59 protein-coding genes and 1 riboswitch (2 of these 60 only partly in view) are annotated in these 53,684 nt (G+C 71.2%); of the genes, 31 read left to right on the forward strand and 28 right to left on the reverse strand.

All coding sequences use genetic code 11. The features are described from left to right. Together lpdA and ACIBG7_RS19290 are read right to left on the reverse strand one after the other, a co-directional pair. Positions 1-1,197 carry the 5' portion of a dihydrolipoyl dehydrogenase gene (lpdA, locus tag ACIBG7_RS19285; protein ID WP_357933839.1) on the reverse strand. It extends 183 nt beyond the left edge of the window, so only the first 1,197 of its 1,380 coding nucleotides appear in the window; the start codon lies at positions 1,195-1,197; its stop codon lies off the left edge, out of view. Between the two features lie 19 nt (positions 1,198-1,216). Further along, positions 1,217-1,579 carry a tautomerase family protein gene (locus tag ACIBG7_RS19290; RefSeq protein WP_357933836.1) on the reverse strand — a complete coding sequence of 121 codons (363 nt, stop codon included), beginning with the start codon at positions 1,577-1,579 and terminating at the stop codon, positions 1,217-1,219. Positions 1,580-1,684: 105 nt separating this feature from the next. Between ACIBG7_RS19290 and ACIBG7_RS19295 the strand changes: the two genes are divergently transcribed. Continuing rightward, the gene (locus tag ACIBG7_RS19295) at positions 1,685-2,329 is read left to right on the forward strand and encodes a response regulator transcription factor (RefSeq protein WP_357933833.1); all 645 of its coding nucleotides are present in this window, start codon (positions 1,685-1,687) and stop codon (positions 2,327-2,329) included. A 7-nt stretch (positions 2,330-2,336) separates the two neighbouring features. Then, on the forward strand, positions 2,337-3,392 hold the full coding sequence (locus ACIBG7_RS19300) for a quinone-dependent dihydroorotate dehydrogenase (RefSeq protein ID WP_397337134.1): 1,056 nt from the start codon (positions 2,337-2,339) through the stop codon (positions 3,390-3,392). Between the two features lie 6 nt (positions 3,393-3,398). On the opposite strand, the gene ACIBG7_RS19305 is transcribed toward ACIBG7_RS19300, so the two are convergent. Next, a complete protein-coding gene (locus tag ACIBG7_RS19305) occupies positions 3,399-3,665 on the reverse strand; it encodes a hypothetical protein (RefSeq protein WP_397337079.1) in 267 nt (88 codons plus the stop codon). Between the two features lie 109 nt (positions 3,666-3,774). Between ACIBG7_RS19305 and ACIBG7_RS19310 the strand changes: the two genes are divergently transcribed. From ACIBG7_RS19310 to ACIBG7_RS19325, 4 genes are all read left to right on the forward strand, one after another. Beyond that, entirely contained in the window at positions 3,775-4,305 is a 531-nt protein-coding gene (locus ACIBG7_RS19310; protein ID WP_397337081.1) for an RNA polymerase sigma factor, read from the forward strand. Continuing rightward, the gene (locus ACIBG7_RS19315; RefSeq protein ID WP_397337082.1) at positions 4,298-5,134 is read left to right on the forward strand and encodes a hypothetical protein; all 837 of its coding nucleotides are present in this window, start codon (positions 4,298-4,300) and stop codon (positions 5,132-5,134) included. The genes ACIBG7_RS19310 and ACIBG7_RS19315 overlap by 8 nt, the downstream gene beginning before the upstream one ends. Then, entirely contained in the window at positions 5,131-5,997 is an 867-nt protein-coding gene (locus ACIBG7_RS19320) for a hypothetical protein (RefSeq protein WP_397337084.1), read from the forward strand. Before ACIBG7_RS19315 ends, ACIBG7_RS19320 begins: the two co-directional genes overlap by 4 nt. A 68-nt stretch (positions 5,998-6,065) precedes the next feature. Further along, positions 6,066-6,806 (forward strand): methyltransferase domain-containing protein, encoded by a 741-nt coding sequence (locus tag ACIBG7_RS19325; RefSeq protein WP_397337086.1) that lies wholly within the window; start codon positions 6,066-6,068, stop codon positions 6,804-6,806. Here ACIBG7_RS19325 and ACIBG7_RS19330 read toward each other — a convergent pair. Beyond that, on the reverse strand, positions 6,803-7,195 hold the full coding sequence (locus tag ACIBG7_RS19330) for a MerR family transcriptional regulator (RefSeq protein ID WP_397337088.1): 393 nt from the start codon (positions 7,193-7,195) through the stop codon (positions 6,803-6,805). The genes ACIBG7_RS19325 and ACIBG7_RS19330 overlap by 4 nt on opposite strands. Before the next feature lie 64 nt (positions 7,196-7,259). Here ACIBG7_RS19330 and ACIBG7_RS19335 point away from each other — a divergent pair, with 64 nt between their 5' ends. Further along, positions 7,260-7,574 (forward strand): putative quinol monooxygenase, encoded by a 315-nt coding sequence (locus tag ACIBG7_RS19335; RefSeq protein ID WP_397337089.1) that lies wholly within the window; start codon positions 7,260-7,262, stop codon positions 7,572-7,574. Between the two features lie 3 nt (positions 7,575-7,577). On the opposite strand, the gene ACIBG7_RS19340 is transcribed toward ACIBG7_RS19335, so the two are convergent. From ACIBG7_RS19340 to ACIBG7_RS19355, 4 genes are all read right to left on the reverse strand, one after another. Beyond that, a complete protein-coding gene (locus ACIBG7_RS19340) occupies positions 7,578-9,185 on the reverse strand; it encodes a beta-N-acetylhexosaminidase (RefSeq protein WP_397337090.1) in 1,608 nt (535 codons plus the stop codon). A gap of 12 nt (positions 9,186-9,197) precedes the next feature. Next, positions 9,198-9,995: an N-acetylmuramoyl-L-alanine amidase gene (locus tag ACIBG7_RS19345; RefSeq protein ID WP_357933809.1), complete on the reverse strand. Its 798-nt coding sequence runs from the start codon at positions 9,993-9,995 to the stop codon at positions 9,198-9,200. Positions 9,996-10,051: 56 nt separating this feature from the next. Next, the gene (locus ACIBG7_RS19350) at positions 10,052-10,300 is read right to left on the reverse strand and encodes a hypothetical protein (RefSeq protein WP_357933806.1); all 249 of its coding nucleotides are present in this window, start codon (positions 10,298-10,300) and stop codon (positions 10,052-10,054) included. A 103-nt stretch (positions 10,301-10,403) separates the two neighbouring features. Then, complete coding sequence (locus tag ACIBG7_RS19355; RefSeq protein ID WP_357933803.1) at positions 10,404-11,417, reverse strand: LacI family DNA-binding transcriptional regulator; 1,014 nt, start codon at positions 11,415-11,417, stop codon at positions 10,404-10,406. 113 nt (positions 11,418-11,530) lie between these two features. Here ACIBG7_RS19355 and ACIBG7_RS19360 point away from each other — a divergent pair, with 113 nt between their 5' ends. After that, complete coding sequence (locus ACIBG7_RS19360; RefSeq protein WP_357933800.1) at positions 11,531-12,160, forward strand: TetR/AcrR family transcriptional regulator; 630 nt, start codon at positions 11,531-11,533, stop codon at positions 12,158-12,160. A gap of 114 nt (positions 12,161-12,274) precedes the next feature. Here the strand turns inward: ACIBG7_RS19360 and bldC are convergent, their stop codons facing one another. Further along, entirely contained in the window at positions 12,275-12,478 is a 204-nt protein-coding gene (gene bldC / locus ACIBG7_RS19365; RefSeq protein ID WP_013133571.1) for a developmental transcriptional regulator BldC, read from the reverse strand. A gap of 317 nt (positions 12,479-12,795) precedes the next feature. After that, positions 12,796-13,653, reverse strand: a complete 858-nt coding sequence (locus ACIBG7_RS19370) for a hypothetical protein (RefSeq protein WP_357933798.1) — start codon at positions 13,651-13,653, stop codon at positions 12,796-12,798. 84 nt (positions 13,654-13,737) lie between these two features. Between ACIBG7_RS19370 and ACIBG7_RS19375 the strand changes: the two genes are divergently transcribed. Continuing rightward, positions 13,738-14,799 carry a Glu/Leu/Phe/Val dehydrogenase gene (locus ACIBG7_RS19375; RefSeq protein WP_397337091.1) on the forward strand — a complete coding sequence of 354 codons (1,062 nt, stop codon included), beginning with the start codon at positions 13,738-13,740 and terminating at the stop codon, positions 14,797-14,799. Between the two features lie 151 nt (positions 14,800-14,950). Further along, complete coding sequence (locus ACIBG7_RS19380; RefSeq protein ID WP_357933792.1) at positions 14,951-15,184, forward strand: DUF3073 domain-containing protein; 234 nt, start codon at positions 14,951-14,953, stop codon at positions 15,182-15,184. A gap of 116 nt (positions 15,185-15,300) precedes the next feature. On the opposite strand, the gene ACIBG7_RS19385 is transcribed toward ACIBG7_RS19380, so the two are convergent. Further along, positions 15,301-16,113 (reverse strand): alpha/beta fold hydrolase, encoded by an 813-nt coding sequence (locus ACIBG7_RS19385; protein ID WP_397337092.1) that lies wholly within the window; start codon positions 16,111-16,113, stop codon positions 15,301-15,303. A gap of 165 nt (positions 16,114-16,278) precedes the next feature. Here ACIBG7_RS19385 and ACIBG7_RS19390 point away from each other — a divergent pair, with 165 nt between their 5' ends. Further along, positions 16,279-16,401: a hypothetical protein gene (locus tag ACIBG7_RS19390; RefSeq protein WP_357933786.1), complete on the forward strand. Its 123-nt coding sequence runs from the start codon at positions 16,279-16,281 to the stop codon at positions 16,399-16,401. Positions 16,402-16,468: 67 nt separating this feature from the next. On the opposite strand, the gene purM is transcribed toward ACIBG7_RS19390, so the two are convergent. Genes purM through ACIBG7_RS19410 form a run of 4 tightly spaced genes read right to left on the reverse strand, consistent with a single transcriptional unit; the run spans position 16,469 to position 20,207 of the window. Beyond that, on the reverse strand, positions 16,469-17,494 hold the full coding sequence (gene purM / locus ACIBG7_RS19395) for a phosphoribosylformylglycinamidine cyclo-ligase (RefSeq protein WP_397337093.1): 1,026 nt from the start codon (positions 17,492-17,494) through the stop codon (positions 16,469-16,471). Next, on the reverse strand, positions 17,491-18,927 hold the full coding sequence (purF, locus tag ACIBG7_RS19400) for an amidophosphoribosyltransferase (RefSeq protein ID WP_357933780.1): 1,437 nt from the start codon (positions 18,925-18,927) through the stop codon (positions 17,491-17,493). The genes purM and purF overlap by 4 nt, the downstream gene beginning before the upstream one ends. 44 nt (positions 18,928-18,971) lie before the next feature. Continuing rightward, complete coding sequence (locus tag ACIBG7_RS19405) at positions 18,972-19,712, reverse strand: SDR family NAD(P)-dependent oxidoreductase (protein WP_397337094.1); 741 nt, start codon at positions 19,710-19,712, stop codon at positions 18,972-18,974. A gap of 36 nt (positions 19,713-19,748) precedes the next feature. Next, positions 19,749-20,207, reverse strand: a complete 459-nt coding sequence (locus ACIBG7_RS19410) for a MarR family winged helix-turn-helix transcriptional regulator (RefSeq protein ID WP_357933774.1) — start codon at positions 20,205-20,207, stop codon at positions 19,749-19,751. 144 nt (positions 20,208-20,351) lie between these two features. On the opposite strand from ACIBG7_RS19410, the gene ACIBG7_RS19415 reads away from it, so the two are divergent. Next, positions 20,352-21,905: a hypothetical protein gene (locus ACIBG7_RS19415; RefSeq protein WP_397337095.1), complete on the forward strand. Its 1,554-nt coding sequence runs from the start codon at positions 20,352-20,354 to the stop codon at positions 21,903-21,905. Here the strand turns inward: ACIBG7_RS19415 and ACIBG7_RS19420 are convergent. Next, a complete protein-coding gene (locus tag ACIBG7_RS19420; protein ID WP_397337096.1) occupies positions 21,899-22,339 on the reverse strand; it encodes a sterol carrier family protein in 441 nt (146 codons plus the stop codon). The two genes, ACIBG7_RS19415 and ACIBG7_RS19420, sit on opposite strands and share 7 nt — an antisense overlap. 119 nt (positions 22,340-22,458) lie before the next feature. On the opposite strand from ACIBG7_RS19420, the gene ACIBG7_RS19425 reads away from it, so the two are divergent. From ACIBG7_RS19425 to ACIBG7_RS19435, 3 genes are read left to right on the forward strand one after another with little or no spacing between them, the layout of a single operon-like run. Then, positions 22,459-24,474, forward strand: a complete 2,016-nt coding sequence (locus ACIBG7_RS19425) for a PhoX family protein (protein WP_397337097.1) — start codon at positions 22,459-22,461, stop codon at positions 24,472-24,474. Between the two features lie 34 nt (positions 24,475-24,508). Next, the gene (locus tag ACIBG7_RS19430) at positions 24,509-26,383 is read left to right on the forward strand and encodes an ABC transporter ATP-binding protein (RefSeq protein ID WP_397337099.1); all 1,875 of its coding nucleotides are present in this window, start codon (positions 24,509-24,511) and stop codon (positions 26,381-26,383) included. Between the two features lie 13 nt (positions 26,384-26,396). Then, positions 26,397-27,140 carry a methylenetetrahydrofolate reductase gene (locus tag ACIBG7_RS19435; protein ID WP_397337100.1) on the forward strand — a complete coding sequence of 248 codons (744 nt, stop codon included), beginning with the start codon at positions 26,397-26,399 and terminating at the stop codon, positions 27,138-27,140. Positions 27,141-27,150: 10 nt separating this feature from the next. Here ACIBG7_RS19435 and ACIBG7_RS19440 read toward each other — a convergent pair whose 3' ends face one another. After that, positions 27,151-27,540: a VOC family protein gene (locus ACIBG7_RS19440; RefSeq protein ID WP_357933758.1), complete on the reverse strand. Its 390-nt coding sequence runs from the start codon at positions 27,538-27,540 to the stop codon at positions 27,151-27,153. Between the two features lie 59 nt (positions 27,541-27,599). Between ACIBG7_RS19440 and ACIBG7_RS19445 the strand changes: the two genes are divergently transcribed. From ACIBG7_RS19445 to ACIBG7_RS19455, 3 genes are read left to right on the forward strand one after another with little or no spacing between them, the layout of a single operon-like run. Beyond that, positions 27,600-29,027 (forward strand): aldehyde dehydrogenase, encoded by a 1,428-nt coding sequence (locus ACIBG7_RS19445; RefSeq protein ID WP_397337102.1) that lies wholly within the window; start codon positions 27,600-27,602, stop codon positions 29,025-29,027. Then, a complete protein-coding gene (locus ACIBG7_RS19450) occupies positions 29,015-29,917 on the forward strand; it encodes a catechol 1,2-dioxygenase (RefSeq protein WP_357933753.1) in 903 nt (300 codons plus the stop codon). Before ACIBG7_RS19445 ends, ACIBG7_RS19450 begins: the two co-directional genes overlap by 13 nt. Beyond that, on the forward strand, positions 29,914-30,762 hold the full coding sequence (locus ACIBG7_RS19455) for a fumarylacetoacetate hydrolase family protein (RefSeq protein WP_357933750.1): 849 nt from the start codon (positions 29,914-29,916) through the stop codon (positions 30,760-30,762). The genes ACIBG7_RS19450 and ACIBG7_RS19455 overlap by 4 nt, the downstream gene beginning before the upstream one ends. Here ACIBG7_RS19455 and ACIBG7_RS19460 read toward each other — a convergent pair. Beyond that, complete coding sequence (locus ACIBG7_RS19460; protein ID WP_397337103.1) at positions 30,678-31,535, reverse strand: acetoacetate decarboxylase family protein; 858 nt, start codon at positions 31,533-31,535, stop codon at positions 30,678-30,680. The two genes, ACIBG7_RS19455 and ACIBG7_RS19460, sit on opposite strands and share 85 nt — an antisense overlap. Positions 31,536-31,639: 104 nt before the next feature. Here ACIBG7_RS19460 and ACIBG7_RS19465 point away from each other — a divergent pair, with 104 nt between their 5' ends. Beyond that, positions 31,640-32,938 carry a glutamine synthetase family protein gene (locus ACIBG7_RS19465; RefSeq protein ID WP_397337104.1) on the forward strand — a complete coding sequence of 433 codons (1,299 nt, stop codon included), beginning with the start codon at positions 31,640-31,642 and terminating at the stop codon, positions 32,936-32,938. Next, complete coding sequence (locus tag ACIBG7_RS19470) at positions 32,916-34,169, forward strand: cytochrome P450 (RefSeq protein WP_397337105.1); 1,254 nt, start codon at positions 32,916-32,918, stop codon at positions 34,167-34,169. The genes ACIBG7_RS19465 and ACIBG7_RS19470 overlap by 23 nt, the downstream gene beginning before the upstream one ends. Here ACIBG7_RS19470 and ACIBG7_RS19475 read toward each other — a convergent pair. Genes ACIBG7_RS19475 through ACIBG7_RS19485 form a run of 3 tightly spaced genes read right to left on the reverse strand, consistent with a single transcriptional unit; the run spans position 34,074 to position 38,290 of the window. Beyond that, the gene (locus ACIBG7_RS19475; RefSeq protein WP_357933739.1) at positions 34,074-35,546 is read right to left on the reverse strand and encodes an MFS transporter; all 1,473 of its coding nucleotides are present in this window, start codon (positions 35,544-35,546) and stop codon (positions 34,074-34,076) included. The two genes, ACIBG7_RS19470 and ACIBG7_RS19475, sit on opposite strands and share 96 nt — an antisense overlap. A gap of 54 nt (positions 35,547-35,600) precedes the next feature. Continuing rightward, positions 35,601-36,266, reverse strand: a complete 666-nt coding sequence (locus tag ACIBG7_RS19480) for a Crp/Fnr family transcriptional regulator (RefSeq protein ID WP_397337106.1) — start codon at positions 36,264-36,266, stop codon at positions 35,601-35,603. After that, complete coding sequence (locus ACIBG7_RS19485) at positions 36,266-38,290, reverse strand: adenylate/guanylate cyclase domain-containing protein (RefSeq protein WP_397337108.1); 2,025 nt, start codon at positions 38,288-38,290, stop codon at positions 36,266-36,268. The genes ACIBG7_RS19480 and ACIBG7_RS19485 overlap by 1 nt, the downstream gene beginning before the upstream one ends. 159 nt (positions 38,291-38,449) lie before the next feature. On the opposite strand from ACIBG7_RS19485, the gene ACIBG7_RS19490 reads away from it, so the two are divergent. The 3 genes from ACIBG7_RS19490 (at position 38,450) to ACIBG7_RS19500 (ending at position 40,168) form a co-directional block, all read left to right on the forward strand. Further along, the gene (locus ACIBG7_RS19490; protein WP_397337109.1) at positions 38,450-39,403 is read left to right on the forward strand and encodes a hypothetical protein; all 954 of its coding nucleotides are present in this window, start codon (positions 38,450-38,452) and stop codon (positions 39,401-39,403) included. A gap of 106 nt (positions 39,404-39,509) precedes the next feature. Continuing rightward, entirely contained in the window at positions 39,510-39,914 is a 405-nt protein-coding gene (locus ACIBG7_RS19495) for a hypothetical protein (RefSeq protein WP_397337110.1), read from the forward strand. Between the two features lie 83 nt (positions 39,915-39,997). Continuing rightward, positions 39,998-40,168, forward strand: coding sequence for a hypothetical protein (locus ACIBG7_RS19500; protein ID WP_397337111.1), 171 nt, complete (start codon positions 39,998-40,000; stop codon positions 40,166-40,168). A 106-nt stretch (positions 40,169-40,274) separates the two neighbouring features. Here the strand turns inward: ACIBG7_RS19500 and purL are convergent, their stop codons facing one another. The 5 genes from purL to ACIBG7_RS19525 form a co-directional block, all read right to left on the reverse strand. After that, on the reverse strand, positions 40,275-42,527 hold the full coding sequence (purL, locus tag ACIBG7_RS19505; protein WP_397337112.1) for a phosphoribosylformylglycinamidine synthase subunit PurL: 2,253 nt from the start codon (positions 42,525-42,527) through the stop codon (positions 40,275-40,277). Beyond that, positions 42,524-43,207 (reverse strand): phosphoribosylformylglycinamidine synthase subunit PurQ, encoded by a 684-nt coding sequence (gene purQ / locus ACIBG7_RS19510; protein ID WP_397337113.1) that lies wholly within the window; start codon positions 43,205-43,207, stop codon positions 42,524-42,526. The genes purL and purQ overlap by 4 nt, the downstream gene beginning before the upstream one ends. 87 nt (positions 43,208-43,294) lie before the next feature. Next, positions 43,295-43,732, reverse strand: a complete 438-nt coding sequence (locus ACIBG7_RS19515) for an ATP-binding protein (RefSeq protein WP_357933721.1) — start codon at positions 43,730-43,732, stop codon at positions 43,295-43,297. Positions 43,733-43,918: 186 nt separating this feature from the next. Next, complete coding sequence (gene purS, locus ACIBG7_RS19520) at positions 43,919-44,164, reverse strand: phosphoribosylformylglycinamidine synthase subunit PurS (RefSeq protein WP_357933719.1); 246 nt, start codon at positions 44,162-44,164, stop codon at positions 43,919-43,921. Then, on the reverse strand, positions 44,118-45,500 hold the full coding sequence (locus ACIBG7_RS19525; protein WP_397337114.1) for a hypothetical protein: 1,383 nt from the start codon (positions 45,498-45,500) through the stop codon (positions 44,118-44,120). The genes purS and ACIBG7_RS19525 overlap by 47 nt, the downstream gene beginning before the upstream one ends. 185 nt (positions 45,501-45,685) lie before the next feature. On the opposite strand from ACIBG7_RS19525, the gene pdhA reads away from it, so the two are divergent. From pdhA to ACIBG7_RS19545, 4 genes are all read left to right on the forward strand, one after another. Continuing rightward, complete coding sequence (pdhA, locus tag ACIBG7_RS19530; RefSeq protein WP_357933713.1) at positions 45,686-46,762, forward strand: pyruvate dehydrogenase (acetyl-transferring) E1 component subunit alpha; 1,077 nt, start codon at positions 45,686-45,688, stop codon at positions 46,760-46,762. Next, positions 46,759-47,739, forward strand: coding sequence for an alpha-ketoacid dehydrogenase subunit beta (locus ACIBG7_RS19535; protein ID WP_357933710.1), 981 nt, complete (start codon positions 46,759-46,761; stop codon positions 47,737-47,739). The genes pdhA and ACIBG7_RS19535 overlap by 4 nt, the downstream gene beginning before the upstream one ends. A gap of 10 nt (positions 47,740-47,749) precedes the next feature. Beyond that, positions 47,750-49,147 carry a dihydrolipoamide acetyltransferase family protein gene (locus tag ACIBG7_RS19540; RefSeq protein WP_397337115.1) on the forward strand — a complete coding sequence of 466 codons (1,398 nt, stop codon included), beginning with the start codon at positions 47,750-47,752 and terminating at the stop codon, positions 49,145-49,147. 75 nt (positions 49,148-49,222) lie between these two features. Further along, a complete protein-coding gene (locus ACIBG7_RS19545; RefSeq protein ID WP_357933704.1) occupies positions 49,223-49,519 on the forward strand; it encodes a Dabb family protein in 297 nt (98 codons plus the stop codon). A 2-nt stretch (positions 49,520-49,521) separates the two neighbouring features. Here the strand turns inward: ACIBG7_RS19545 and ACIBG7_RS19550 are convergent, their stop codons facing one another. Next, positions 49,522-49,746, reverse strand: coding sequence for a hypothetical protein (locus ACIBG7_RS19550; protein ID WP_357933702.1), 225 nt, complete (start codon positions 49,744-49,746; stop codon positions 49,522-49,524). Between the two features lie 141 nt (positions 49,747-49,887). Continuing rightward, positions 49,888-51,693: an acyl-CoA dehydrogenase gene (locus tag ACIBG7_RS19555; RefSeq protein ID WP_397337116.1), complete on the reverse strand. Its 1,806-nt coding sequence runs from the start codon at positions 51,691-51,693 to the stop codon at positions 49,888-49,890. Positions 51,694-51,795: 102 nt separating this feature from the next. Between ACIBG7_RS19555 and ACIBG7_RS19560 the strand changes: the two genes are divergently transcribed. The 4 genes from ACIBG7_RS19560 to ACIBG7_RS19575 form a co-directional block, all read left to right on the forward strand. After that, a complete protein-coding gene (locus tag ACIBG7_RS19560) occupies positions 51,796-52,587 on the forward strand; it encodes a class I SAM-dependent methyltransferase (RefSeq protein WP_357933697.1) in 792 nt (263 codons plus the stop codon). 35 nt (positions 52,588-52,622) lie between these two features. Beyond that, a riboswitch (guanidine-III (ykkC-III) riboswitch) is annotated at positions 52,623-52,690 on the forward strand. A 13-nt stretch (positions 52,691-52,703) separates the two neighbouring features. Beyond that, entirely contained in the window at positions 52,704-53,027 is a 324-nt protein-coding gene (locus ACIBG7_RS19565) for a multidrug efflux SMR transporter (RefSeq protein ID WP_357933694.1), read from the forward strand. Between the two features lie 41 nt (positions 53,028-53,068). Then, positions 53,069-53,458: a VOC family protein gene (locus tag ACIBG7_RS19570; protein WP_357933691.1), complete on the forward strand. Its 390-nt coding sequence runs from the start codon at positions 53,069-53,071 to the stop codon at positions 53,456-53,458. A 24-nt stretch (positions 53,459-53,482) separates the two neighbouring features. Further along, on the forward strand, positions 53,483-53,684 hold the beginning of the coding sequence (locus tag ACIBG7_RS19575) for an NADPH:quinone oxidoreductase family protein (protein WP_357933688.1). It continues 719 nt past the right edge of the window; the window shows 202 of its 921 coding nt (coding positions 1-202); the start codon lies at positions 53,483-53,485; its stop codon lies beyond the right edge, outside the window.

Genomic DNA, 53,684 nt, shown 5'->3' on the forward strand with positions numbered 1-53,684 from the left:
GCCGTACTGGTTGTCCGCGATGATCTTCACGAAGCCGTTCGCGTCGCCCAGGCCGTGCGCCTTGCCGTTGGCGGTGAAGGGGAACTTCTGCACCTTCACGTCGTAGCCCATGTCGCGGGCCTGCGCCTCGGTGTAGCCGAAGCTGGCCACCTGCGGCTGGCAGTACGTCGCCCGCGGCACCATGGCGAAGTCGATCTCCATGGTCTCGTGGTCGGCGATCGTCTCGGCCGCCACGATCGCCATCGCCTCGGCCGCGTGCGCCAGCATCAGCTTGGCGGTGACGTCACCGATCGCGAAGATGTGCGGCACGTTGGTCCGGCCGCGCCCGTCGACCGCGATCGCGCCGCGCTCGGTGAGCTGCACGCCGGTCTTGTCCAGGCCGTAGCCCTCGGTGCGCGGCTGGAAGCCGATCGCCTGCAGCACCTTGTCGGCCTCCAGCACCTCTTGGGCGCCGTTCTTCGACACGGTGACCTTGACGGCCGAGCCGGTGTCCTCGATCGCCTCGACCTTGGTGCCGACCCGCACGTCGATGCCCAGCCGCTTGTAGCGCTTGAGCAGCTCGGCGCTGACCTCCTCGTCCTCCAGGGGGACCATGCGGTCGAGGAACTCGACGATGGTGACCTTCACCCCGTAGTTGTGCAGGACGTAGGCGAACTCCACGCCGATCGCGCCCGAGCCGGCGATGATGATGCTGCCCGGCAGCTTGTCCTCGAGGATCTGCTCCTCGTAGGTCACCACCCGCTCGGAGAGCTGCGTGCCGGGGATCAGCCGCGTGGTCGCGCCCGCGGCGATGATGCAGTGGTCGAAGGTGATCGTCTCGCCGTTCACCTGGATGCTGTTGGCGTCGAGGAACGTGCCACGGCCGTTGTACTCCGTGATGCCGTTCTTCTTCATCAGGAAGTGCACACCCTTGACGCGGCCGTCGGCCACCTTGCGGCTGCGCTCGAAGGCCGCGCCGTAGTCGAAGGTCACCTCACCCTGGATGCCGAAGGTCTTGGCCTCCTTGGTGAAGATGTGCGCCAGCTCGGCGTTGCGCAGCAACGCCTTGGACGGGATGCAGCCCACGTTGAGGCAGACGCCACCCCAGTACTTCTCCTCGATCACAGCGGCCTTGAGACCGAGCTGGGATGCGCGGACCGCGGCGGTGTAACCCCCCGGCCCGGCGCCGAGGACGACTACGTCGTAGTGAGTGCTCATACCCTGGACATTAGCCGGATCAGACCTCCACCTTGTACGGCAGTGCCAGTTCGTCCGCCGGAAGGCCGCGAATGCCCCAGTTCACCTTGGGCGTCTCGATGATTGTGATCTCCACCTCGTCGAACTTGGCCGAGATGCTCCGGTGCAGGGCCCGCTTGGCGGCCTCGCTGCGGCCCTCGAAACAGAGGATCTCCACGATCAGGTAGCCGGGCCCGCGCTCGGGCATCACGAAGTCCTCGGCGTCCATCAGGAAGAAGCGGTGGAAGCGCTTGCTCTCCGGCAGGCCCCACTCGGTCACCAGCGAGTCGTGGATGAGGTCCGAGACCTCCTGCCGGCGCTCGGCCCAGACGTCGCGACGACCGTAAATCTTCACCTGTCCCATGGGCGGCCACTATAAGACGGCGGGCTGAGCCGGCTTCGGGGGAGGTCGGCCACTACAGGACGGCCGGTCGGCCCGGCTTCTGGGGAGGTCGGCCACTATAGGAGAGTGATCCGGATTCTCCTCGCCGACGACGAGACCATGATCCGCGCTGGCGTGCGGGCGATCCTCTCCACCGACCCCGGGCTGGAGGTGGTCGCCGAGGCGGGCGACGGGCGCGAGGCCGTCGACCTGGCGCTCAGCCACCACCCCGACGTCGCCCTGCTCGACATCCGCATGCCCCGCCTCGACGGGCTGGCCGCCCTCGGCGAGATCCGCCGCGCCGCCCCGTCGGTCGCGGTGGTGATGCTGACCACCTTCGGCGAGGACGACTACATCGCCAAGGCCCTCGACCTGGGCGCCTCCGGGTTCCTGCTCAAGTCCGGCGACCCGCGCGAGCTGATCGCCGGCGTCCACGCGGTCGCCGGCGGCGCCGCCTACCTGTCGCCGAAGGTCGCGCACCGGGTGATCGCGCTCATGGGCCGCCTGTCCCGCGGCGCCGTCGCGCGCGACCGCCTGGCCGGGCTCACCGACCGCGAGCGCGAGGTGCTCGCCCTGGTCGGGGCCGGGATGTCCAACGCCGAGATCGCCCGCGAGCTGCACCTCGTGGAGGGCACGGTCAAGACCTACGTCAGCGCCGTCCTCACCCGGCTCGACGTCCGCAACCGGGTGCAGGCCGCGATCATCGCCTACGAGGCGGGGTTGGTACCCTGAGCTCTTGATGTATCGACTCCTGTTCTCGCTGGTCCTGTGCCGGTTCGACGCCGAATCCGTGCACCACCTGACCGTCCGCGCCCTGACGCTGCTCGCGCGCCTGCCGTACCTGAAGAAGGTCGTGCACCGGCTGATGGCGCCGCACGACCCGGCGCTGCGGGTGAGCGCCTTCGGCGTGCACTTCCCCTCGCCGTTCGGGCTGGCGGCCGGGTTCGACAAGGACGCGGCCTGCGCCGAGGCGCTGTCGGCGATCGGCTTCGGGCACGTCGAGGTCGGCACGGTCACCGCGCACGCGCAGCCGGGCAACCCCCGGCCGCGGCTGTTCCGGGTGGCCACGCAGCGGGCGATCATCAACCGGATGGGCTTCAACAACCGGGGCGCGGCGGCCGCCGCCGCGCGGCTGCGCCGTACGCGCGGGGTGCCCACGGTGGTGGGGGTCAACATCGGCAAGACCAAGGTCGTGCCCGAGCACGCCGCGGTCGACGACTACGTCACCTCGGCCAAGGAGCTCGCGCCGCTGGCCGACTACCTGGTCGTCAACGTCAGCTCGCCCAACACGCCCGGATTGCGCAACCTCCAGGCCGTCGAGCTGCTCCGGCCGCTGCTGGAGGCGGTCAAGCAGGTCGCCGACGCGACGCCCCGCCGTACCCCGCTGCTGGTCAAGATCGCCCCGGATCTGGCCGACGAGGACATCGACGCCGTCGCCGACCTGGCCCTGGAGCTGCGCCTCGACGGGATCATCGCCACCAACACCACCATCCGCCACCCCGGCGAGACCGGCGGCCTGTCCGGCCGGCCGCTGAAGACGCGCTCCGTCGCGGTGCTGCGCCGGCTGCGCGCCCGGGTCGGCGACCGCCTCACGCTGGTCTCGGTCGGCGGCGTCGAGAACGCCGACGACGTCTGGGAGCGGCTGCTGGCCGGCGCGACCCTGGTCCAGGGCTACACCGGCATGATCTACGGCGGTCCCCTCTGGGCCTACCGCCTGCACCGCGACCTGTCCCGGCGGCTGGTACGGCACGGCCTCCCGTCGATCACCGACGTGATCGGCCGCACCGCGCCCTGAGGCCGGTCAGCTCCGCGGCTGATCGAAGGCGATGACGAGGTAGCGGCCGTTGGCGTAACTGACCACCGGCCGCCCCAGCCGCTCGCCCACGGTCCGGGCCACGCCCTGGAACAGCTCGACCATCTCCGGCGTGTCCGCGCTCACCCGGAAGCTGCCCTTGACGCCCAGCTCCGCCACGACCAGGTCGGCGAAGTTCGCCTCGGCGCGGGCGCGCTCGTCGGCGTCGAGCGGGGTCTTCCTGACCGCGGGTTCGGTGCTGAAGGGGCGGGACATCCGTCGGTTCTCCTCCGGTCGGGGGTTTCCCAGCATGCCACTCGAACTCCCGTGAAGGCGACGGCGCCCATCGGTGGAGTACTGGTGTGACGCACCGAAGGGAGACCACGTGACCCTCGTCGACGTGGAGATCCGCCACCCGGACCGGTTCGGGGAGCTGTACGACCGCCATTTCGAGGAGATCCACCGCTACCTCGCCGCGCGGCTGGGCGGCGAGGCGGCCGACGACCTGGCGGCGGAGACCTTTCTCGTGGCCTTCAGGAAGCGGTCGAGCTTCGACGCCGGCCGCGGGACCGCCCGCGCCTGGCTGTACGGCATCGCGACCAAGCTCGTCGCCCAGCACCGCAGGAGCGAGGCCCGCCGCTTACGCGCCTTCCAGCGCGCCCCGAGGGACGGGCCGGACACCGGCCACGAGGAGCGGGTCATCGACCGCGTGGCGGCGGGCGCACAGGGGCGGCTCGCGGCCGAACTGGCCGGCCTGGCCAAGGGCGATCGGGACGTGCTGCTGCTGGTGGCCGTCGCCGAGCTCAGCTACGAGGAGGTCGCCGAGGCGCTCGGCATCCCCTACGGCACCGTCGGCTCCCGGCTCAACCGGGTGCGCAGGAAGCTTCGAGCAGCTTTGGGAGGCATGGATGGATGAGTTGGGGGCGGTCAGAGACCTGCTGGCCGCCGGACCGCCGGCGCCGGAGGTGGTGCGGGCGGGCCGCGCCCGCCTCACCGCGCTGAGTTCCCACGAGCCGGTACGGCGAAGCCGCCGAGCCGCCTGGTGGAGCACGATCGCCCTGGGCGTGGCCGGAGCCGCCGCCGCGACGGCCCTCGTGCTGGGCACGTCCCCGCAGCCGGTCTCCGTGCAGCACGTCCTCGCCGCCGCGGCCACCCGCGTGGAGCGCCTGCCGGACGAGGGCGCCTGGTGGGGCGCCACGGTGATCAGCCGGAGCCGGGGCCGGGTGAGCACGCAGGAGACCTGGATCCCCGCCGACCCAGAGGGGAAGACCTGGCACCGCCGGACCACCGGCGGCCGCTCGGAGACCTTCTCGACCGACGACTGGGACTTCCGCATCGTCCTGGCCGGCCGCCCGCTGACCAAGACGAGCGGCGTCCCCGACACCCCCGAGGGCCTCCAGGCCCTGCTCGGCGGGCCGGGACTGCTCGACAACGTCGCCCGGCTGCTGGTCCACGCCCCGGTGACCAGCGAGACCCGCGCCGCGGCCTACCGGCTGCTGTCCGGCCTGCCCGGCGTCGTCGCCGTGGGCGAGGTCACCGACCCGCTGGGCCGCCCCGGCCAGGCCGTCGAGTACGACTCGGCCGAACTGGGCGGCCGGGCCCGCCTGGTGATCGACCCGGCCACCGGCGCCCCGCTCGCCCTGGAGACCAGGGCGGACGGCGTCACGACCGACTACACCGCGATCCAGAACACCCGCTGGGCCGAGGACAACCCGCTGGACACGTCGTTGGAGGAACAGGAATGAAGCTTCTGGTCATGGCCGCCCTCGCCGCGTCGACCCTGGTCGGCGCCCCGCCCGAGGCCGACTACTGGCGGGTCGAGACCATCCACAGCCGCGTGCACCCGCACCAGGTCGGCAGCGGCTACTGGGTGCGGGAGAAGAACGTCGCGGTGGAGTGGCTGACCCCGCAGGGCAAGGCCTGGTCGGCCTACCGCCCGCTCGGCGCCCACCCGGCGAGCAAGGCCGACGAGGCGGCCTGGAAGGCGGACGGCTCGCCGAAGAGCTGGACCTACCGCACCGAGGGCATGAAGATCACCCTGTCCACCGAGCCGGGCAAGGGCACCCTCGGCCCGGCCAAGGGCCGTCCGGACGGCTTCCAGCTCGTGGAGAAGTACGTCACCTACGCCCAGCTCCAGGACCTGCCCGCCGAGCCGGCCGCGCTGAAGGCCCGGGTGGTCGCCGACCTGCGGGCGTGGATGGCCGAGGCCGCGGAGGAGGCCAAGACCACCTCGCCCGGCTCCAAGGTCGAGGACTGGACGGCGCAGCTCGATCGCTACACCGCCGGCGGCCTGGCCCGGCTGCTCGTCGACAACCCCGTGCCCAAGCCGGTCCGCGCCGCGGCCTACCAGGCGCTCCGTACCGTCACCAAGGACCTGGGCCCGGGCCGTGACCTGCTGGGCCGGAGCGGCCGGCTGCTCGCCCTGCCCGTGCTCGACCGCAAGGGCACGGTCCTGAAGCAGGAGGTCCTCGTCGACACCACCGCCATGCTCCTGCTGGAGCAGCGCACCGCCACCACCGTCGGGGGCAAGCCCGTGACGGCCAAGTCCGGTGTGGAGACCTACAAGGCCGGCTGGACCGACGCCCGCCCGGCCCTCCCCACCGGCTGACCGACCACCGCCATGGTCACCCGGAAAACCGGGTGACCATGGCGGCTCGGCATCCCTAGAGTCCGGGGGTGCATCCCGCCGACTTCTACACCGGTATCGTCGCCGACCTCTACGGCCCTCTGAAGTCCTACTCCCAGGAGGCGGCCCCCTACGCCAGTTTCATTCGGGAAGCCGGCCAGCCCGCGCTGGAGTTGGGGTGCGGCGACGGCGACCCGCTCCTCGCCCTCCTCGACCTCGGCCTCGACGTGGACGGCGTCGACTCCTCCGCCGACATGCTCGACCGCTGCCGCGCCCGGAGCACCTCCCAGCGCGAGCCGGCCCTCTACCACCAGCGCATGGAGTCGCTGGATCTGCCGCGGCACTACTGGGCCGTCTTCCTGGCCGGTCCGACCTTCACACTGCTGCCCGACGACGCCACCGCCCTGGCCGCGCTGCGCGCCATCCGGGCCCACCTCGCGCCGGACGGTCAGGCCCTGATCCCGCTGTTCATCCCCTCGCCCACCCCCGTCGCCGACATGGGCCGGGTCCGGACGGCCACCGCCCCGGACGGCGCCGAACTGCGCGTCTCCGTCGTCTCCGAGGAACGGGACGAGGCCGCCCGCACCCAGGTCACCGTCTGGCGCTACGAACGTCACCTCGACGGGGAGAGCACGGTCGAGGACCGCCCCTGGACCGTCCACTGGCACACCCGGGCCGGCTTCGAGGCGCTGGCCGCCGAGGCCGGGCTGGCGGTGGCAGCGGTCGAGAGCTCCCCGGACGGCACCGACCTGCGCTTCCGCCTGCGAGCGGGCGACAACCCGCCGGTCTAGGCGGGGGCCAGCGCGCGGGTGGAGGCGTCGAGGATGTCGCCCAGCGCGCGGGTGGAGGCGTCGAGGATGTCGCCCAGCGCGGTGCGCGCCCGGTCGAGGTCGGCGATCCGGGCGTCCAGCTCGGCGTACTGCGCGCGGAGGTGGTCGAGGACGCAGGCCTGCAGCTCGGTGCCGTCCCCCGCGAAGCAGGGCATCAGCTCACGGATGACCTTGGTGGGCAGCCCGGCGGCGAGCAGCGTGCGGATCCGGGCGACGGCGGCCGGAGCCTCGGCGTCGTAGTGGCGGTGCCCGCCCTCGCTGCGGTGGGAGCTCAGCAGCCCCTGCGCCTCGTAGTAGCGAAGCAGCCGCACGGCCACGTCGGTCTCGCGAGACAGCTCCCCGATCTTCATGTGACCCACCTCACCGCAGCGCGACTTGAATCTGACACCGATGTCACATCCTAGCGTTGTCCGCATGACGAACACTTCCAGCTCAGCGCCCGTTTCGCTCTACGGATTCCTGACCCCCAGGCTCGGCCACGCCGACGCGCTGCGCAAGCTCCTGACCGACCTGGTGGAGCCCTCGCGCGGGCACGAGGGCAGCCTGCAGTACCACCTGCACGAGCAGGAGGACGGGCGCTTCTTCCTCTACGAGATCTGGCGCTCGCGCGAGGACCTCGACCGGCACAACGCCACCCCGCTCCTGCGCGCCTTCATGGCGGAGCTGCCCGCCCACCTCGAAGGCGCGCCGGAGGCGTACTTCGGCGCGATGCTCAGCGACCTGCCCTGAAGGTCAGACGGAGGGCCGGGTGGAGTCGGCGCTCTGCGTCATCTCGTCGAGGTGCTCCATCATCGCCGAGACCGGGACGCTGCCCGGCCGGTGCGGACGGCGGCGCTGCCAGGGCTTGGGCCCGTCGAGCGGGCGGTACTCGACGCCGAGGGCGTCCAGCCGCCTCAGGTGGCCGGGCAGCCGCTCGGCGAAGTCGGCGCCTGCCGTACCGGACCAGCCGACCTCGGCCAGGGCGCAGGCCCGCGGCCAGGCGCGGTAGTCGACCATACGCGGGTCGATGAGGCGCTCGCTCCAGAGCTGCCCCTGCAACCCCAGCACCCGTCCGACCTCGTCGGCGGCCCAGTCGGCGGGCGCCGGGGCGAAGGCGGCGACGTCGGCGACGGTGATGGTGTCGCCGATGGCCATGGGCTCGTCGGCGGAAGCGGCTTCGGCGTAGTCGAAGTAGAGCGGGAAGACCGGGCAGGCCACCACGTCGTGCCCGGCCGCGGCCGCCCGGCGGCCGACGCCCATGCCGCGCCAGGGCATGACCACGGTGTCCTGCCGCAGGCCGCCGCTGACGAAGGCCTCGTCCCACACCACGGCACGCGCGCCGCGCGCGGCGAGGTGGTCGGCCAGCACCCGCAGGAACCACGACTGCAGCTCGACCACGGAACCGAGGCCGAGCGACTCGCGGTAGGCGACGATCTCGGGGGAGTCGGCCCAGTGGTCGAGGACGACCTCGTCCCCGCCGATGTGCACGAACGGGGTGTCGCCGAGCGCGTCGAGCAGTTCGTCCAGGACGGTCTTGAGGAAGTCGACGGTCTCCGGGAGCGGCGACAGGATGGCGGGGGAGATGCCCCACTTGGGCAGGACCTCGTAGGTCTCGCCGGTCGCCCCGAACTCGGGGTAGGCGGCCAGGATCGCCGTGGCGTGGCCGGGGACGTCGATCTCGGGCACGACGACGACCGACCGGGAACGGGCGTAGGCCGCGATCTCGGTGAGGTCGTCGAGGGTGTAGTAGCCGCCGTGCGGGATCTCGTCGAAGGTCTCGGTCTCGCGGTAGTAGTTGGTCGCCGTGCGGGCCCGCCAGGAGCCGACCTCGTGCAGGCGCGGGTAGGCGCGCGACTCGATCCGCCAGCCCTGGTCGTCCACGAGGTGCAGGTGGAGCCGGTTCAGCTTGTGCACGGCCATGACGTCGATCATGCGCAGCACTTCGCGCTTGGGCAGGAAGTGCCGTGAGACGTCCAGGTGGAGGCCGCGCCAGCCGTACCGGGGCGCGTCCTCGACCCGCACGCCGGGCACCGGCCAGGAGCCGGCGGAGCCGAACCGGTAGGAGGCGTCCGGCAGGAGCTGGTGCAGCGTCTGGGCCGCGTAGAAGGCGCCGGCCCGCCCGCCGGCGACGATCTCGATGCCGCGCGAGCCGGACGTCAGCCGGTAGGCCTCCTCGCCGAGCGAGGGGTCGAGGCGCACCTCGACGTCACCGGAGTCGCCGGGACGCAGGTCGAGGAAGCCGAGCGCGTGCCGGACCGGGTCGACCAGGTCGGCCGGGCCGGAGATGATCGCGCCGGTGGCGAGCTCGAAGGAGCCGGACAGTTCACTGAAGACGGCAGGACGGGGCAGCAGCGAGGTCATGCACAGATCATGTCACTTGAGGTAGTTCTGGAGCCCATTGGCCAGGGCTAGGGCAATCTTCTGCCGGAAGGCCGGATCGCGGAATTTGGCCGCTTCTTCGGCGTTCTTCATGTTCCCGCACTCGACGAAGATCTTGGGCACCGTCGAGAGGTTCAGCCCGCCCAGGTCGTTGCGGTAGTCGAGGGCCTTGCTGCCGATGTAGGTGGAGTAGGCCAGGCCCGTCCCCTTGCGGAAGGCGTCCCGTACGGCCAGCCCCAGCCGCCCCGAGTCGGCCACGACCGGGTCCACCGGCCCGTTGATCTTCTTCGGCATGATCACGTGGAAGCCGTGGTTGCCCGCCGCGGAGCCGTCGGCGTGGACCGAGATCGCCGCGTCGGCCTTGGCCCTGTTCCCGATCGCGGCCCGCTCGGTGATGCACGGGCCGACGCCGGTGTTGTTCGCGCGGGTCAGCTCCACGCTGGCGCCGCGCTTGCGCAGGATCTTGGCCAGCCGGGTGGAGACGTCCCAGGTGAAGGCCGCCTCCGCGTAGCCGGTGGCGTCGGCGGTGCCGGTGGTGTCGCAGGCCTTCTTCTTCGTCAGGACGTCCACCTGGCGGTTGATGGCCTTGGGGTCCTTGTAGTTGTGGCCGTTGTGCCCGGGATCGATGACGATCTTCTTGCCCGCCAGCGCCGGCTCGACGGCGGCCGAGGGCGAGGCGGCGGGCACCGCGGCCGCGGGCGCCGGCAAGACCTCTCGCCCGGCGTCTCCGCCGGCCACGGCACCGCAAGCCGAGACGGACAGCCCGCACAGGGCCAGAAGGAATGCACGCATGCGCTCCAACTTACGTCACGTCCCCGAGCGGCCTGGCGGGTTCCCCCCAACCGGACCTACCAGGCGTGCTCGCCGACGTCCTGGCGCTGGAGCAGCGCGGCCAGCTCGCGCGCCTCCTCGGCGTCGAGGCCGAGCACCACGCGGGGCCGCCCCCACGGATGGTCGAGGGAGTGGGCGACGTAGCTGGCCACCGACTCGGCGCCGACCTCGCTGCCCCGGCCCTTGCCCGCCCGCCAGTGCGCCCACGCGCGCTCGAGTTCCGCGGCCGCGCGCTGGGCGCAGGACACCAGTTCTGGATCACGCATACTGTCCCCCCGGATCAGATGACCCTTGGAGTTAACAGTCGCCCGCGCGCGACTCCCGGCGGGTTGACCCAGCTTTGGCCAGACCTTAGGCAGCGCGCGCGGCTCAGGCGGGGCCGGTGCTCCGCCGTACGATGAGGTGGGGTTCGACCTGGCGCAGCCGGGCGACCTTGCCCGGGTCGGAGATGCGGTCGCTGAGCATCGCGGCCGCCCAGCGCCCCATCGCGCGGCGCGGCTGGTCGACGGTGGTCAGCGAGATCGGGTGCAGCGCGGACAGGTGCGTGTTGTCGTAGCCGACGACCGACAGGTCGTCCGGGACGCTCAGCCCCAGCTCACTGGCGGCCGAGAGCACCCCGAGCGCGACCAGGTCGCTGGCGGCGAAGATCGCGGTGGGCCTGGGGTCGCGGGTGAGCAGGGCGAGCGCGCTGCGCCGGCCGCCCTCCTCGGTGCAGTCGCTGTGCTCGACCATGATGTACGGGGCCAGTGAGTGGCGGCGCATCGCCATGAGGTAGCCCTCGCACCGGGAGGCGCGGTTGCCCTCGATGTGCGCGATGCGCTTGTGCCCCAGCCCGACCAGGTGGTCGAGGGCGAGGCGGGCGCCGTGCTGGTCGTCGTCGACGACGATGTCGACCCCGGCGAGCTCGATGTCGCGCTCGCCGACCACCACGGTGGGCGTGTAGGACGTGGCCTCGATCAGGGTCTCGCTGGTGGGGGCGATGCCTAACAGCACCAGGCCGTCCACTCGCAACTCCAGGAAGGCCTCGACCGCCTCGTCCTCGAAGGCGGGGTCCCACTGGGAGTTCCCGATCAGCATGCGCAGGCCGTCCCCGTGCAGGCTCTCCTGGAGCCCGTCGAGGAACTCGGCGTAGAACGGGTTGTGCAGGTCGGCGACGAGCGCCCCGACCAGGTGGGTCCGGCCTTCGACCAGGCTGCGCGCGACCGCGTTCGGCCGGTAGCCCAGCTCGCGCGCGGCCTGGAGCACCGCCTGCCGCCGGTGCTCGCTCACGTGCGGTGACCCGCGCAGCACTAGCGAGACCAGCGACTTGGAGACGCCCGCCCGTTCGGCGACGTTCCTGATCGTGGGCCGGGTGATGGTGGTGTTGACCGGCGGTCCTGACATATGTCTCCCCCGCGATGCGTGGATGGGCACCTGTCTCACCAAACGATCGAGTTCGCCGCAGGGTACGGCCTCCCGCGACGCTTGTCCGGGATTGAGGCGGATACTGTGCTCTGGTGAGCACCGGGAAGACGCGGCGCAGGCTCAGCGTCGACCGTCGCCGCGAGGAGTTGATGGCCGCGGCGCTCGAACTGTTCAGCAGGCGTGACGCGGAGGACGTCTCCATCGACGACGTGGCCTCGGCGGCCGGGGCGTCGCGGGCGCTCGTCTACCACTACTTCGGCGGCAAGCAGGAGCTGTACGTCGCGGCGCTGCGCAGCGCGGCCGAGCAGTTGGAGGCCCGGCTGCTGCCGCAGGAGGGCGGTCGCCCGCTGGAGCGGCTCGCCTCGGGGCTGAGCAGGTACTTCGACTTCGCCGAGGAGCACGCCGCGGGTTTCGCCGCGCTGCTGCGCGGCGGCCCGGCCGACCGCGCGGGCGAGGTGGGCGAGATCGTCGACGGGGTACGGCAGCGCCTGTTCCGGCTGATCACGCGCCAGATGTCGGTCGAGGAGCCGGGACCGGTGCTGCGCACGACGCTCAGGTCGTGGATCGCCTCGGTCGAGACGGCGGGCCTGGACTGGCTCGAACACCGCGACCTCGAACGGGCGGTGCTGGAGCGGATGCTGGTCGAGCAGATGGTCGCGCTGCTGGGGGTGGCCGCCCGTCACGACGGGGACGTGGCGCGGCTCGTGCAGCGGCTGGGGTGAGGGGTCGGAAGGATGGCGCCGGGCGGGCGGCGCCAACTCCCGTGTACTCCCCCGTCACACGGATGGACCTCTCGGCCCACCATGACCCCCCTCAGGTCTGGTGACGAGCGGTGACTACTCCGAGCGCTGCTGCGGAATCCCCGCCAGCAGCGCCCGGACCTCGGTCTCCCGGTAACGCCGGTGACCGCCGAGGGTGCGAATCGACGTCAACTTGCCTGCCTTGGCCCACCGCGTGACGGTCTTGGGGTCGACCCTGAACATGGTCGCGACCTCGGCGGGCGTGAGCAGCGGCTCGGCCTCGGGTGTACGAGCTGACATTTGTGCGGCCTCTCCTCCGTGTGGACCGGCTTGAGCGATCCCTGCTTTTCGCGTGTCACGGATGTCCCCCTATGGCCCAGAGCGTGCGGCTTTTCTGAGCCATATGCGGCATCACCCGAAGTGACCATACCGCCACGCAGAGCGATTGGCGAGCCCTTCTTGGACCCAACTGCCCGCCCACGTGGCGATGTCACGCTCGGTGATTCTAGCGACACGTTTCGTGGTATCGCAGTGAAAACGGCAAACTACTCAGTTCGCAGATGCCGGAGGGCGTCCCCCTTGACCCACCCATGCAGGTCAGAGTGCCGCTTTGGGGTTCAGTTGGCGGATTCCAGCAGTTGCATTGACTTCCAGCGGAGTGTCACGCGCTGATACATGGCGAAGGCAAGTTCTTCTTGACCGGTGTCCAAACCCGTGAGAGCGGCCGCGATCTCGGCCACGGAGTGGTCGGCCTTCAGCGCCTCGTCGTCCATCAGATGGACCAGCCCACCGTAGTCCAGCTCCACCAGCGAGTGCGGATGGAACTCCTCCAGCCACCGCGCGACGTCCTCGACCTCCATGCTGCTGGCCACCCGGCCGACGTGCCGGCGCAGCACCTGCAGCGCCCGCGCGGTCCGGCGGCGGGCCTGGGCCATCGAGGTCACGTAGATGAGGTTGCGCCCGGTCGTGGTGGTGACGTCCTTGCCCGCCGTACCCAGGACGAGCCAGCGCTCGGTCCCGTCGAACGGCACGCACCAGGAGATCGGAACGTGCCACGTGGTGGTCCGGATGTGGGTGCGAAGGCCGGAGGCGCCCGCGCCGCGCTTGAAGCGGTCGAAGTCGCCCACGGTCTGCTCGGCGATGGCCTTCGGGACGAAATGGTCCATCAGCTTCACCGGAGTGCTCCCGCGCAGCCGTGAGAACGCCAGCCACGAACGCAACTGGGTCTGCCAGGGACAGACGTACAGCCGGTCCTCAACGCGTCTCAGATACGCGTTGCGGCTCTCCTGGCCGGGTGCCGGATGCGGAGGTCGCGCCAGGAGCCGGATCAGCCCCTCGCCGTGCTCGGCCTCCAGCGCGGTGGCCCGGCGCGGGCGGTCGCGGGAGTCGGCGTAGTCCGCCCAGACCTTCTGCGCTTCCGGGGGGAAGGCGGTCAGCGGCTCGTACACGCGGAGATAGGCGGCATAGGGCAGCACGGAGGCATCGTGTCACGAAGTCTCCTAGGCTTGAAGGGATCTCTGCCGCGACGGGGCGGCGGACCTGGACAGGGAGTCACTACCGTGACCGACGTCTTCGGGCATGAGCAGGTCGTCTTCTGCGCTGATCGGCAGAGCGGGCTGCGCGCCATCATCGCCATCCACAACACCGCCCTCGGGCCGGGTCTGGGTGGCACGAGGTTCTATCCGTACGAGAGCGAGCAGGCGGCGCTGGCCGACGTGCTCAACCTCTCCAGAGGCATGGCCTACAAGAACGCGCTCGCCGGGCTCGACCTCGGCGGCGGCAAGGCCGTGATCATCGGTGACCCGGCGAAGGACAAGTCCGAGGCGCTGCTGCGCGCCTACGGCCGCTTCGTCGAATCGCTCGGCGGGCGCTACATCACCGCCTGCGACGTCGGCACCTACAGCGAGGACATGGACCTCGTCGCCCGCGAATCGCGCTTCGTGACCGGGCGCACCGTCGCCAACGGCGGCGCCGGCGACTCCTCCATCCTCACCGCGTTCGGCGTCTTCCAGGGCATGCGCGCCTCCGCCCAGCAGGTGCACGGCACGCCGTCCCTGCGCGGGCTGCGCGTCGGCGTCGAAGGCGTCGGCAAGGTCGGCCACCGCCTGGTCGACCTGCTGATCGAGGACGGCGCCTCGGTCGTCGTCTGCGACGTCTCGCCGCACGCCGTCGAGCTCGTACGGCAGCGCCACCCGGCCGTCGAGGTGGCCCGTTCCGCCACCGAGCTCATCGCCTTCGACCTCGACGTCTACGCCCCGTGCGCGCTCGGCGGCACGCTCGACGACGACTCGGTCGCGGCCCTGCGCGCCCGCATCGTGTGCGGCGCGGCCAACAACCAGCTCGCCCACCCCGGCGTGGAGAAGCAACTGGAGGAGCGCGGCATCCTCTACGCTCCCGACTACGTGGTCAACTCGGGCGGCGTCATCCAGGTGGCCGACGAGATCCAGGGGTTCAACATGGACCGGGCCCGCGCCAAGGCGGCCCAGATCTACGACACGACCCTGAAGATCTACGCCATCGCCGCGGAGGAGGGCGTTCCGCCCGCGGTCGCGGCCGATAGGCTGGCTGAGCGCAGGATGTCCGAAGTCGGGCGACTCAGGGGCATCTGGCTAGGCGGCTGACGTCCCACGCCCATACGGCGTACCGAGCTGGGCACAAAACAGGTACGGTAATAGGCGAACGAGAGAGCTGACGCCGCCGAGTCAGGCGTCAGTATTGCGGTGCGTTAGCGACGAGGGGTCGGGGACGACCCCACACGAGGGGGTCGAGCCAATGGGGCGCGGCCGGGCAAAGGCCAAGCAGGTCAAGGTTGCCCGCCAGCTGAAGTACAACAGCGGCGGCACCGACCTTGAGCGACTTCGCGACGAACTTGGGGTCAGAGACTCCAATGCCAATGACGACGCCGACGAGTACACCGACGAGCTGGCGGATCGGTACGCCGACTACGCCGAGGATTACGGCGACAACGACGAGGACGACGACGATCGTCCGTCCGGTCGCCGGTAACCGCTCTCACGGTCTTCGGTAGACACAGCACCCGGTGTGGCCAAGCCACACCGGGTTCCTGTGCTTCCCGCGAGTTCCCCTGATCGTCCCCGTACGGCCGGCCGCCCATGGGGTCTTCAGGCGGAGGTCACGGCCGTCGTGGTCGTGGCCAGGAAGGGCAGCAGCGCCTGCGCCACCAGCTCGGGGAACTCCGCCTGCGGGTAGTGCCCGGCCCCCGGGACCAGCACCACGTCGGCCCCCATCCGAGCCCCCTGCAGCTCGGCGACCGCGACCGGGTCACCGAAGTCCGGGTCCGCCGTCCCCATGATCACCAGCGCCGGGCAGACCACCCGGTCGAGCACGGCCTCGTCCACCGGAGCGGCCCGCACATACGCGCGGGTGGCGTGCGTGCGCTCGCGCACGGCCGCCACCGACGCGGCCCGGTAGGCGTCGAAGTCGACCGGCGGAGCACTCGGGTAGGCCGTCTTGAGGTAGGCGCCCCACGCCCCCGGCACCACGGGGATCAGCCGCCCGACCGCCGCGAGCATCATGCGCTTGGCCCAGCCCACCGGCAGGTTCGGCACGAACCCGGCGACCGGCACGACCCCCGCCACCAGCTCGGGCGCCTCGGCGGCGGCGAACATGATCGACCCCGCCGCGTAGGAGTTGCCGACCAGCACCGCCGGCCCGCCGCCCAGGTGACGGAGCAGCGCGACCAGGTCGCCGCCCTGCGCCTCGTAGGAGTAGTCGGCCCATTCGGCGCTGGACTCGCCGAATCCACGGATGTCCACGGTGACGACGCGGTAGCCGGACTCGACGAGCAGCGGGCGCAGGAAGCGGTAGGAGGCGCGGGAGTCGAGCATGCCGGGAACCAGGACCACGAGCGGGCCCTCACCGGTGACGTCGTAGGCGATCCGGCCGGCGGGTACCTGGAGGTGCTGGGTCTGCATGGCATTCTCCGTGAGCGTTGGTCTGTTTCAAGAGCAGTGCTCTCACTATGGCGTACCTCACCCAGGAAAGGCAAGAGCAGTGCTCTCATTTCTCAGAAACTGTCGGTGGGATGGGGGAGACTAGGGCTCATCATGGTCATCTCCCCTCCCCTTCCGTTCAACGCCGTGCGTTCGCCGGCAGGCAGCATCGTCGTCTTCTACACCGGCGCCGAGCCGCGCCTGACCCGTGAGCAGGCGCTCGCCTTCGCCGACCAGCTCCGCGACCTGGCCACCCAGACCGCCGACTGAGCCGACCGGCCCGCAGCCCTAAGGAACGGGCCCGCCGCGAGAAGTCAGCAGCGGCGAGCCCGGAGAATCAGCGGTAGCGGGCCTGGCCCGAGCCGGTCACGACCTCGCCCAGCACCCACGCCGGCACCCCGCGCCCGTTCAGCAGCCGCAGCGCCTCGTCCACCGCGCCGGGCGCGACGATCGCGGCCATGCCCACGCCGAGGTTGAAGGTGCGGTCCATGGCCTCCTGGCCCACGCCGCCGTGACCGGCCAGCACCTCGAAGATCGCCGGGGGAGTCCACGACCCCCGGTCGAGCACCGCGTCGAGAGTGGGCGGCAGCGAGCGCGCCAGGTTGCCCTCCAGCCCGCCACCGGTGATGTGCGCGTAGGCGTGCACCTCCACCGACCGGGCCAGCTCCAGGCAGTCGAGCGAGTAGATCCGGGTCGGCTCCAGCAGTTCCTCGCCCAGCGGCCGCCCCAGTTCGGGCAGCTCGGCGTCGAGGGATAGCCCGGCGGTCTTGATGACGTGCCGTACCAGCGAGTAGCCGTTGGAGTGCACCCCCGAGGAGGCCAGCCCCAGCACGACGTCACCCTCACGCACCAGCGACGGCCCCAGCATCTTCGCCGCCTCGACGACGCCCGTGCCGGCGCCGGCCAGGTCGTACTCGTCGGCGCCCATCGCGCCGGGGTGCTCGGCGGTCTCGCCGCCCACCAGCGCGGCCCCGGCCAGGCGGCAGCCCTCGGCCACGCCGCCGACGATCTCGGCGATGCGCTCGGGCACCACCTTGCCGCAGGCGATGTAGTCGGTCATGAACAGCGGCTCGGCCCCGCAGACCACCAGGTCGTCGAGGACCATGCCGACCAGGTCGATGCCGATGGTGTCGTGCTTGCCGTACTGCTGGGCCAGCATGACCTTGGTGCCGACGCCGTCGGTGGAGGTGGCCAGGATCGGCCGCTGGTACTTCAGCAGGAACGAGGCGTCGAAGAGCCCGGCGAAGCCGCTGGCGTCGTCGACGACCTCGGGCCGGCGCGAGCGCGCGACCTTCGACTTCATCAGCTCGACGGCACGCTCACCGGCGGCGATGTCGACCCCGGCGGCTTCATAGGTGGTCACGTGGAGCTCTCCAGCACGTATTTGCCGACGTTGTCGGAGTCGATCGGAATCGGGTACACGCCGTCGAAGCAGGCCCGGCACAACTTCGAGGCGGGCAGCGTGGTCGCCTCGGTGAGGCCGTCGAGGGAGATGTACCCCAGCGAGTCGGCGCCGAGCGAGGCCCGGATCTCCTCCACGCTGAGCGAACCGGCGATCAGCTCGGCGCGGGTGGCGAAGTCGATGCCGTAGAAGCACGGCCAGGCCACGGGCGGCGAGGAGATGCGCACGTGCACCTCCTTGGCCCCGGCCTCGCGCAGCATGCGGACCACGGCGCGCTGGGTGTTGCCGCGCACGATGGAGTCGTCCACGACGACCAGGCGCTTGCCCTCGACGACCTCGCGCAGCGGGTTGAGCTTGAGGCGGATGCCGAGCTGGCGCAGCGTCTCGGACGGCTGGATGAAGGTCCGGCCGACGTAGGAGTTCTTCACCAGACCCTGGCCGTACGGGATGCCCGATTCCTGGGCGTAACCGACGGCGGCCGGGGTGCCGGACTCGGGCGTCGGGATGACCAGGTCGGCGTCGACCGGGTGCTCGCGGGCCAGGATGCGGCCGATCTCGACCCGGGTGACCTGCATGCCGCGCCCGGCGATCGTGGTGTCGGGGCGGGCGAGGTAGACGTACTCGAACAGGCAGCCCTTGGGCTCGGCCAGCGCGAAGCGCCGCGAGCGCACGCCCCGCTCGTCGATGGTGAGCATCTCGCCGGGCTCGACCTCGCGGATGAAGACCGCGCCGACGATGTCCAGCGCGGCGGTCTCGGAGGCGACCACCCAGCCGGACTCCAGCCGGCCCAGCACCAGCGGGCGGATGCCCTGCGGGTCGCGGGCGGCGTAGAGGGTCTTCTCGTCCATGAAGACGAGCGAGTAGGCGCCCTTGACCTTGGGCAGCAGCTCGGCCGCCGCGTCCTCGATCGGCTGGCTGCGGTCCTGCGCCAGCAGGGTGGTCAGGACCTCGGTGTCGGTGGTGGCCCTGGTCACCCCCGGGGCCAGCCGCTCGGCCAGCTCGGGGGTGTTGATCAGGTTGCCGTTGTGCGCGAGCGCCAGGCCGCCCACCTCGGTGGAGCTGAGCGTCGGCTGGGCGTTCTCCCAGACGCTCGATCCCGTGGTGGAGTAGCGGCAGTGGCCGATGGCCAGGTGGCCTCTGAGGGTGCCCAGCACGGACTCGTCGAAGACCTGGGCGACCAGCCCCATGTCCTTGTAGACGAGGATGCGGCTGCCCTCGCTGACCGCGATGCCCGCGGACTCCTGTCCACGGTGTTGCAGCGCGTACAGCCCGAAGTAGGTGAGTTTGGAGACTTCTTCGCCTGGCGCCCAGACCCCGAAGACGCCACAGGCGTCTTTCGGTGCGCGGTCGTGGGGGTCCAGGTCATGGCCAAGACGGCCGTCGCCCTTCAGCACGTGCTTCAGTCTAGGTTGGGCGCTTCGGTGCTCGCACACTCGGGTCAGGTATGTGCGCTTCGGGCAGCGTTTGACCCCTCTCGAAGGATTTCTCCGGTGAGGTTGCGGTTGGCGGCGGAGCCGAGGAAAACGGCCAGGGCGGCCACGTCTTCTGAGGTGGACAGCCGCCTGCTCGGAATCTTCGCGGCCACCGCGTCCCGCACCTCCTGGGGCACCGGGGTGCTGTCGGTGGCGGTCAGCCCGGCCGCCAGCACGTTCACCAGCACCCCGTCGCCGCCCGCCTGCCAGGCCAGGGTGCGCATCAGGCCGTGCAGGGCCGCCTTGGCGGAGCCGTACGGGCCGGAGCCGGGGGTGCCCTCCTCGGCGATGCCGGACGAGACCAGGACGATCCGCCCGTAGCCCTTGGCCCGCATGCCGGGCAGGACGGCCTGCGCCAGCACCACGTTGCCGACCACGTTGGCGTGGAGGGAGGCGGTCCACTCCTGCGCCGGCACGTCCTCGAAGCGGGTGGTGAACGTCGTGCCCTGGTCCCAGCGGACCGCGTTGGCGATCAGCGAGTCGAACGGGCCGTGCTCGGCGACGACCGCGCGGATGCCCTCGTGGTCGGCCAGGTCGAGGCGGACCGTCGTGGCGGTGCCGCCAGCCCGTTCGACCTCCTTGGCGACCCGGGCCGCCCGGTCGGGTCCGGAGTGGTAGGTCAGGGTGACGTCGGCGCCGATGCCGCCGAAGGCGACCGCGATGGCCGCGCCGATTCCGGAGGAGGCTCCGGTGACCAGAACGCGCATGGGGGAGTCCCTTCAATTAGCTAACTAATTAGCCAGCTAATCAGGGGTGCACTCGCCGTGCCCAGAGCTTTCGCCCTCAGCGGAAGGGCAGGACCACATCGCGGCCACCAGCCGGGTCAGCGTCTCGCGGTCCTCCGGCGGGAGCTGGGCGAGCAGGTCCTGGTCGGCGCGCTGCCAGAGCTCCTCCACCGGGCCCTGCAGATCCTTGCCCGCCTGGGTCAGGTGCACGCAGCTCTGCCTCGGCCGGCCGCTGAACGGCACCCGGGTGACGAAACCGGCCCGTTCCAGGCGCTGCAACGCCTTGGTCACCGTCGGCGGCTCCACGCCCAGCCGGGCGATCAGCTCGCTCTGGGGCAGGCCGTCCTCGCGCCAGAGCTGGTTGAGCAGCATCTCCTGGCCCACGTGCAGGCCGAGTTCGGCCAGGCCGGCGGCCACCCGGTAACGATGCACCTTGGTGATCTTGATCAGCGCGTAGGTCAGGGTCTCGTCCAGCATGTCCTCATCCTGCCCTGGCCTGGGGCTTTGGGGCACCCTGACCCAAGTATCGGCGGGCGCTTACCGTGTCGGCGGGTTCCGAGTCCCGTTCTCGGGGGAGTGTTGGGTATCCGGTATGCCGACGACACGTCGGGAGACGTAGACGTGACCACCACTCCTGAGGACCCGAACCAGCCGCCCCGCCGCAAGGGCGAGGAACCCGAGCGTCCGGCCGACGAGACGGACGGCGGCGAGACGGGCGCCGAGAGCACGATGGTGTTCGGCGCGCACGACTGGCCGGGCTCCGAACCCCCCGGCTCCGAACCTCCCGGCTCCGAGCGGGGCCGCTCCGGCTCCGGCTCCGGTTCCGAGTCCGGGTCCGGCTCCGGCTCCGGGCCTGGCTCCGGTTCCGGTTCCGGCGCGGCCGACGCGGACGCGGAGGAGCCGGCGCCCGCCTCGCCCTGGTCGCCACCGTCCGGCCCGGCCGACCCGCACCGGGGCACCGCCGACCCCTACCGGGGCACCAGCGAGCCCGACCAGCCCCGCGTGGAGCCGCCCGCTACGCTCCCGTCGGGACCTGAGGGACCGGGCGGGGAACCGGGCCAGCCGGGACAGCCGGGACAGCCCGGCCAGCCGTACACGGTGCCGGGAGGGACGCCCGCCTACCCGGGCTGGGGCGGCGAGGCGGACGAGCCCGAGCCGCCCGCGACGCCGCCGTCCCGCTACGAGCAGCCGCCCGCCACGCCGTCCCGCTACGAGCAGCAGCCGCCGTCGGGCACCACGCCGTCCCGCTACGACCCGCCGACCGCGCCCTCGCCCTATGAGGGCGGGCCCCGGGAGTACGGCCAGGCCACCCCGGGCGCCTCGCCGTACGGCGGCACCGCCCAGCCCACCGGCCAGTACGGCACGCAGCCCGGCCACTTCGGCCACGCCGGCCAGAGCGACCAGCCAGGCGACCAGCCCGGCCACTTCGGTCGGGCGGGCCAAGGCGACCAGCCCGGCCACTTCGGGCAGGCCGGCCAAGGCGACCAGCCCGGCCACTTCGGGCACGCCGGCCAAGGCGAGCAGCCTGGTGACCAGCCCAGCCAGTACGGCAGCCCCGGGGACCGCCCCGGCCAGTACGGCCGGCAGTCCGCTCAAGGCCCCGGCGGCGAGCCGGAGCGGCCGAGCCAGGGCAGTCACCCGCTCCAGGGCGAGCAGCTCAACGAGCAGCCGCCGCTGTCCCAGCAGGAGCCCTACAGCATCCAGCCCGGCCCCCAGCCCCCCATGGGCGAGGAGCCGTACAGCGTGCAACGCCCCTTCGGCGAGCAACAGCAACACCAGCACCCCGGCTACGGCGCCGGCCAGGTGCCGCCCCCGCCTCCGGGCGGCGGCCTGCCGTACGGCGGGCAGCAGCCCGCAGACTGGCAGCCCCGCAAGCCCGGCGCGGGCCTGGCCGTGGCGTCGCTGATCCTGGGCGTCGCCAGCCTGTTCCTGCTGGTCGTCTGCGGTCTAGGTGTGCTGACCGCGCTGGTCGGCCTGGTGCTCGGCATCGTGGCCGTGTCCAAGCGCGTGAAGCCGGGCATGGCGTGGGCCGGCATCGGCCTGAGCGTGCTGGCCCTGGTGCTGGCGGTGGTCGGCCTGTTCTGGTTCACCAACACCTTCGGCGAGTGCTTCGACCTGCCGTCGGAGCTGGTGCAGCGCTGCGTGGAGCAGAAGCTGGGCGGCGACTACTACTGAACCGGCAGGTGACCTGAGAGGTCGGCACGGGCGCCGCTCGCTGAGACGGCGCCCTTCGCCATGGCCTCGGTCCAGTCCAGCCGGCCGAGGGCGAGCTCCATCCAGGTGCGGGCGTCGGTCTCGATGACGTTGGGCGGGGTGCCGCGGGTGTGCCGGGGGCCTTCGATGGCCTGGACGGCGGCGAAGGGCGGCACCCGCACCTCGACCGTGCGCCCCGGCGAGCGGGCGGCCAATCGGTCGAGGGTGTGCCGGACCGCGAAGCGCAGCGCGGTCCGTTCCGGGGTGAGGCCCCGGTCGTAGGCGGTCATGACCGCGCCCACGAGCGCGTCGGCCAGCGCGGCGGCGGGGCCGTCGTAGGCGGGCGAGTCGAGCGCGACGAGCTGGGCGTCGAGGGCGCTGCGGAGCTTCTCCGGGTCGAGCTTGCGAGCGGACACCGCTCCATCCTCCCAGCGTGTTCGTGCTCGCGGGTATGAGCCTTCATCGCGCATTCACCCCGGGTTCCGCCACGGGCCGTAACGTCCGGGCCGAACTACTGCGCATTTGTGGAGGACCCGTGAGGAAATTCTTGCCCCTGATCTCGCACCAAGGCGGCAGGAGCGCGTTGACCTGCCAGTTCCGGTGCGGCAACGCCTGCGCTCACGAGGTCGCCAACACCAGCGGCAACGAGTACTTCGGCGACATCGCGGCCAAGGCCCTGTCCCGGCGCGGGATGCTCCGGGCCGGAGCGCTCGGCGCGGTCGTCGTCGGCGTCGGGGCGGCGGGAGCCGTACCGGCGCTGGCCGACCCGGGCGCCGAGTCCGAGGTCGCGGCCAACGGCTTCGGCTGGGGCCGTGGCGACCTGCGCTTCACCCCGGTCAAGCCGAACACCGCCGACGCGCTGACCGTCCCGCAGGGCTACTCCTCGTCCGTGGTGGTGCGCTGGGGCGACCCGGTGCTGCCGGACGCGCCCGCCTTCGACTTCGACAACCAGAGCGCCGCCGCGCAGGCCAAGCAGTTCGGCTACAACTGCGACTACGTCACGCTCTTCCCGATGGGGCACCACCGCGCCCTGCTGTGGGTCAACCACGAGTACACCGACGAGAACCTGATGTTCCGCGGGTACACCAACGGCGCCGCCGCCACCGAGGAGCAGATCCGCATCGCCCTGGCCGCGCACGGCGGCTCGGTGGTGGAGATCGAGCGCCGGGGCAACACCGGCGACTGGAAGCTGGTGACCAGGGGCCGCCGCCGCTACAACCGGCGCATCACCGCCCAGACCCCGATGCGCTTCTCCGGCCCGGCGGCCGGCAGCGCGCTGCTGAAGACGGCGGCCGACCCCGAGGGCCGCACCCCGCTCGGCATGCTCAACAACTGCGCCGGCGGCACCACGCCGTGGGGCACGGTGCTGACCGCCGAGGAGAACTTCAACCAGTACTTCGTCAACGGCCCGCGCACCCCCGAGAACGCCCGCTACAGCATCCCGACCGGCGTCTCCGGCCGCCGCTTCGACCGGGTCGAGGAGCGTTTCGACCTGGCCAAGCACCCCAACGAGGTCAACCGCTTCGGGTGGATCGTGGAGATCGACCCGTTCGACCCGCAGTCGACGCCGATCAAGCGCACCGCCCTGGGCCGCTTCGCGCACGAGGCGGCGACCACCTCGGTCGGCCGCGACGGCCGCCTAGTGGTCTACATGGGCGACGACTCGCGCTTCGAGTACGTCTACAAGTTCGTCTCCAAGGAGCGGTACATCCCCGGCTTCGACCGGCACAACCGCACCCTGCTGGACGAGGGCACCCTGTACGTCGCCCGCTTCACCGGCGACAGCCCCGGCGAGATCGACGGCTCGGGCAAGCTGCCCGCCGACGGCGCCTTCGACGGCACCGGCGAGTGGATCCCGCTGGTCAGCGGCTCGGAGAGCTTCGTCGACGGGATGAGCGCCGAGCAGGTGCTGGTCTTCACCCGCTTGGCCGCCGACAAGGTCGGCGCGACCAAGATGGACCGCCCCGAGGACGTCGAGCGCAACCCGGTCACCGGCGCGGTCTACGTGGCGCTGACCAACAACGGCAACCGCACCGCCGCCCAGGTGGACGAGGCCAACCCGCGCCCGTCCAACAAGCACGGCCACGTGCTGGAGCTGGTCGAGCAGCGCGACGGCCGCTTCACCTGGTCGCTCCCGCTGGTCTGCGGCGACCCCAACGACGCCACGACCTACTTCGCCGGGTTCGACAAGACCAAGGTCTCGCCGATCTCCTGCCCGGACAACCTCGCCTTCGACCGCGACGGCAACCTGTGGATCTCCACCGACGGCAACCAGCTCGGCAGCAACGACGGCCTGTTCGTCATGCCGGTGCGCGGCCCGGAACGCGGCTACCTGCGCCAGTTCCTGACCGTGCCGTTCGCCGCCGAGACCTGCGGCCCCTTGGTCACCGACGACCAGCGCAGCGTCTTCGTGGCGGTCCAGCACCCGGGCGAGAGCGACGGCGCCACCCCCGACAACCCGACCAGCCACTGGCCCGACGGCGGCGCCTCCCAGCCCCGCCCGGCGGTCGCGGTGGTCTGGCACAGCCGGGGCAAGAAGATCGGCGCTTGACCTCAAGTCCACTTGAGCTCCTACTGTCGCTGCCATGAGCATGGAAGTGACAGCCTGGAACCAGCTTTACCGGATGAACGAGCGGCAGGAGCGCAGGGCCCTTTCCCGGGCCACGCTCCGCCGCGTCGCCGCCTTCGCGCGGCCCCACCGCCTGCGGCTGGCGTGGTTCCTCGGGCTGAGCGTGATCGCGGCGGCGCTCGCCGTCGGCTCGCCCGTGCTGGCCGGCCGGGTGGTGGACACCATCGTGGGCGGTGGCCCGGCCTCGACGGTCGTGACCATCGCCCTGGTGATCGCCGGCCTCGCGCTCGCCGAGGCCGGCATCGGCCTGCTGAGCCGCTGGTTGTCGGCCTCCATCGGCGAGGGCCTCATCCTCGACCTGCGCACCACCGTCTTCGACCACGTGCAGCGCATGCCGATCGCCTTCTTCACCAGGACCCGCACCGGCGCCTTGGTCAGCCGGCTGAACAACGACGTCGTCGGCGCGCAGCGCGCCTTCACCGACGTGCTGTCCAGCGTGCTCGGCAACCTGGTCACCCTGGTGCTGACGCTGAGCGTGATGATCTCCCTGTCGTGGCAGATCACCCTGCTGGCGTTGCTCCTGCTGCCGGTCTTCGTGCTGCCCGCGCGCCGCATGGGCGTCCGCATCGCCCGGCTGCGCCGTGAGGCCGCCGACCACAACGCCGCCATGGGCAACCAGATGGTCGAGCGCTTCTCCGCCCCCGGCGCCACCCTGGTCAAGCTGTACGGCAGGCCGGACGCCGAGTCGGCCGAGTTCGCCGGCCGCGCCCGCCGCGTGCGTGACATCGGCGTGCGAGCCGCGATGACCCAGACCCTCTTCGTCACCGCGCTCACCCTGGTCTCCGCGCTCGCCCTCGCCCTGGTCTACGGCCTCGGCGGCGTCTACGCCCTGCGCGGGTCGCTCGACGCCGGCTCGGTCGTCGCGCTGGCCCTCCTGCTCACCCGCCTGTACGCCCCGCTGACCGCCCTGGCCAACGCCCGGGTGGACGTGATGAGCGCCCTGGTCAGCTTCGAGCGGGTCTTCGAGGTGCTCGACCTCAAGCCGCTCATCGCCGACAAGCCGGATGCGCGAGCCGTACCGGACGGGCCGGTCGCGGTGGAGTTCGACGACGTGCGCTTCGCCTACCCGGCCGCCGACAAGGTCTCGCTCGCCTCGCTGGAGGAGGTCGCGGTGCTCGACGCCCGCGGCGGCGAGGAGGTGCTGCACGGCGTCTCCTTCCGCGCCGAGCCCGGCCAGATGGTCGCGCTCGTCGGCTCCTCCGGCGCGGGCAAGTCGACCATCGCCCAGCTCCTGGCCCGCCTGTACGACGTGGACTCCGGCGCGGTACGGCTGGCCGGCACGGACGTGCGCGACCTGAGCGCGGCCTCCATCCGCGGCACGCTCGGCATGGTCACCCAGGACGGCCACCTGTTCCACGACACCATCCGCGCCAACCTGCTCTTCGCCCGCCCGGAGGCGAGCGACGCCGAGCTGTGGGAGGTGCTGCGCCGCGCCCGGCTCGGCACGCTGATCGAGTCGTTGCCCGACGGGCTCGACACCATGGTCGGCGAGCGCGGCTACCGGCTGTCCGGCGGCGAGCGCCAGCGGCTCACCATCGCCCGCCTGCTGCTCGCCCAGCCCCGCGTGGTCGTGCTCGACGAGGCCACCGCGGCGCTCGACTCCACCAACGAGGCGGCGGTCCAGGCCGCGCTCGCCGAGGCTCTGCAGGGCCGGACGGCTCTGGTCATCGCGCACCGGCTGGCCACGATCCGCGCCGCCGACCAGATCCTGGTCATCGAGGACGGTCGCGTGGTGGAGCGGGGCCGGCACGCCGAGCTCCTGGCCCAGGAGGGCCGCTACGCCGAGCTCTACCGCACGCAGTACGCAGAGGAGGAGGAGCTGGCCGCCTGAGATGATGGGCGGCATGACCTTCGAGGTGGTTTGTGAGATCCAGCCGTCGACGAGACCCGACCTGAAGGCGGTCCGCCACCAGATCGGCACCCTGAGCACGGTCTCGTCGACCTTTCTCATCCCCGACAACCACATCGGCCGGGCGACGATCTCCAGCATCGCCGTGGCGCACGAGGTGCAGGCCATGGGCGGCCGGAGCATCGCCTGCCTCAACTCGCGCGACCGCAACCTGCTCGGCTTCCAGCGCGACCTGCTGACCGCCGCCGCCTACGGCGTCGACCAGTTCCTGTTCGTCTACGGCGACAAGCCGGCCAGCGGCAACCGCACCAGCGACCTGACCGTCCGGTCGATGATCGAGGAGGCCCGCGCCTTCTCCGGCGACCTCCGGCTGGGCGCGGCGGCCGGGCTCAAGCCGTTGCCCGGCTTCAAGCGGGCCGCCGACTTCCTCTTCCTCCAGGTCAGCTTCTCGGTCGAGGCCATGCTCCGCTGGCGGGAGGCCAACCCCGTGGACGTGCCGGTGTACGCCGGCGTCATGGTGCTGGCCAGCCAGAAGCACGCCCTCGCGCTGGGCGCGGCCATCCCGGACATCGAGATCCCGGCCGACCTCACCGAGCGCCTCGCCACCGACCGCATGGCCGGGGTCGAGGCGGCCTGCGCCCAGGTCGAGGCGATCCGCGACTCGGGCGCCTTCGCCGGCGTGCACCTCATCCCGGTCTCCCGCTACCGGGACGTGGAGGCCCGGCTGGCCCGGGGCTGATCCGCAGGTGTCAGTCCCAGCGCTGGGCGTTGCCGTCGTTCAGCCGGCCCGGCGGATCGGGGATCACGCAGAAGTGCAGCCCGGCCGGGTCGCGCATGACCTGCCAGCCGTTGACCGCGCGCACCCGCACCGCCCCGAGCGCCTCCAGCCGGGCGGTCTCGGCGGCGACGTCGTCGGTGTGGATGTCGAGGTGGACTTTCGCCTCGCCCTCGCCGAGCCGCTGCACGAGCAGCCCGAGGTCGCCGGTGTATCCCAGCTCGGCCGACTGGTGGTACTCGGGGAAGCGCTCGATCTGCTCGAACGGGCGGCCGAGCGCGCCCTGCCAGAAGGCGACCTCGGCGTCGTGCGTCTCGTCCGGCGCGTCGATCACGACCACGCTCATTCTGCTGTAGTGGACCATGTACCGATCATGCCGCACCTGATACCGTTCGTACCCGAACGATAAGGTGAGGAGCGCCGATGTCCATGGTCGAGCACTGGATCGGCGGCGAGCGGGTCTCCTCCGGCGCCGGCTTCACCGACCTGTCGCCCATCGACGAGCAGCCCGTCGCGCAGGTCGCCCGGGGCGGCGAGCGAGAGGTACGGCAGGCGGTCGCCGCGGCCAAGGCGGCCTTCCCGGCCTGGGCCCGCACCAGCCGCGAGGAGCGCGCCCGGCTGCTCCACGCCGTCGCCGACGGCGTCGAGCGGCGCGTCGAGCAGCTCGCCCTGCTGGAGACCACCGACAACGGCGCGTTACTCCGGTCCCACCTGCGCGGGGTGATGCCGCGGGTGGCGCACAACTTCCGCTTCTTCGCCGACTGGCTGCTCGGGCTGAAGCACGACGACTTCGAGACGCGCGGCCACACCAACCACGTGAGCTGGGACCCGGCGGGCGTCTGCGCGCTGATCACCCCCTGGAACGCGCCGCTCATGCTGGCCACCTGGAAGCTCGCCCCCGCGCTGGCCGCCGGTAACACCGTCGTGCTCAAGCCGGCCGAGTGGAGCCCGCTGACCGCCTCGGCGCTGGCCGACATCACCGCCGAGGCCGGCCTGCCGGAGGGCGTCTTCAACGTGGTGCAGGGCCTGGGCGCGGAGGCCGGGGCCGCCCTGGTCGACCAGCCCGACGTCGCCCGCGTCAGCTTCACCGGCTCGGTCCCGACCGCCCGGCTCATCGGCGCGGCGGCCGCCCGGCACCTGACCCCGGTCTCGCTGGAGCTCGGCGGCAAGTCGCCCAGCCTGATCTTCGCCGACGCCGACCTCGACCTGGCCGTCGACCTGGCCATCGAGCAGTACGACAACGCCGGCCAGGTCTGCCTGGCCTGCACCCGGCTGCTGGTCGCCGAGGAGATCGCCGCCGAGTTCACCGAGCGCCTGGTCGACCGGATCGGCCGGCTGCGCCAGGGCGACCCGCGCGACCTCGACACCGACCTCGGCCCGCAGATCCACCGGCGCCACCTCGAACGCGTCGACGGCTTCGTCCGGCGGGCCAAGGCGGAAGGCGCCCGGGTGCTGGCCGGCGGCGGGCCGAACGAGGAACTCGGCGGCCTGTACTACCGGCCCACGCTCTTCACCGACGTGCCGGACGGGGCGGAGATCCTGCGCGAGGAGGTCTTCGGCCCCGTGCTGACCCTGCAGACCTTCCGCGACGAGGAGCAGGCGATCGAGCTGGCCAACGGCACCTCCTACGGCCTCGACGCCCTGGTCGTCACCGGCTCGCCCGAACGCGCCGCCCGGGTCACCCCGCGTCTGGTCGCCGGGACGGTGTGGGTCAACTGCTTCTTCGTGCGCGACCTGCGCGCCCCCTTCGGCGGCTCGCGCGAGTCCGGCATCGGCCGCGAGGGCGGCACCTGGAGCTTCGACTTCTACTGCGACGTCAAGAACACGGTGAGCGCGCCATGGGCGAAATAGTCGGCGCGGGCCTGCTGGCCCACGTCCCCACGATCGTGTTGCCGGAGGTCACCCGGCGCGAGCTGAACGAGGGCCGCGAGATCAGCCTCGTGCCGGGGCTGGAGCGGCTGCGCGCGGAGGTGTTCGAGCGCGATGACTACGACACCGTCGTCGTGCTCGACTCGCACTGGGCGACGACCCTGGAGTTCGTCGTCACCGCCCAGGACCGGCGGGCCGGGCTCTACACCTCCGAGGAGCTGCCTCGGGGGATGTGCCGCATGCCGTACGACATCCCGGGGGACCCGGAGCTGGCGCACGCCATCGCCGCGCAGGCGAGCGCGCACGGGACGTGGATCACCGCGATCGACGACCCGTACCTGCCGATCTACTACGCCACGGTCAACCTGTGGACGCATCTCGGCGTGCGCGACAACCCCTACCTGGGCGTCGCCGGCAAGCCGTGGATCTCCATCGGCGTCTGCCAGACCGCCGACACCGAGGACTTCCTGCGCCTGGGCCGAGCCCTCGGTACGGCTGTCGCCGCGAGCGAGCGGCGGGTGCTGCTGATCGCCTCCGGCGCGATGTCGCACACCTTCTGGCCCCTTCGCGAGATCCGCGCGCACGAGTCGAGCGACCCGGCGCACATCCGCACCCCCGAGGCGCGGGCGGCCGACCTGGAGCGCATCGCCTGGTTCCAGGAGGGCGCGCACGCCAGGGTGCTGGAGACGATGCCGGAGTTCCTGCGGCACAAGCCTGAGGCCCGTTTCGGCCACTACCTGATGATGATCGGGGCGCTCGGCGAAGGCGCCTGCACGGCGCCCGGGCGGCTGTTCAGCGAGTACGAGAACGCCGTGGGGACCGGGCAGGTGCACGTCTGGTTCGACCGGCCGGAGAGAGGGTGGCACGGGTGAGCGCCGAATACCGCCGGATCCTGCTGGACGGCGTGGCCGTCCAGGTCAGGGCCGAAGGCGACCTGCTGGTCAGTGCGGACGGGCGGGCGGTCGAGGCCGCCACGGCGGTGCACCTGCCGCCGGTCGAGCCGTCGAAGATCATCGCCGTGCACCTCAACCACCGCAGCCGGGTGGCGGAGTTCATGACCAGGCTGCCGCCCGCGCCGACCTACTTCCACAAGCCGGTCTCCGCGCTCAACGCGCACGGCGGCGCGGTCGTGCGGCCCGAGCGCTGCCGCTACCTCAACTACGAGGGCGAGGTGGCGATCGTCATCGGCCGTACCTGCCGCTCGATCACGCCCGAGCAGGCGGGGGAGTACATCGCGGGCTACACCGTCGCCAACGACTTCGGGCTGCACGACTTCCGCGACACCGACGCCGGCTCGATGCTCCGGGTGAAGGGCTCCGACACGCTCTGCCCGCTCGGCCCCGGCCTGGTCACCGGCTGGGACTTCCGCGACAAGGCGATCGAGACGCTGGTCAACGGCCGCCTCGCGCAGAGCGGGAGCACCGCCGAGATGGAATGGGACATGCACTACCTGGTCGCCGACATCGCGCGGACCATCACCCTGCGGCCGGGCGACGTGCTGCTCTCGGGCACTCCTGCCGGTTCACGGCCGGTAGAGCCCGGTGACGTGGTCGAGGTGCGCGTCGAGGGCCTGGGGACGCTCCGCAACCACGTCGTGGCCGGGCCGCTGGCCGTGGACCCCGGCTTCGGCGCTCAGCCGACCGAGTCGGAAGAGGTCCTGTCCACCGCGTTCGGCGGCGACTGGGAGTTTCGCGGCATCCGCCCGCCGGCCCGCTGAGCCAGCACCCGGCCTCCGTTCCAGACGACGCCCACCTGCCGGTAGTACGACCCGATCGGCTCGACCACCGGCAGCCGGGTCAGCTCCTCGGTCGGCGAGTCGAACAGGCGCAGCTCGAAGTCGCCCGCCCACACCGGCCCGCCCTCGAACGCGGCCGCGCCCGACTCGATCAGCTCCTCGTGCGCGTCCGGCTCGCCGGGCACGATCGAGGGCAGCCAGCGGTGATGCGCCATCGGGTGCCCGTTGACGAACCCGTTGCGCTCGGCCGGCCCGGTGAGCGTCACCACCGTCTCGGCCAGCCGCCGGTCGCCGGCCGCGAGCGTGGCGCCGAAGCGCGCGCCCTCCGCCAGCCGCGGCGCGGGCCCGAAGGGGTGCGGCCGGGTCTGGTGGATCGAGCCGAGCTTCTTCGGGTACCCCTGGTGCAGACCCCGGAGCACCGCGAAGTCCTTGTCCACCCAGATGTAGACGCAGCGCGAGTACACCCGGCCCTCGAAGGCACAGCGCACCACCGCGAAACACTCCTTGTACTGCGAGCGGACCGGATCGAGCAGTTCCTCGCCCGAGGCCCCGCACGACTGCCAGTCCGCCCAGATGAGCGCCACCGCACCGGGGTCGTCCGGCGCGGGCGCCAGCGGCGGAGGCAACAGCTCGGCGACCCGGCCCGGATGGGTCCGGTACTCGACGGTGAGCAGGTCGCCGGAGTAGTGCCAGGGCGGCGAGGGGATCAGCGAGGCCCGTCCGGTCGCGGTGCGCGGATAGAGGAAACCTCGCACGGCAGCACCTCTCTCGTATCGTTAGGATCCGTACGATAACCCTTGACCGCGGGGTGCGGCCAGCCTAGGTTTTGCGCAAACAATCTTTCCGAAGGGCACGCGCCATGGAAGAGCTGGCATCCCGGGGCGTCGACGTGCTCCGGGTGGTCTATCCCGACCTGCTGGGCATCGACCGGGGCCGGGAGGTGCTGGTCGAGGCGCTGCCGCAGGCGATGGAGCACGGGCTGGCCTTCTGCCGGGCGGTCTACCACACGACGCCCACGGGGGAGACGATCCCGGTGCCGGGCGGGCTAGACCAAGGCTTACCCGACATGGCGATATTTCCGGACTTATCCACCGTGCAGGACCTCCCCTGGGAACCCGGCGTCGCCTGGTGCCTCGGCGACGCCCGCAACCCCGACGGCTCCCGCGCCGGCGAAGACCCCCGCGCGGTGCTCCGCGACCTGACCGCCAAGCTCGGCGAACTGGGCCTGACCGCGATCGTCGGCCCCGAACTCGAATACTTCCTGCTCAACCCGGACGGCACGCGGCACGGCGACTCCAAGGGCGACGTCTACACCGCCGGCCGCCGCGGCGACCCGGACGGCCACCTGCTCAAAGCCCTGCGCTGGACCCGCGACCTCGGCCTCGGCGTCACGATGGCCAACCACGAGTACGCCGGCTCGCAGTTCGAGATCAACCTCACCCACTCCGAGGCGCTCGACGCCGCCGACCGGGCCTTCCGCTTCAAGGCCGCGATCAAGGAGATCGCCCGGCTCGACGGGCGCATGGCGACCTTCATGGCGCGGCCCTTCGACGACGAGGGCGGGTCGGGCTTCCACGTGCACCTGTCGCTGACCGGCTCGGACGGGCGCAACGTCTTCGACGGGCCGGCCGAGCCGTACGGGCTGACCGAGACGGCCCGGCACGCCATCGGCGGGCTGCTCGCGCACGCGCCCGCGGCGGCGGCGCTGCTCAACCCGACGATCAACTCCTACAAGCGGTTCGGGCCGGACACGCTGGCGCCCTGGCTGATCGACTGGGGGCTCGACAACCGCAGCGCGATGCTGCGCGTGCCGCCCGAACGCGGCGCCGGCGCCCGTTTGGAGGTACGGCTCGGCGACGCCAGCGCCAACCCCTACCTCGGCACCGCGGCCGTGCTGGCGGCGGTCTACCTGGGGATCCGCGACCGGATCGAGCCGCCCGCGCCGCTGGAGGGCTACGGCTACGACACCAGCCGCTCGGCGGTGCTGCCGATGAGCCTCGGCGCGGCGCTGGACGCGCTGGAGGCCGACGCCGCCTTCGGGGCGCTGCTCGGCAAGGAACTGGTCACCTCCTTCCTCGCCTACAAGCGCAACGAGGTCGAACGGTTCGAGCGCGCGGTCACCGACTGGGAGTTCCGTGAATACGCCTACCACCTCTGACCTGGCCGACCTCGACCTCTTCGCGGCCGGGCCGCCCTGGGCCGCCTTCGCCGCGCTCCGCCGCGACGACCCGGTGCACTGGAACCCGGAGCGGGACGGGCGCGGCTTCTGGTCGGTCACCCGGCACGCCGACATCGTCGCGATCAGCCGGGATGCCGAGACCTACACCTCCGAGCTGTTCACCAACCTGGAGGAGGTGGACGATCCGGTCCGGCGGGAACTGCGCCGCTCGATGCTGGAGACCGACGGACCCCGGCACCGGGCGCTGCGCAAGCTGCTGCAACGCGACTTCACGCCGCGGCAGGTCAACCAGCGCTACGAGGGGTTCCTGCGCGGGCTGACCCGGGTGACGGTCGAGGCGGCGCTGGCCAAGCCCGAGTTCGACTTCGTCACCGAGATCGCGGCCGACTTCCCGATCCGGGTGCTGGCGCGGATGCTCGGCGTGCCCGACGAGGACACCCCCAAGCTGATCGAATGGGGCAACCGCATCATCGGCAACACCGACCCGGACTACGCCGACGTGCTCCTCGAAACCCCCGAGAGCCTGAAATATCAGGACCTGCCGTTCCGGAGCCCCGCCTCCCTCGAGGTCTTCGCCTACGGCGACCGCCTGGCCGCCGAGCGCCGCGGCGGCGACGGGGACGACCTGGTCAGCAAGCTGGTCAACACCCTGCCCGAGGACGGCCGGCCGCTCTCGCCCGAGCACTTCCACAACTACTTCCTGCTCCTGGTCGTCGCCGGCAACGAGACCACCAGGCACGCCATCTCGCACGCCATGCTCGCGCTCATCGAGCACCCCGAGGAACTCGCCAAGCTCCGCCGCGACCCCGGCCTCATCCCCGGGGCGGTCGAGGAGTTCCTGCGCTGGGCCTCGCCGGTCTACCACTTCCGCCGCACCGCCACCCGCGACGTCGAGCTGCACGGCCGGCACATCCGCGAGGGGGACAAGGTCGTGCTCTGGTTCGCCTCCGGCAACCGCGACGAGACGGTCTTCGCCGAACCCGGCCGCTTCGACGTCACCCGCGCCAACGTCGACCACCTCACCTTCGGCAAGGGCGGCCCGCACTTCTGCCTCGGCGCGAGCCTGGCCCGGCTGGAGCTGCGGCTGATGTTCGAGGAACTGCTCCCGCGGCTGTCACACGTCGAGCTTGCCGGGGAGGTGACCCGCGTCCGCTCGAACTTCGTCAACGGGATCAAGCGCCTTCCGGTTCGGATCACGCGCCAGGGCTGACAGCACCGCCCCGACCAGGGCGACCCCGAACAACACCGCATAGGTCAGCCGGAAGCCATCCATGAGCTGCGCCACCGCCACCGGCGACACCTCGTCCAGCGTGGCGGCATAGACCTGATCCCGTACGGCAGGCGAGACCGAGCTGGTCAGCATGCTCAGCGAGACGCCCACGCTGAGCACGATGCCGACGTTCATGATCATCACGCGGAGCCCGTTGACCACCCCCAGGCTGTCGGAGGGCAACGCGCTCATCATCTGCGTGGTGTTCCCGGTCAGGAAGGCGCCGCTGCCGCACCCGGCCAGGAACAACGCCACCCCGATCGGCCAGTACGGCACCTCGGGATCGGCGAAGACCATCAGCAGCCCGAGCCCGGCCGCGCTGAACAACGAACCGCCCACTGTGATCGCGTACGGCGAGGCCCGGAGCAGCCCCGCCACCGGCGAGGCGATCGCCATCCCGACGGCCACCGGGAGCACGCACAACCCGGCGGTGAAGGCGTCCATGCCGCGGGCCGCCTGGAAGTGCAACGCGGCCAGCAGCACCAGGGCGGCCCTGGCCAGCGCGTTGCAGAAGGAGGCGGCGTTGCCGAAGATCAGCGTCTTGCCGGCGAACAGGCGCTTGTCCAGCACCGGGTGGGAGGAGCGCTTCTCCACCAGCACGATGAGCGGCACCAGCACCAGGCAGAGGGCGGCTCCGCCGTACAGGAAGGTGTCCGGTTCGGAGACGGCCAGCAGGGCCGCGCAGAGCGCGGCGAAGATCAGCAGGTTGCCCAGCGCGTCCACCGGCCGGCGCGGGCCGCGGGGCACCTTGCGCAGCACCAGCATGCCCAAGATCACGGCGATCACCCCGGCCGGGACGTTGACCCAGAAGATCCACTGCCAGCCCGCGGTCTCGGCGATCAACCCGCCGAGCGACGGGCCGGCGAGCTGCGCGACCGACAGGGTGCCGATGTAGACGCCCATGCCGCGGCTGAGCTTGTCCGGCGGGAAGGCGTGCGTGATGATCACCGCGCCGTTGGCCAGGATCATCGCGGCGGCGGCGGCCTGGAGCACCCGCATCGCCACCAGGAACCAGACGTTCGGCGCGAACCCGGCCAGCAGCGAGGCGACGGTGAAGAGCGCGAAGCCCGCCAGGTAGGTCTCGCGGCGGCCCAGCAGGTCGGCGACCCGGCCGAAGAAGACCATGCTGGCCGTCATGACCAGCAGGTAGGAGAGCAGGATCCAGCCGGATTCGAGGGGAGTCGCCCGGAAATGCCGCACCACCACCGGGAGGGCGACGTTCAGGGTGCTGCCGGCGATGCCGATGAGGATCAGGCCGAGGCTGGCAACCGAGCAGACTCGCCACGCATAGCGCAGATCATGGGGGGACGACGCCATACGCCCCACGCTACAGAAGGAGATTCTGCGCCGGCCCCTCGGGTGGACCCCGCCTCATCGGGCGCGCTTCTTCAGGCCCTCCATGTCGTGGATGACGACGCGCCGCCGCCCCGTCTCGATGAGGCCGCGATCCCGCAGCGACCGCAGCGACTTGCTCACCGCCTCCCGCGAGGCCCCGGTCCAGCCCGCCAGCTCGTCCTGGGAGAGCGGCAACGCCACCCGCACCCCGCCGTTCGTCTTCTCGCCGTAACGCTCGGCCAGCTCCACCAGCCGCGTGGCCACCCGCCCGGTCGTGTCGAAGGCGCCGTACTCGATCCGCTTGCGGTCGGAGTCACGCAGCCGCGCGGTGACCATCTGCAGCAGCAACACCGCCACCCGCCCGTGCTGGGCCAGGAACCCGGCGAAGTCCCGCACCACGATCCCGGCGACCGGCTCCAGCGCGGTGACCGTCGCCGACCGGGGCGAACCGTCGATGGAGGACATCTCGCCCAGCAACCCGCCCGCCCCGCGCACCGCCAGCACGACCTCGGTGCCGCTGGAGGTGTGCGAGGAGACCTTGACCCGGCCCTGGGTCAGGATCAGCACCCAGTCGGAGGTGTCCCCCTCGGACATGAGCGTCGCGCCGCGATCCCACCGTTTCGGCCGGCCGGCCGCCTGTAAGTCCGCGACCTCCTCGGGCGTGAGCAGGGACAGGAACTCGCCAGGCTCTGGAGTCGTCATCACAGCTCCGACAATACGTAGGCGTGGACCTTCTCCGCCTTTCCTTTCAGCGACAGATCACCGAGCGAGGCCGCCCGCGCCCCCGGCCCCAGCAGGTCGAGCGTCGTCTGCCCGATCACCACCGTGCCCGGCTCGGCCATCGCCTGCAGCCGCGCGGCCACGTTCACGCAGTCGCCCATCGCGTTGAAGCCGCGCAGCTCCGGGCTGCCGATGTTGCCCACCAGCGCGAGCCCGGTGTTGACGCCCACCCGGAAGGTCGGCCACTCCACGTCGCTCAACCGGCCCGCCGCCTGCTCCCACGCGACCTCCTCCGACACCCGCGCCGCCGCCTCCTGCATCGCCAGCGCCGCCTGGCAGGCCGCCCTGGCATGGTTGTCGAGCGTCGCGGGGGCGTTGAACAACGCCAGCAGCGCGTCACCCACGAACTGCACGATCGTGCCCTGGTTCGCCAGGATGCACGGCACCGCGGCGGTGTGGTAGCGGTTCAGCATCTCCACGATCTCGCCCGGCGAGACCCGCTCTGAGAACGTGGTGAAGCCCTTGAGGTCGGCGAAGAGCGCGGTGAGCTGCTTCAGCTCGCCGCCCAGCGCCGCCTGCCCGGGATCGGCCAGCAGCGCGGCGGCGACATCCGGCGACATGTACTGCCGGAAGAGCGTCTCCAGCTCGCCGTACAGCCGGGCGTTCTCCAGCGAGATCGACACCTGGCTGGCCAGCGTCGTGGCCAGCGCCTCGTCCTGGGGCGTCCGGCCCACCGGCAGCTCGATCGCCCCGGCGAGCAGGCCCTTCACCGTCAGCGGGTAGGCCACCCGGCCGTCCGAGCGGCGCGGCTCGTTGCCCGGGAAGGTGTACACCCGGGACCCGATCGCCACCCGGCCCTCGCTCACCAGGCCGATCCGCACGTCGCCGTACGCCTGCCGCACGCGGTCGAGCGCGGTGGTCAGCATCTCGTGCTCGTTCAGGCCGACCCGGGCGCGGGTGCCGATGTCCACCAGCGCGGCCAGCCGTTCGGTCAGCTCGCGCTCCCTGGCCAGCGCGGTGCCCGCCCGGTCGATCACCGCCGACTGGGCCTCGGTCAGGCCGAACTTGCCCGACAACCGCTCCGCCGCCAGCGGCTCGCCCCGCCGTACGTGGTCGACCAGCTCCTCCAGCGCGCGCTCGTAGTGCTCCTGGATCGCCGCCACCGTGCGCGGCAGCGCCACCGAGTCGAACAGCCCCGCGCTGGACCCCTCGCGCCGGAACTGCAGGTAGGCGCTGTAGGCCACCAGCCCGAACGCCAGCGTCAGCAGGACGTGCCACTCCCACCACGACAACCGCCAGTTGAGCTGCGACATCCCGGCGATCATAGACTCGGCCAGCAGCGCGTACGCCGTCACCAGGCTCACCAGCATCGCCGACGGCCGCCGCCGATACAGCCGGTACATCATCACCCCGGCCGCCCCGAACAGCAGCAACCCCGGCAGCGAGAACCACACCAGCCAGTTCACCGGCGTCGCGTTCGGCGGCTGGCTCAACGGCGTCAGCTCCGGCAACAGCGACGCCAGCCCCCACAGGATCAGGAACCCCACCAGGATGCCGCGAATCAGGCTCTGCTGCTCCAGAACGGCACGCGCCACCTTCTCGCCCAGCGGCAACGCCGACGCGAACGCGAACCCGCTCGCCACCGTCAGCCCCACCATCTGCCCGATGTCGAACCCCAGCGACCCCGTCTCCAGGATCACCTTCGGCGTCGCCAGCCCGTGCAGGAAGAAGAACCCCGCGCTGCTGGTGAACACCATCGACACCAGGAACAGCCGCGCATCATCCCGCCGCCGCGACGCCTCGCTGATCAGCAGCCCCAGCGCCGTGTTCAACCCCGCCACCACGACGATCACCACGAAGTGGCTGGGCTCGTGCTTCAACTCGATGTTCAGATGCTCGTGATTGGCCAGCAACAGCCACAACCCCAGCAGCGGCAGGGCCAGATGCAACACCCAGACCACAGCCCGCACGGGCTGCGTCGCAGGAGGCAGGTAGGGAGCGGACACGCCCCTGATTATCCACAGCGAAGCCGCCAGGAGAATGCGTCGTTTTACCGGCAGTGACGTGACGAAACCGTTATGCCGAACCTGTGCTCCATTGGAACGGTTGAAACGTGAACCTCATGCTCCTCTCGAGCATCATCCTTAACTCTGGAAGGAAAGCCCATGGCTTTCAAGGTTCGCGGGCGCGCTGTCGCGCTGGCTTCGGTGGGCGCGCTCGCCGTGTCCCTGCTGTCCGTCGGTGGCGTGGCCACCGCTTCGTCGGCCTCGGTCGAGATCCACGCCTGTGTGCACAAGGTCACCCGCTACGCGCGGATCGTCAACCCGACCACCAAGTGCCGCAAGACCGAGGTTCGCGTCGTCTGGGGCGGCGAGTCCAGCACGAGCACCAACACCGGCGCCGTCGCGGGCCAGCCCGGCCCGGCCGGCCCCCAGGGCAAGCCCGGCAAGGACGGCGCCACCGGACCCCAGGGCCCGGCCGGCCCCGCGGGCCCCGCCGGCCCGGCGGGCAAGAACGGCAAGGACGGCGAGGACGGCAAGCCGGGCGCCCCTGGCAAGGATGGCGCTACGGGCCCGGCCGGTCCGCAGGGTCCGGCGGGCAAGGACGGGAAGAACGGCGAGGACGGCAAACCGGGCACCCCTGGCAAGGACGGCGCGGACGGCAAGAACGGCCTCCCCGGCAAGGACGGCGCCACCGGCCCGACGGGCCCCCAGGGCCCCAAGGGCGATCGCGGTCTCCCCGGCGAGCGCGGCGCCCCCGGCGCCACCGGCCAGCAGGGCCCCGCGGGCAAGGACGGCAAGCAGGGGCCCAAGGGTGACACTGGTCCTCAGGGTCCCCAGGGCCCGCAGGGTCCCGCGGGCGGCGGCATCAAGCCCACCGTCATCAAGGACGCGTACTTCTCCGGCTCCTACGGGACCGTCTCCTGCGACGCCGGTTACGTCATGACCGGTGGCGGCTTCAAGTCCAACAACGCCAGCGTCAAGGCCAGCTACCCGATCAACAACGGCTGGGCGGTCGAGCTCGCCGGTTCGAACGGCCACGGTGTGTCCGAGACCGAGGGTCTCGACAAGTCCGGCGGCAAGGGTGGAACGGTCTACGTCGTCTGCGCGAAGGCCTAAGCAAACCGCTCAACATACCCCTAAGGGTGCGTACATAGAAGGCCCTACCCATGCCTCCCAGCCATCCCCAAGATGACCGGCCGTGAAGATCAGAAGCATGGTTTACATGGCCACGGGGGCTCTGGTTGGCGGGATCCTGGTGGCCGGAGGTGCGGCGGTTGCCGCCTCCGGTCCCGGAGACACGATCTACGGCTGCGTCGGCAAGTCCGGCGCAGTGCGGATCGTGGCCGCGAAGACGAAGTGCCCCACCGGTCAGACGAAGGTCTCGTGGAACCGGCAGGGCCTCCAGGGTATGGAAGGCCCGCCGGGCGCGCCGGGCGCACAGGGCGCCAAGGGCGACGCCCTGCGCGCCGGTGCCACCGGCGCGCAGGGCCCGAAGGGCGACACCGGTCCGAAGGGTGACAAGGGCGACAAGGGCGAGACGGGAGCCCGCGGTCCGCAGGGCCGCAGGGCGAGCAGGGTGAGCGCGGCCCGAAGGGTGAGCCCGGCGGTGCGGCGGCGCTCAAGCTGACGTTCGTCAGGGGTTCGCGGGCCGCGGCCTTCCCGGGCCGGGAGGCCAAGGCGCAGGCCTCCTGCCCGAGCAACCAGATCGCCGTGTCGGGCGGGTACATCGGCGCGGGCACGGGCCCGATGTCGGTGCTGACCAATGCCTCGACCGGCAGCGGCTGGGTGGTGGAGATCCAGAACAACAACACCGACCAGCAGAGCGGGCACGTCGAGGTCGAGGCGTGGGTTTACTGCGCGTCGGGCGAGGTCGACAAGTAGGGTTCGGCCGCCCGGCGCACCAGACCTCGGGGGAGCGCGGCGGGCGGAGCACTTCCAATCGCTACCCGAGGGCTGGTACGGCGGCGCCGTACCAGCCCGGAGACCGTCAGCCGAACAGGGCGGGCAGGGTGCCCTGGTGGGCGGCGCGGAGGTCGGGGAGCGGGATGTCCAGGACGCCGTCCACGACGAGGGAGTCGCCACCGGTGACGCCGAGCCCGTAGCAGGGCACCTCGTGCTCGCCGCAGAGGGCGGCGAACTCCTCGAAGGCCTCGGGCTTGATGGCGACGAGGACGCGGGAGGACGACTCGCTGAAGAGGTCGACGAAGGGCTCACCGCTGAGCGTGACGGTGGCGCCGACGCCGGCGGCGAGGCAGGCCTCGGCCAGGGCGATGCCCAGGCCGCCGTCGGACAGGTCGTGCGAGCCCTCGATGAGCCCACGCTGGGCCGCCTCGACCAGCACCTCGCCGAGCGCCTTCTCGGCCACGAGGTCGGCCTGGGGCGGGAGGCCGCCGAGGTGGGAGTGCGCGACGTGCGCCCACTCCGAGCCGCCGAACTCCTCGTGCGTCTCACCGAGGAGGAGCACCTTGAGGTCCGGGGCGACAAATCCGGACTTGATGCGCTTGGCCACGTCGTCGATGACCCCGAGCACCCCGACCACGGGCGTCGGGTGGATGGCCTGCGCCCCGGTCTGGTTGTAGAACGAGACGTTCCCCCCGGTCACCGGCACCCCGAGCGTACGGCAGGCGTCCGCCAGCCCCCGGGTGGCCTCGGCGAACTGCCACATGACCTCGGGGTCCTCCGGCGAGCCGAAGTTGAGGCAGTTGGTGACCGCCAGCGGCCGGGCCCCGGTGGTGGCGACGTTGCGGTAGGCCTCGGCCAGCGCGAGCTGCGCCCCCGTGTACGGGTCGAGCTTGGTGTAGCGCCCGTTCCCGTCGGTGGCCAGCGCGATGCCGCGCGTGGTCTCGACCGCCCCCTCCATCCGCTCGGAGATGCGGATCATGCCCGCGTCGGCCGGCTGCGCGAGCACGGTGTTGGAGCGCACGTACCGGTCGTACTGCGAGGTCACCCACTCACGGGAGGCCAGGTTGGGCGAGGCGAGCAGTTCCAGCAACGCCGCTCGCAGGTCGGCGGGCCGCTCCAGCGACTCGGGCCCCGCGGCGTTGAGCGCCTGCTGCCCGGCCGGCTCGTGGAAGGGCCGCTGGTAGACGGGACCCTCGTCGGCCGCGGTGCCCGGCGGGATGTCCACGATGGTCTCGCCGCGCCACGTCATGATCAGGCGGCCGGTGTCGGTCACCTCGCCGATGACGGTCGCCGGCACGTCCCACTTCTCGCAGATCGCCAGGAAGGCCGCGATGTTGTCCGGGCTGACCACGGCCATCATGCGTTCCTGCGACTCGCTCATCAGGATCTCCTCGGGCCGGAGCGAGGAGTCGCGGAGCGGGACCAGGTCGAGGTCGACGTGCATGCCGCCGGTGCCCTTGGCGGCCAGCTCGGTGGTGGCGCAGGAGACGCCGGCCGCGCCGAGGTCCTGGATGCCCACGACCACGTCGGCCGCGTACAGCTCCAGGCAGCACTCGATGAGCAGCTTCTCCATGAACGGGTCGCCGACCTGCACGGCCGGGCGCTTGGCCTCGGAGCCGTCCTCGAAGGTCGCCGAGGCGAGCACGGAGGCGCCGCCGATGCCGTCGGGGCCGGTCGAGGCGCCGAAGAGCACGACCTTGTTGCCCGGTCCGGGAGCGGTGGCCAGCTTGATCTGGTCCTTGCGCAGCAGGCCGACGCAGAGCGCGTTGACCAGCGGGTTGCCGATGTAGCAGGGGTCGAAGACGACCTCGCCGCCGATGTTGGGCAGGCCCAGGCAGTTGCCGTAGTGGGAGATGCCCTCGACCACGCCGGGCAGCACGCGCCGGGTGTCCTTGGCGTCGGCCGCGCCGAAGCGCAGCGCGTCCATGACCGCGATCGGGCGGGCGCCCATCGACATGATGTCGCGCACGATGCCGCCCACGCCGGTGGCCGCGCCCTGGTGGGGCTCGACGTAGCTCGGGTGGTTGTGCGACTCGATCTTGAAGGTGGCCGCCCAGCCGTCGCCGATGTCGACGACGCCGGCGTTCTCGCCCATGCCGACCAGCAGCGCGTCGGAGTGGGGCGCCTTGGTGGCGAACTGCTTCAGGTGCACCTTGGAGGACTTGTAGGAGCAGTGCTCCGACCACATGACCGAGTAGATCGCCAACTCGGAGGAGGTCGGGCGGCGCCCGAGGATCTCCTTGACCTTCTCGTACTCGTCCTGCTTCATCCCGAGCTCGGCGTACGGCATGGCCTCGTCGGGCGTCTCTGCGGCGCGCTTGACGTTGTCGGTGCTCATGCGTTCACCAGCTTCTTGAGGATCGAGGTGAAGAAGCCGCGGCCGTCGGTCGAGGGCGCCCCGACCAGCTCTTCCACCGCGTGCTCGGGGTGCGGCATCAGCCCCACGATGGTGCCGGACTCGTTGGTGATGCCGGCGATGTCGTTGAGCGAGCCGTTCGGGTTGCCGCCGAGGTAGCTGAAGACGACCTGGCCGTTGGCCTCCAGCGCGGCCAGCGTCTCCGCCGAGGCGACGTAGCGCCCTTCGCCGTGCTTGACCGGCAGCACGATCTCCTGGCCCTCGGTGAAGTCGGCGGTCCAGGCCGTCTTGGCCGACTCGACCTTGATCGCCTGGTCGCGGCAGACGTAGTGCAGCGAGGCGTTGCGCGTCAGCGCCCCCGGCAGCAGGTGCGCCTCGCACAGGATCTGGAACCCGTTGCAGGTGCCGAGCACCGGCAGTCCGGCACGAGCGGCCGGGATGAGCTCGTCCATCAGCGGCGCGAAGCGCGAGATCGCACCGCACCGCAGGTAGTCGCCGTAGGAGAACCCGCCGGGCAGGAAGACCGCGTCGACGCCCTTCAGGTCTCGGTCGGCGTGCCAAAGCGGCACGGCCTCCGCTCCGGCCAGGCGGACGGCTCGCGCCGCGTCCTGATCGTCGAGCGTTCCGGGAAACGTGACCACGCCCACGCGGGCAGCACTCATGACCTTCAACCCTCCGGGAGAATGCGGCGGCTCAAAGGTTACCGGCTCCCCGTCGCTGCCTTGGCGGCGGCCTCGACCGGGGAGCTCTCAGACGGCGGCGAGTTGCCTGGCCCGGGCGGGTGCCTCGTCGTCCCAGGTCAGCTCTTTGCAAAGCCGGACGGTCGTGCCGCGGCCGGGAGTGATGCCGAAGCTCATCTCGTCGACGACGGAGCGCATGATCAGCAGCCCGCGGCCGTTCTCGACCTCGGCGGGCGGAAAATGAGCGGGTACGGCGGGCAGTCCGCTGCCGTAGTCGGCGACGCTGATCTCGCACCGGCCGTAGCCGATCGCGGCGCTGACTTCGTAGCGGTTTGCGGGACCCCCGTGGCGGACCGCGTTGGAGCAGGCCTCGGAGACCGCGAGAAGCAGTTCGGCGATACACGTCTCGCTCACATTGAGCGAGCGGAGGGCATCGCCGAGCACTCGCCTGACCATCGGGATGCCGATCGCATCCCGAGGCAGTGCCAGCGAGAACTCAATGTCCACCGGTCTCCTCCCGGCGCCAGAATGTCACCTGGAGTAGGTTTCCCCGTGAAATCAGGGCTAACCGCAAAATCACGTTGTTGTTATTTAGTGTTGGCAAGCCCGTGGGATTGTGACACGGCGAAATGCGACATTACTCCGCCAGGGGGAAATCGGACCGGCAAATGTGCCGTTCTCCCCCCGGGGCGGCTAGTCCTCGACGTGGACGGCGTAGTCCTCGATGACGGTGTTGGCCAGCAGGGTCTCGGCCATCTTCCGGACGTCCGCAAGTGCGGCCTCGTCGGCGGGGCCGTCGAGCTCGATCTCGAACCTTTTGCCCTGCCGTACCGCGGAAACGCCGTCGAATCCGAGCCGGGGCAGCGCTCGGGCGATCGCCTGGCCCTGCGGGTCAAGAATTTCCGGCTTGAGCATGACGTCGACGATGACGCGCGCCACGATGTGCCTCCTGAGGTCGCGGATTACCGTGGCCAAGCCTAGTGCCAGCCAGAACGAGCCCTGCGGCCAGGCAGGCGAGCGGGATGGCCGGGATGACGTAACGCACGTCGTAGGCGGCCAGGAAGGGCGGCGCGACCAGCAGCGCCAGCGCCGCCAGGCCCGGCAGCAGCGCCTCCTCGCAGCGCCGGACGAGCGCCGCCACGAGCGTCGCCACCAGGCCGAGGACGAGCAGCGGGAAGGGCAGGTAGCCCACGCGCTGGTAGGCGCGCAACACCCCCGCGTACGGCTCGGCGACCCGGGTGGCGGCCGGCCCGGCCTCGTAGGACTCCGCGGTGCCGCGCACGGACGCGGGCAGGTCCTTGCCGGTCGCCGGGAGCTTGTACGGGCTCTTCTCCGTGCTGCCGGTGCGCTCCCAGGCCAGCAGCTTGCGCAGGTCCACCGCGACCGAGGCGAGGTAGCCGCCCGGCTGGGAGAGGATCGCCCGGCGCGCGAACTCCCCGGCCAGCCCGTTGCGTCGGTCCACGCCCCGCACCTTGGTCAGTGGCGAGAACTCCTCCCACAGCCAGTGCGGCGCGTACGGCCGCTGCTCGACGGGCATGCCGGGGCACAACACGGCCAGCCGCGGCTCCGGGTTGATCACCCGGCAGTCGGCGAAGCTCATCGTGCGCGACCACAGGAAGGTCCCGTCGGCCCGGGTGAGCGCGAAGCTGCCGTTCTCGGCCTTGGCCCAGGTCGCGTAGGCCCCGAGCGGCAGGATTCCCGCCAGCGCGAGGGCGAGCAGGGGGCGCCAGCCGTACCGCCGGAACATCAGGTAGCCGGCCGCCAGCCCGAGCAGGGGCAGCCCGATCGTCCGGGTGACGCCGGAGCAGCCGAGCAGCAGCCCGGCCACCGCGCAGGTCACCGGCGTGACCCGCCACACCAGAAGCGCGATCGCCGCGGTCACCAGCACGGTGAAGAGCGCGTCGGCCATGATCATGTGTTCCAGGAGCAGCATGAACTCGTCGAAGAGCAGCGGCGTGACCAGCAGCGTCGCCCCCCAGCCCGGCAGCCCGCGCTTGCGCAGCAGGGCGTAGAGGCCGGTCGCGAGGGCGAGCACGAGCAGGTGCTGCACCACGGTCACGAGGGTGAGGCTGTGCGCCGGGCGCAGGAGCGCGAGCAGGAAGGAGTAGCCGGACGGCCGGGTGGTGCCCGGGGCGAGATCCTCGCGCAGGAAGGCGAAGGAGTCGGCCCAGAAGTACAGGGCGGGCGAATAGCCGAACACGGCGGCGGCCCGCAGGGCCACGGCGGGCACCAGGGCGATGATCAGCGCTCGGTGCGCTCTTAGACGGTGATCCATTTCTTCGCTGGGTAGGGAGAGGGTATGCAGGGAACGGGAGGATATGGGGCTTGCGCACCTCGCTGTGTGCTCTGCCACGATGTCCCCATAAGCGTACGAACACCTACCAGTGAGACTGCGCCCATGAAGCCGGGACTAAGTTGGCGAACCCAGACAAACCGGCTCCGACCGCACAGGAGTGGCACATGACAGTGGAGGCCGCACCTCCGGAACTCGTCCAGCTCCTCACCCCCGAGGGCGAGCGAGTCGAGCACCCCGACTACGACATCGACCTTACACCGGAGGAGGTCAGGGCGCTCTACCGCGACCTCGTCCTCGTCCGCCGCATCGACCTCGAAGCCGTCGCGCTGCAACGCCACGGCGAGCTGGGCATCTGGGCCTCGCTGCTCGGCCAGGAGGCCGCGCAGATCGGCTCCGGGCGCGCGCTGACCGACGTCGACATGGCCTTCCCGACCTACCGCGAACACGGTGTGGCGTGGTGCCGGGATGTCGACCCCGTCAAGCTCCTCGGCCTGTTCCGTGGCGTCAACCACGGCGGCTGGGACCCTGCCGAGCACAACTTCCACCTCTACACCATCGTCATCGGCAGCCAGACCCTGCACGCGGTCGGCTACGCCATGGGCATGCAGCGCGACGGCGGCGAGGGCGCGACCATCGTCTACTTCGGCGACGGCGCCTCCTCCCAGGGCGACGTGAACGAGTCCTTCGTCTGGGCCAGCGTCTTCAACGCCCCGGTCGTCTTCTTCTGCCAGAACAACCAGTGGGCGATCTCCGAGCCGATCGAGAAGCAGAGCCGCATCCCGCTCTACCGGCGTGCGGCCGGTTTCGGGTTCCCCGGCGTCCGCGTCGACGGCAACGACGTCTTCGCCTGCCTGGCGGTCACCCGCAAGGCGCTGGCCGACGCGCGCAGCGGGCAGGGCCCCACGCTCATCGAGGCCTTCACCTACCGCATGGGCGCCCACACCACGACCGACGACCCCACGCGCTACCGCGTCGCCAGCGAGCTGGAGGCCTGGAAGCTGAAGGACCCGATCGAGCGGGTCAAGGCCTACCTGTTCAAGAACGAGCTGGCCGACCAGGAGTTCTTCGACGCCGTCGAGGCCGAGGCCGAGCAGCTCGGCGCCGACCTGCGCCGGCGCTGCGTGGAGATGCCCGACCCGACGCCGATGGCGATGTTCGAGCACGTCTACGCCTCCGGGCACCCGCTCATCGACGAGGAACGAACCGCCTACGCCGCCTATCTGGAGGGTTTCGAGGCATGAGCATTCTCTCCCTCTCCAAGGCGCTCAACGAGGGCATGCGCAAGGCCATGGAGGACGACCCCAAGGTCCTCATCATGGGCGAGGACGTCGGCAAGCTCGGCGGTGTCTTCCGCGTCACCGACGGCCTGCAGAAGGACTTCGGCGAGGACCGCGTCATCGACACCCCGCTGGCCGAGTCCGGCATCATCGGCACCGCGATCGGCCTCGCGCTGCGCGGCTTCCGCCCGGTCTGCGAGATCCAGTTCGACGGCTTCGTCTTCCCGGCGGCCGACCAGATCATCACCCAGCTCGCCAAGATGCCCATGCGCGCCCTGGGGGCCATCAAGCTCCCCATCGTCGTCCGCATTCCGTGCGGCGGCGGCATCGGCGCCGTCGAGCACCACAGCGAGTCGCCCGAGGCGTACTTCATCCACACCGCCGGGCTGCGCGTCGTCGCCTGCTCCAACCCCGCCGACGCGTACACGATGATCCAGCAGGCCATCCGGAGCGACGACCCGGTCATCTTCTTCGAGCCCAAGCGGCGCTACTGGGAGAAGGCCGAGGTCGACACCTCGGCCACCGACTGGTGGACCCCGTTCGACGAGGCCCGCGTGGTGCGCGAGGGCGGCGACGCCACGCTCGTCGCCTACGGCCCCATGGTCAAGACCTGCCTGGAGGCGGCCACGGCCGCCGCCGAGGACGGGCGCTCGCTGGAGGTCATCGACCTGCGCTCGCTCAACCCGCTGGACACCGGCCGGCTGTTCGCCTCCGTGCGCAAGACCGGCCGCGTCGTCGTCGTCCACGAGGCGCCCGTCAACAGCGGCTTCGGCGCCGAGCTCGCCGCCCGCATCACCGAGCAGTGCTTCTACCACCTCGAAGCGCCCGTGCTCCGGGTCGGCGGCTTCTCCACCCCCTACCCGCCGTCCAAGCTGGAAGAGCACTACCTGCCCGACCTCGACCGGGTCCTCGACGCCGTCGACCGGACCTTCGCGTACTGAGAGGCCTCGCATGCGACGTGAATTCAAGCTTCCCGACGTCGGTGAGGGCCTGACCGAGGCCGAGATCGTCCGCTGGCACGTCAAGCCGGGCGACACGGTCAAGGTCAACCAGATCGTCGTCGAGATCGAGACCGCCAAGTCCATCGTCGAGCTGCCCATCCCGTGGGCCGGCGTCATCGCCGACCTGCTGGGCGAGGAGGGGCAGACGCTCGACGTGGGCGTGCCCATCATCGCCGTGGAGACCGACGAGCCCGGCGGTGGTACGGCGGAGCCGGCCGTCTCCGAAACGCCCTCCCGGCTGGAGGCGCTGGCCGACGACATGGTCCCGCGTCCGCCCGCGGAGGGCGCGGTCGAGCCGGGCGCGCACGGCAGCCCCGCTCCCAAGGAGGAGCGCCAGGCGGTCCTGGTCGGCTACGGCGTCAAGACCGGCGCCTCCAAGCGCCGCGCCAGAAAGACCCCCTCCGCCCCCGAGACGGCCCCCGCTGAAGCACTGGTTGTCACCCCAGTCGCGTCCGTATCGCCGGCGCGGCTGGCGGTGCTCGCGAAGCCGCCGGTGCGGAAGCTGGCCAAGGACCTGGGCGTCGACCTGACCACCCTCAAGGGCACCGGCCCCCAGGGCTCGATCACCCGCGACGACATCCAGGCCGCCGCCACCGCCGGCCAGACCCCCGGCCAGACCGTCGGCCAGCAGGCCGCCTCCGTCCAGCCGGGCGTGCGGGAGGAGCGCATCCCGGTCAAGGGCGTACGGAAGATGACCGCACAGGCCATGGTGGCCAGCGCGTTCACCGCCCCGCACGTGACCGAGTTCCTCCAGGTCGACGTGACCGCCACCATGGCGGCCGTCCAGCGACTCAAGACCCTCGCCGACTTCGCCGAGGTGAAGGTCTCCCCGCTGCTCCTGGTGGCCAAGGCGGTCCTGGTCGCCGCCCGCCGCTACCCGATGATCAATTCGTCGTGGACGGACGAGGAGATCGTGGTCAAGCACTACGTGAACCTCGGCATCGCCGCCGCCACGCCCCGGGGCCTGATCGTCCCGAACATCAAGGACGCGCAGGCCCTGTCCCTCCCCGAGCTGGCCAAGGCGCTCACCGCCCTGGCCGAGACCGCCCGGGCGGGCAGGACCCAGCCGGCCGAGATGTCCGGCGGCACGTTCACCATCACCAACGTCGGCGTCTTCGGCGTCGACACCGGCACCCCGATCCTCAACCCCGGCGAGTCCGCGATCCTGGCGTTCGGCCAGGTGCGGGACATGCCGTGGGTGGTCGACGGGGAGCTGGCGGTGCGGAAGGTGACCACGCTGGCGCTCTCGTTCGACCACCGCATCGTCGACGGCGAGCTCGGCTCGCTGTTCCTGCGCGACGTGGGCGCGATGCTGGAGGACCCGCTCCGCATGCTCGCCTGGAGCTGATCGACGGCCGCCGGGCAGGCTCACCCCCTGCCCGGCCTGCCGTACCGCACGAGGGCCTGTGTCACCCTGGTGCGCATGAAGTTCCGACACATCGTCCTGCTGAAGTGGACCGACGAGGCGACGGCCGAGCAGAAGGCCACCGTCGCGACCGAGCTGGGCCGGCTGCCGGGGATCATCCCCGAGCTGGGCGCCTACACCATCGGCCTGGACGCGGGGGTGAACGACGGCAACCACGACCTGGCCATCGTCGCGGACTTCGCCTCGGTCGAGGACTACCTGGTCTACCGCGACCACCCCGAGCACCAGGATGTGATCGCCAAGCACATCAAGCCGATCCTGGCCGCCCGGGCCGCCCTCCAGCACGAGCTCTGAGCTCAGCGGTCCGGCGGGTTGTTCTCGCGGCGCAGGAGCTGGTCGTCGGAGGTGCGCCCGCGCTTGGGGGCCAGCACGACGCTCAGCACGATGCCGATGCCACCGACGATCATGAAGATCAGCCCGATGCGGTCCATGTGCACGGAGCTGCCGAAGACGTCGGGTTCGATGGCGAAGTAGAGGATCGCGCCGAGGGTGAGGAAGAAGATGCTGACTCCGACGCCCATGGCGACCTCCGGAGGGTAAGGACCGCGTACGCCAACCGTCATACCCGGCAGCGGGTGATCACACCCAACGAAGGACGGCGCCACCCGGAAGGGTGACGCCGTCCTTGCGGCCTGCCGCGGGAGCAGGTGGTTCACACGCCCTTAGAAGGCTTCCTCCGGAAGCTCCATCAGGGACAGGTCGGTCGCCTCCAGCACGCGGCGCTCGGCGGCCAGGCGGGGGAGAACCGTCTGGGCGAAGAACGACGCGGCCGCGATCTTGCCCTGGTAGAAGGCGTCCTCGGTGCCGCCGAGGCGGTTGAGCGCCACCTCGGCCTGGCGCAGCAGGAGCCAGCCGATGACCAGGTCACCGAGGCCGAGCAGCAGGCGGGTGGTGTTGAGCCCCACCTTGTAGACCTCGTTCGGCGCCTCCAGGGAGCCGAGCGCCCAGCCGGCCATGGTGTCGCCCATGGCCTTGATCTCGGCGGCGGCCTCGGCCAGGAGCTTGCGCTCCTCCTTGAGCCGGCCGTTGCCCGCCTCGGAGGCGGCGAAGGCGTTGATCTCGGCCAGGAGCGCGCCGATGGCCTTGCCCTGGTTGCGCAGGATCTTGCGGAAGAACAGGTCGAGACCCTGGATCGCGGTGGTGCCCTCGTAGAGGGAGTCGATCTTGGCGTCGCGGATGTACTGCTCGATCGGGTAGTCCTGCAGGTAGCCCGAGCCGCCGAGGGTCTGCAGCGAGCGGGAGAGCAGCTCGTAGGAGCGCTCGGAGCCGACGCCCTTGACCAGCGGCAGGAGGAGGTCGTTCATGGCCTCCGCGTCCTTGTCGCCCGGGTTGAGCTGGATGGCGTCCTGGAAGGTCGCGGTGTAGAGCACCAGGGCGCGCATGCCCTCGGCGTACGCCTTCTGGAGCATGAGCTCGCGGCGGACGTCGGGGTGGTTGGTGATGGCGACGCGCGGGGCGCTCTTGTCCATCATCTGGGTCAGGTCGGCGCCCTGCACGCGGGACTTGGCGTACTCCAGCGCGTTCAGGTAGCCGGTGGACAGCGTCGCGATGGCCTTGGTGCCGACCATCATGCGGGCGTGCTCGATGACCATGAACATCTGCTTGATGCCCTCGTGCACGTCGCCGACCAGCCAGCCGATCGCCGGGTGCTTGTCGCCGAAGGTGAGCTCGCAGGTCGTGGAGACCTTGAGTCCCATCTTCTTCTCGACGTTGGTCACGTAGACGCCGTTGCGCTCGCCCAGCTCGCCGCTGTCGAGGTCGACGTGGTACTTCGGCACGAGGAACATCGACAGGCCCTTGGTGCCGACGCCGTGGCCCTCGGGGCGGGCCAGCACGAGGTGGAAGATGTTCTCGGCCATGTCGTGCTCGGCGCTGGTGATGAAGCGCTTGACGCCGGTGATGTGCCAGGTGCCGTCGGGCTGCTGGACCGCCTTGGCGCGGCCGGCGCCGACGTCGGAGCCCGCGTCGGGCTCGGTCAGCACCATGGTGGCGCCCCAGTTGCGCTCGATGGCCATCTCGGCGAAGCGCTTCTGCTCGGCGGTGCCGAGCGTCCACAGGGTGTAGCCGAAGTTGGGGCCCGAGGCGTACATGTACAGCGCCGGGTTGGAGCCGAGGATCATCTCGGCGGCGGCCCACGCCAGCGAGCGCGGGATGCCGGGGCCGCCGAGCTCGGTCGGGAGGTCGAGGTGGCCCCAGCCGCCGTCCATCAGCGCCTTGAAGGACTTCTTGACCCCCTCGGAGACCGTCACCGTGCTCGTGGCGGGGTCGAAGACGGGCGGGGTGCGGTCGCCCTCCTCGAACGAGGCGGCGAGGACGTCCGTGGCCAGGCGCGCCACCTCGTCCAGGATGGTGCGCGCGGTGTCCTCGTCGACGTCGGTGTACGGGCCGGTGCCCAGGATGTCACCGCGGCCGAACACCTCGAAGAGGTTGAACTCCAGGTCGCGCACGTTGCTCTTGTAGTGGCCCATGGCTGGTGCTCCTTGGAACCGGAGGGGATTCAGTACTGGCGAGTAACCTTACTCATAATGCTACCCGCGGGTAACCACGGATATGCGTGTCATGCTCGACACATGGATGCCGAAGTACTCGACGCCCGCTGGCGCGCGCACCTTGAGTCATGGGCCATCCCCGCGGAGATCCGGGCCGCCGCCCCGGTCGATCCCTGGGGTCACGACCCCACCCGATTCGTCGTGCGCACCGATCAGGCGATGGCCGCGCCCGGCCCCACCATCCACCGCCTGGGCGAGGTCCTGCCGGGGACGGTCCTGGACGTCGGTTCGGGGGCGGGCGCCGCCTCGCTGCCGCTGCGCGGGCTGATCACCGCCATCACCGCCGTGGACGTCTCGCCCGAGATGCTCACCGAGTTCGTGGCCCGGGCCGACAAGCTGGGCATCTCCGCCGAGACCGTCGAAGGCCGCTGGCCCGATGTCGCCGGCGAGGTGCCCCAGGCCGACGTGGCCGTCGCCGCGCACGTGGTCTACAACGTCCCCGGCCTGGCCGACTTCCTGCGCGCCCTGCACGCGCACGCCCGCCGGAGGGTGGTGATCGAGCTCACCCACCGCCACCCGTTGAGCTGGCTCAGCCGCCTCTGGTCGCACTACCACGGCTCCGAGCGGCCGGTCCGTCCCATCGCCGAAGACGTCGTCGCCCTGGCCGCCGCCCTGGGGTACCCGGTCCGGGTGGAGGAGCGCGAGGCCCCCATCTCCCGCTTCAGCGACATCGAGGAGCTCGCCGCCAGCGCCTGCCACCGGCTGTGCCTGTCGCCCGAGCGGGCCGGCGAGGTCGCCGGGACGGCGATGGAGCTCGGCATGTGGCCGGTGCCGCGCGACCGCTGGGTGACCGTCTGGTGGGACGTGCGCTGAGGAATCACCGCGGCCCCCGGAGCGTTGTGACTCGATGAGTGGGTCGATCCTGCCCCGCTCCCGGACGAGACGCGCCGTACCCGGCCTGCCAAGACGACGCGCACCGGGAGTTCGTCATGGCTTGGCTCTTTCTCGTCACCGCCGGTCTCTTCGAGGTCGCGATGGCCTACTCGCTCAAGATGAGCGAAGGCTTCTCGCACCTGTGGTGGGCCGCCTCCTTCCTCCTCTTCGCCGTCCTCAGCTTCGGGCTGCTGGCCACCGCGCTCAAGTCACTGGAGGTCGGTACGGCTTACGCCGTCTGGACCGGCATCGGCGCCGTCGGCACCGCCATCCTCGGGATGATCGTCCTCGGCGACGACTTCTCCCTGCTCAAGGTGGGCTCGATCGCGCTCATCCTGGTCGGCGTCGTCGGCCTCAACCTGGCCGGCGCGGGTCACTAACCCGTTTGACCGGGTCCCCGGGCAGGCGCTTGAGTGACTCCATGATTGAGATCCACGCTGTCACGATCGACGCCGACGACCCCTACGAGCTGGCCAGTTGGTGGAGCAAGGCCACCGGCTACCCACTCGGCGAGGGCGACGTCCCCGGCGACGACGAGGTCATGCTGCGCACCCCGGCCGACCCCTTCCTGCTGTTCATCCGCGTCCCCGAGGCGAAGGCGGTCAAGAACCGCGTGCACCTGGACGTCAACGGCACCGAGGGCCGCACCCGCGACCAGGAGGTCGAGCGGCTGCTGGCCCTCGGCGCCACCGTGTACGACGACCGCCGCAAGGACGACGGCACCGGCTGGGTCACCATGCGCGACCCGGAGGGCAACGAGTTCTGCGTCTGCCGCAGCCAGGCGGAGCGCGAGGGGACCTTGCCGGAATAATGTTCGGTAGGCGAAGCTGATCCCATGAGGGCGGTCGTCTGCAGCGAGCTGGGCCGGGTCGAGCTCCAGGATCTCCCCGATCCCGAACCGGGGCCGGACCAGGTGGTCATCGAGGTCGAGGCCGCGGGGGTCAACTTCGTCGACGGGCTGATCGTCGCGGGCCGCTACCAGATCAGGCCGCCCCTGCCCTTCGTCCCGGGCAGCGAGGTGGCCGGGCGGCTGGCGG

The organism is Nonomuraea sp. NPDC050328, assembly GCF_044459405.1.
GTDB lineage: Bacteria > Actinomycetota > Actinomycetes > Streptosporangiales > Streptosporangiaceae > Nonomuraea.

Excerpts from the sequence above, each read along its gene's own strand:
- ACIBG7_RS19290 (WP_357933836.1), bottom strand. The coding sequence starts at position 1,579 with ATGGGACAGGTGAAGATTTACGGTCGTCGCGACGTCTGGGCCGAGCGC.
- ACIBG7_RS19300 (WP_397337134.1), top strand. The coding sequence starts at position 2,337 with ATGTATCGACTCCTGTTCTCGCTGGTCCTGTGCCGGTTCGACGCCGAA.
- ACIBG7_RS19305 (WP_397337079.1), bottom strand. The coding sequence starts at position 3,665 with ATGTCCCGCCCCTTCAGCACCGAACCCGCGGTCAGGAAGACCCCGCTC.
- ACIBG7_RS19315 (WP_397337082.1), top strand. The coding sequence starts at position 4,298 with ATGGATGAGTTGGGGGCGGTCAGAGACCTGCTGGCCGCCGGACCGCCG.
- ACIBG7_RS19320 (WP_397337084.1), top strand. The coding sequence starts at position 5,131 with ATGAAGCTTCTGGTCATGGCCGCCCTCGCCGCGTCGACCCTGGTCGGC.
- ACIBG7_RS19330 (WP_397337088.1), bottom strand. The coding sequence starts at position 7,195 with ATGAAGATCGGGGAGCTGTCTCGCGAGACCGACGTGGCCGTGCGGCTG.
- ACIBG7_RS19335 (WP_397337089.1), top strand. The coding sequence starts at position 7,260 with ATGACGAACACTTCCAGCTCAGCGCCCGTTTCGCTCTACGGATTCCTG.
- ACIBG7_RS19340 (WP_397337090.1), bottom strand. The coding sequence starts at position 9,185 with ATGACCTCGCTGCTGCCCCGTCCTGCCGTCTTCAGTGAACTGTCCGGC.
- ACIBG7_RS19345 (WP_357933809.1), bottom strand. The coding sequence starts at position 9,995 with ATGCGTGCATTCCTTCTGGCCCTGTGCGGGCTGTCCGTCTCGGCTTGC.
- ACIBG7_RS19350 (WP_357933806.1), bottom strand. The coding sequence starts at position 10,300 with ATGCGTGATCCAGAACTGGTGTCCTGCGCCCAGCGCGCGGCCGCGGAA.
- ACIBG7_RS19355 (WP_357933803.1), bottom strand. The coding sequence starts at position 11,417 with ATGTCAGGACCGCCGGTCAACACCACCATCACCCGGCCCACGATCAGG.
- bldC (WP_013133571.1), bottom strand. The coding sequence starts at position 12,478 with ATGTCAGCTCGTACACCCGAGGCCGAGCCGCTGCTCACGCCCGCCGAG.
- ACIBG7_RS19380 (WP_357933792.1), top strand. The coding sequence starts at position 14,951 with ATGGGGCGCGGCCGGGCAAAGGCCAAGCAGGTCAAGGTTGCCCGCCAG.
- ACIBG7_RS19385 (WP_397337092.1), bottom strand. The coding sequence starts at position 16,113 with ATGCAGACCCAGCACCTCCAGGTACCCGCCGGCCGGATCGCCTACGAC.
- ACIBG7_RS19405 (WP_397337094.1), bottom strand. The coding sequence starts at position 19,712 with ATGCGCGTTCTGGTCACCGGAGCCTCCTCCGGAATCGGCGCGGCCATC.
- ACIBG7_RS19410 (WP_357933774.1), bottom strand. The coding sequence starts at position 20,207 with ATGCTGGACGAGACCCTGACCTACGCGCTGATCAAGATCACCAAGGTG.
- ACIBG7_RS19430 (WP_397337099.1), top strand. The coding sequence starts at position 24,509 with ATGAGCATGGAAGTGACAGCCTGGAACCAGCTTTACCGGATGAACGAG.
- ACIBG7_RS19435 (WP_397337100.1), top strand. The coding sequence starts at position 26,397 with ATGACCTTCGAGGTGGTTTGTGAGATCCAGCCGTCGACGAGACCCGAC.
- ACIBG7_RS19440 (WP_357933758.1), bottom strand. The coding sequence starts at position 27,540 with ATGGTCCACTACAGCAGAATGAGCGTGGTCGTGATCGACGCGCCGGAC.
- ACIBG7_RS19445 (WP_397337102.1), top strand. The coding sequence starts at position 27,600 with ATGTCCATGGTCGAGCACTGGATCGGCGGCGAGCGGGTCTCCTCCGGC.
- ACIBG7_RS19450 (WP_357933753.1), top strand. The coding sequence starts at position 29,015 with ATGGGCGAAATAGTCGGCGCGGGCCTGCTGGCCCACGTCCCCACGATC.
- ACIBG7_RS19465 (WP_397337104.1), top strand. The coding sequence starts at position 31,640 with ATGGAAGAGCTGGCATCCCGGGGCGTCGACGTGCTCCGGGTGGTCTAT.
- ACIBG7_RS19475 (WP_357933739.1), bottom strand. The coding sequence starts at position 35,546 with ATGGCGTCGTCCCCCCATGATCTGCGCTATGCGTGGCGAGTCTGCTCG.
- ACIBG7_RS19480 (WP_397337106.1), bottom strand. The coding sequence starts at position 36,266 with ATGACGACTCCAGAGCCTGGCGAGTTCCTGTCCCTGCTCACGCCCGAG.
- ACIBG7_RS19490 (WP_397337109.1), top strand. The coding sequence starts at position 38,450 with ATGGCTTTCAAGGTTCGCGGGCGCGCTGTCGCGCTGGCTTCGGTGGGC.
- ACIBG7_RS19495 (WP_397337110.1), top strand. The coding sequence starts at position 39,510 with ATGGCCACGGGGGCTCTGGTTGGCGGGATCCTGGTGGCCGGAGGTGCG.
- purL (WP_397337112.1), bottom strand. The coding sequence starts at position 42,527 with ATGAGCACCGACAACGTCAAGCGCGCCGCAGAGACGCCCGACGAGGCC.
- purQ (WP_397337113.1), bottom strand. The coding sequence starts at position 43,207 with ATGAGTGCTGCCCGCGTGGGCGTGGTCACGTTTCCCGGAACGCTCGAC.
- ACIBG7_RS19525 (WP_397337114.1), bottom strand. The coding sequence starts at position 45,500 with ATGGATCACCGTCTAAGAGCGCACCGAGCGCTGATCATCGCCCTGGTG.
- pdhA (WP_357933713.1), top strand. The coding sequence starts at position 45,686 with ATGACAGTGGAGGCCGCACCTCCGGAACTCGTCCAGCTCCTCACCCCC.
- ACIBG7_RS19535 (WP_357933710.1), top strand. The coding sequence starts at position 46,759 with ATGAGCATTCTCTCCCTCTCCAAGGCGCTCAACGAGGGCATGCGCAAG.
- ACIBG7_RS19540 (WP_397337115.1), top strand. The coding sequence starts at position 47,750 with ATGCGACGTGAATTCAAGCTTCCCGACGTCGGTGAGGGCCTGACCGAG.
- ACIBG7_RS19545 (WP_357933704.1), top strand. The coding sequence starts at position 49,223 with ATGAAGTTCCGACACATCGTCCTGCTGAAGTGGACCGACGAGGCGACG.
- ACIBG7_RS19550 (WP_357933702.1), bottom strand. The coding sequence starts at position 49,746 with ATGGGCGTCGGAGTCAGCATCTTCTTCCTCACCCTCGGCGCGATCCTC.
- ACIBG7_RS19555 (WP_397337116.1), bottom strand. The coding sequence starts at position 51,693 with ATGGGCCACTACAAGAGCAACGTGCGCGACCTGGAGTTCAACCTCTTC.
- ACIBG7_RS19560 (WP_357933697.1), top strand. The coding sequence starts at position 51,796 with ATGGATGCCGAAGTACTCGACGCCCGCTGGCGCGCGCACCTTGAGTCA.
- ACIBG7_RS19565 (WP_357933694.1), top strand. The coding sequence starts at position 52,704 with ATGGCTTGGCTCTTTCTCGTCACCGCCGGTCTCTTCGAGGTCGCGATG.
- ACIBG7_RS19570 (WP_357933691.1), top strand. The coding sequence starts at position 53,069 with ATGATTGAGATCCACGCTGTCACGATCGACGCCGACGACCCCTACGAG.